The following is a 54,730-nucleotide window of genomic DNA, read 5'->3' on the forward strand; positions in this document are numbered from 1 at the left end:
GGGACGAACGACTCCTGGGTGCGCTCGACGACGGGGTGACGGCCGCCGTCGATCTCGAGCACCTGCTCCTCGCCTCGCTCGAGCACCTCGGGCCGGCAGTAATCGTACTGAGCCGCGACGGTCGCGAGCGAGACGAGCGCGTCGAGGGTCGCGACGGCCTCTGCGAGCCCCTGGACGCGTTCGACTTCGTCGGCGATCTCTCGCCGAATCTCGCAGAACAGTTCGTACTCGCGCTCGTCGGCGCGTTCTTCGGCACCGACGATCTCGTCCTCTCGTTGCTTCAGCTCCGGCGTGACGAACCGTTCGGAGTTCTTCAGCGTCTGTCTGCGCTGGTAGTTCTCTGGTACCGCCTCGAGGTTCGGGTTCGTGACCTCGATATAGTAGCCGTGGACTGAGTTGTAGCCGACCGAAAGGGAGTCGATCCCGGTTCGGTCGCGTTCGCTTTCCTCGAGGTCGTCGATCCACTGCTTGCCGTCTCGAGCGGTCGCGCGGAGTCGGTCAAGATCGTCGTCGTAGCCCTCCGCGATGACGCCGCCCTCGGTGATCTCGATCGGCGGATCGGAAACGATCCCGGTCTCGACTCGTTCCCGGACGTCCGCGAGCGGGTCGAGGTTCTCCTGGAGCGTCTCCAGTCGATCGCAGTCCGCTTCGGCGGCCTCGAGCTGGTCGCGGATTTCGGGAATTACCGCGAGAGTATCCCGAAGCGAGCGGAGATCCCGGGCGTTCGCCCGTTCTCGGGAGATCCGTCCGATGAGCCGCTCGAGGTCGTAGACGTCCCGAAGCAGCTCCTGTAGTTCTTCTCTGGTCTGGACGGCTCCAGTCAGCTCCTCGACCGCGTCGAGTCGGGCGTCTATTTGGGCGGGCTCGAGCAGTGGCCGGCGAAGCCAATCGCGAAGCTTCCGGCCGCCGAGCGCGCTCGAGGTTTCGTCGAGGACGCCGAACAGCGTGGCTTCCTCTCTGCCGTAGACAGCTCTGGGTTCGAACAGCTCGAGGCTTCGCAGCGCGACGGCGTCGAGCAGGAGGTACTCCCGGGGATCGTACCGTGTGAGGTGGGTGAGGTACTCGAGGCGGGTCGTCTGGGTGCCGGTTTCGATCATCCCGGCGGAGTCGATCTCGTCGGAATCCTCCTTGTCAACGCCCTTCTCGCTGCTGTCCTGCTCGTCGACGCCGCCTCGAGCGTACTCCGCGTAGGAGAGTAAGGCTCCGCAAGCCCGGACTTCCGCATCTCCCGCGAGCAACGAGTCGGGATCGCCGAAGTACTCGGCGAGCATCTCGGCGGCGCGTTGGCGCTCGAACACCGATTCGTCGAAGGGAGTGACCATGCACCCCTCCGGAGTGAGCGCGTCGTCGACCGCAGGCCCGACGATGGCTTCGGCGGGCTCGAACCGACTCACCTCGTCCGATATCGCGTCGCTCGAGGTCGAGCTCGTGGCGAGGAAGTCGCCGGTCGACACGTCGAGGAAGGCGAGTCCGACGGTCTCTTCGTCTCGAGCGAGCGCGGCGACGAAGTTGTTGTCGTCGCTTGCGAGCAGTTCGTCCTCGGTGAGCGTTCCGGGCGTGATAACGCGCGTGACGGCGCGTTCGACCACGCCGGGTGACTCTCCGGGCTCTTCGACTTGATCTGCAACGGCGACGCGGTAGCCAGCCTCGAGCAGTTCGTCGATGTAGGAGGCCGCGTTGTCGACCGGAACGCCGGTCATCGGGTACTCTCCCGTCGAGTCTTCGCGGCTCGTAAGCGTCAACTCGAGGAGCCGGGCGGTTCGCTCGGCGGCACCGCAAAACGTTTCGTAGAAGTCGCCGACCTGAAAGAGAACGATCGCGTCGTCGTAGCGCGCACAGAGGTCGTGATACTGGCCCATCATGGGCGTCAACTCCTCGCGCCGTTCGGCCATTTTCGGTGGCGGGCCACAGGCCGAGTCCATACCCAATACCGACCGCCGGACGCTGAAATAGCTTGCTGGATTCGATCGCACAGCATCTGCGTTATATCGGCCGACAGCTGGAGAATCGAGGACGACTACGAGCCGTCAGCGGACGATTCTTTTGTCGCGAACACGTAATAGAAAAACGCGACGACGCCGCCCCACCACAGCCCCCTCGAGAGGAAGTAGGACATCGTTCCGTCGGTTCCGGGCGGTGCTCCGAGGGTAACTCCGACCGCCGGAACGAGAACGAGCATCCCGGCCAGAATCGCGAGGGCCTTGAGCAGAGGAACTGCCTGCGGAGCCCACGTTCGGGCGTTCATTGCAGACGTGTTTTACAACCAACAGCAAAGGTTTTGTGAAGAACGGTCATCCACCGACAGCGGACTCGCGACGAAAACGCACTCGCCGGGTCGCGGTTCGGTAGCTCCTGTCGACAACCCTGTTATCGCGAACCAAAATCGTTGAGCGACGACTGTCCCGTCGGCAGGCCGTCGGATTCCGACGAAGACTCGAGGGTCTCGTCCGATCCGTCCGGTTCATCCTCCGCTTGCCACTCATCAGTAATCGTCGTCGGCTCGCTTGAGTGCTCGAGTCCAGATTCGTCCTCAGCCGAGTTATCGTTCCTCGATTCCGCCGATTCGCTATCTGCTTCCATCGAATCGTCAGCCGGCTCCGTCGTCCCACCGCCCCCCACGCCATCCCACCCGTCCAGACTCGCCTGGTCGGCACCCGTGAACTCGAGGTTCGCGACGCGAACCCCGAGCTTTCGAACCGGCTCGGTCTCGAACTCGGTGAACAGGTCCCGAGCGATCCGGTCGACGAGTTCCGGGTCGTCGACCGGTCCGGAAAGCGACCGCTCGCGCGTGTTCACGTCGAACGGCGGGAGAACCGCTTTTACCCCGACGGTTCGGTAGAGCGCACCCTCTCGAGTCGCCCGGTCCGCGACCGCGGCGGCGAGCGTCTCGATCAGTTCGTACTTCGGTCCCGGCTCCTCGACGGCCTCCGCGAACGCCGATTCCCGTGAGAAGCTCTTTGGCTCCCCTCGAGGTTCGACGCGCCTATCGTCTTCGCCCCGAGCGCGCTCGTAGAGTTCCCGACCACGCTCGCCGAAACGCTCCTCGAGCGGCTTCGGATCGGCGGCCGCAACATCGCCAGCGGACTCGAGGCCCATGCTTCGAAGCTCGCGAGCCGTCACGGGGCCGACGCCGTGGAGCAACTCGACCTCGAGCGGGGCTAGGAACGACTCAATCTCGCCGGGTCGAACGACAGTCAACCCGTCGGGCTTATCGAAATCGCTGGCGATTTTGGCGGCGCTCATCGTCGGCGCGACGCCGATGCTGACGGTGACGCCGACCTCGCGTTCGATGCGTCCCTTGACGTGGCGGGCGAAGCCGTCCGCGACCTCCCAGGCGGTTCTGTCGGTCACGTCGAGGTAGGCCTCGTCGATGCTGACCTCTCGAACGACCTCGGCGGAGTCGTGGAGGATCTCCCGCACCTCCGAGGCGACCGACTCGTAGTAGTCCATGTCGACCTGGCGATAGTGACCGGTTTCGTCCGGCTCGAGATCCCCCTCTGAATCCGCGTTCTCGTCCGACTTCGCGTTCTCGTCCGGTTCCGCATCCGAATTGTCCTCGAGTAGAGCCCGCCGCGGAAGCTTCTCGAGTGCGGTCGAGATCGCCTGCGCGCTTTCGACGCCGAACTCGCGAGCTTCGTAGCTCGCGGTCGCGACGGCACCGATGGTTTCGCCGGCTTCGTAGCCCATGCCGACGACGACGGGTTCGCCCTCGAGTTCGGGCTCTTTGAGTCGCTCGCAGGACGCGTAAAAACAGTCCGCGTCGACGTGAAGGACGATCCGATCCTCTTCGTCGACGGCTTCGACCCCCGGCAGCCGTGGCCCGTCGTTCATCCGTTACCAATCGGTTCGTCTGTGCGGTTGTGAACGTTCCGACCGGTCGCCAGTCAACGGGCGAACGCTCTTAGCTCCGAACGTCTTCGATCTTGTCTTTGGCTTTCTCGAGCGTCGATTCGAACGTTTCCTCTATTTCTTCGACGGATCGTTCGACGTAGTGAACCCGTCCGTGAGGAACCCGGCGCACCATGTCGTTGCCGTCCTCGTCGGTTCCGTAGGCGAACAGCCAGTGGTCCTGAAAGTAGGCGATGCGGTCGTTGTCGACGGTGACGGATTCTCGACCGTCTTCGGGTGTCTCGTAGACGATCGTCGCCGTTCCAACTTCCGTGGAACTGTGTTGATCCGGCATGGGTTGTGGTACGGCGATCGGTCACGTAGTCGCCCGCCCAGCGACTGCAGCGTGTGGAGATACGTCCGTTGTCGGATCAAGAATTAGGTACTGAAGCTGGATTGATCCATCAACAGTCTACGGGTTCGACCCACTCCGTCGCGGGCTCCCCGTCGGGGATGCCGAGGAAGATCACCCACGCCCGCGCCTCCTCATCGTCGCTCACGTTATCCGCGATGTGAACTTCTCCGGGATCGAAGAATCCCTCACCTGCCGTGTACGTACGGGTGATGCAATCTCGTTCCCAGCTGATTTCGAGTTCCCCCTCAATGATATTGACGAGCGCCGATCCAGGGTGTCGGTGCCAGCCTGACGTTCCGCCAGGCGTCCAAGTCACGTCGGCGACCACGAGCGTCGATGTATCATTCAGTGTGTGGTGTGATGCCATGGTCCCGCCGTCGTCCCCATCAAACATGAGCGCAAACGTTGTACCCACCTCGTCAGGGAAGGTAGCGTGCTCTCCGACGACCTCGACCTCGAACCCGTCGGGTTCGTCAACCTCGGGATCGACCTCGTCATGATCGTCATTTACATCGTTGTTCTCGTCATCGTGAGCGGTGACAGCCCCGGACAGGCCGACCACACCGAGGTTGGCAGCGCTGGCTTGCAATGCTGTTCTCCGCGATATCCCGTCGATCAATCTGGTTCCGTTAGTCATGGTCTCTCGTTAGTGTTTGCGGGCGTTGAGCGAGATGCTCTTGACGCCGTATTTCTGGCAGGCGTTCGCCGCCTGATCCGAGACGAACTCGTACTGTGGATTCTCCTGGAATTCCAGTACCTCAAAGCCGGCAGTTTCAATCAATCCCGTGTAGTCATCGGCCTGCTCGGCCCCCCCGATACACGCCGCCCAGAGATCCGCATCGGTCTTGATACTCTCTGGCAGCTGTCGTTCGCTGATGATGTCGGATAAGGCCAACCGTCCACCCGACTTGAGTACCCGATGTGCTTCTTCGAAGACACGCCTCTTCTCCGCAGAGAGGTTGATCACGCCGTTCGAAATCACTGCGTCGAACGACGCGTCCTCGAACGGGAGGTCCTCGATGTATCCCTCGCGGAAGGTAACGTTGTGGAAGCCGTTGTCCGCAGCGAGGTCGTTCGCTTTTTGAACCTGCTCGGGAGTCATGTCCACGCCCGTGACTGACCCGGTCTCGGTGACGTTCATCGCGGCGTAGAAGGCATCCATCCCCGATCCGCTACCGAGGTCGAGAACCTTCTCGCGCGGTTCGAGAGCCGCCATGTCGAAGTAGTAGCCGACGCCTGCGAACGAATCGATCGCCTCGCCGGGAACGTAGGTAAGGATGTCCGGATCGTAGCCGAGCCGCTCGGTGAGGGTACGGCCCGTCTCGAAGTGGAACTCGGCGTCAGTGGACACCGCGACATCCTGGTACATCAACTTGACCTCGCGTTCGAGTTTCTCCGTGTCGAGTGAATCACTCATTGTTGCTCACCGTTAGTCGTCGCCCGCCACCTCCACGGGCGTGTTGACGGTCATATCAACATCTTGATCGAGCGAGACGAGCGTATAGACAGGCGCTCGGCGCGCCCACTCGTCGATCAGATCCTCGTCGAGGCCCTCACCATCGATTTCGACCTCGACAGTCAGATTCTCGAAGACCGAGTCGGACTCTTTGAGTTCTTCGAGACTAAAGAGGACCGCTGGATCGAAGTCGGTCCGGACGCGCGTCCGGAGGTGGTCGATGTCCACGCCGTTGGCGGCGGCGTTGATGGTGATGCCGACGTTGATACAGGCGGCCAACGCCGACAGCGCGACTTCGATCGGTTCCATCCGATCGCTCGCGCCGACCCATCCACCAGCGTCGAGGACTTCTTTCCACCCGCCGTAGGGAAGGGTGTACTCGCGCGTTTCACGCGCGATCGTCTCGCCGCCGAGCTCGTAGCTGTCGATCTTCGCCAGGCTGTGTGCGGCCGTTCCCTCGTAGGTTGCGGACGCTCGGAGGCCGAGCTGGACCTCGTCGGGATGGCTGGCTGCGTGTTCGGCAAACCCCTCGAGTGTTTCGAGATCGATGCCGTGTGCGATCTGCGGATCGTTAGTCATGGTATGTTGCCTCCTCGCAAGAGACGCTACGAAGCCGAAGATAAAGTAGCTATTTTGTGATATTTCGGCAGTTCCTCGCGTTCCTGCAGACCCTGAAAACGGCTCACCAACTGCAATTTGGAGCTGATCGTTACCGAACCGCTTCTCGTTCCATACTTCACGTCACGATCAGGTCAAAAGTCGGACTTGTAGCGTCATTCGACGAACTGCTGGGGTTCAATCGGCCGAGCATCGGATCGGTAGCGTTCGTAGACCGACAGCGCCCACTCGCGTACCGCCGGTACGTCGGTATCGATTACTGCCTGAACCGCCCCACTATCCTGCTCGTAGCAGCTAATGGTGACGCACTCGTCAAGCAGACCGATTCCATATGACGGTAATTCGTCGTGTTCGAGTACCGTGAAATTGTCTTGTTGCAACAACTCGGAACTGCGCTCCGGATACGTCGAAAGAAAGTACATATGGCAGTTCGGTCGGTCAATCACCGTTACGTCTACGTCGTCATCGATCTGTTGACAGAGAACGTCAAAACAGGGGTCCATCAAAGCAACTTCTGGCCGGAGATATCGTAACGAGGTCGTCTTTTTGAAAAGCGACTCGAATCGCTTCACCGGATCGTATGGGACATCGGGGTCGGCAACAGTTACAGTCAGCTCTGACCAGATCTCGATCGGGAACTCGCTGACCTCGTCTGGGAGCCAGTGCCAGACGTCACGCAACTTTCGCTCGGTTTCGACCCGGTTGAGCAGGTCTTCCGTTCCGGATGCGATCGCCTCTCCTAGCCGGGTTGCTACGTACTGGTAGCCGTCTTTGCGGATCCAGAGCCGTTCTTCGAATTCGTTCAACGTCCGCCGTATCGTGGACGAGGAAACACCAGTCACCTCGCAGAGTTCGGAGCGACTCCGTGGACGCTCTGTGAGCGCAACGAGTGCCGGGATTCGGTGTTCTGACCGCGCGAGATACGCGACGTCACCGATCGGCGAGTCTGGAGTATAGTGACCCATGCTATCAAGGCTCATGTTTTGGGTACGCAAAGGAGCACGAAAACTATTGGGGGCTCTTACACGACGATAATACGATTGGTAGAAACAGTCCATGAACTGGCGTAGGCGACGGTTTCAGAGTTTTTCGACTGTCATAAATTGCCTGTCCCAACCGACGCTCGCCAGCGTGTTGTAGCGAGCTAAAATGAACATTCGACTGCACGGATCGATTGAACAGTACCTCCGGAAGGCTGAATTTCTCGCTTCAGTGGTTGCGCGAACGTCAGCGACTGCCAGATCGTCATTGGTTAACTACTTGCAATTATTTGTTGAATTCTCACATCCGACCCTCAACGAGACTAATTCGCTTTGAAGAGGATTGTGACGGGGTCGAGGAGCATACCAATGACACAAGACTGGAACCTCAAAGGCGACTTCATCGAGGCGTGCAACTGTTCGGTCCCGTGCCAGTGTCTGTGGTACGAACCAGCAGACGACGACAAATGTACGTTTGCCGGATTCTGGAATATCCAGGAAGGGGCGTACGAGGATGTGTCCCTAGACGGGCTCGGAGCAGGGATGCTCGTTTGGGAGGACGGCATCCTTCTCGACGGCGGGTGGCACGTCGTCCTCGTGATCGACGAGGCTGCTGATGAAGCGCAAGCGGAGGCACTCGAAACCATCTTCTCTGGCCAGGCAGGCGGGTTGTTTGAAGCCGCCGCGCCGCTGATCGACACTGTCGAAGATAGTGTTGTGGTGCCGATATCCTACTCAACGGGGGACGGCCACCTCTCGTTCAGTGCGGGCGATATCGTCTCGATCGAGACCGACAAAAGCGTCGGCTTCGGCGATAGCCAGGGGTCAGCATACCCCCACCCGTTCATTCCGCCGGACGAAACAGCGAATATCGGCAAGACGACCGAAGCGACCGTTGCCTTCAATGACGACTTCTCGTGGGACGTCGGCGGCAATAACTCGTACTTCGGTGAGTTCGAAATGGCGAATACCTGAGTTCTCCACATATTTCTTTCCCGGTATGACCACACGAAAGACCGAACAGCAAATCCTCACCGTCCGCCAGCTTCCGCTCATCGCCATCGTCATGTACGTGCTCGTACTCGGTGCATGGATTGCAATCCTCTGGCGATGGGTCCCAATGCCGGGAGGCGAGATGGATATGCAGATGTCTGACCCGGGCGTCCCCGAAGCGATGGCGATTGGACAGGGTCCCATCGGCGTCGTGCTCTATCTGCTCATGTGGGGGACGATGATGGTCGCCATGATGTATCCCTCAACGGTGCCGTTGTTCCGGCTGTATAACGGGACACTGCAGGATCTCTCCAGACCCGCAAAAGCCGCAAGGCTGAGTGCGTTGCTCGGGGTGTATACACTCGTCTGGACGCTCACCGGCCTCATTCCACTGGCAGTCAACGCGCTGGTCCCACTCGTATCGCTAGTAAGCAATCACGGGCCGCTCCTCATCGGAGGCGTACTCCTACTGCTCGGGGGATACCAACTATCGCCGTACAAATACCAGTGCCTCGATAAATGTCGATCACCGTTCGGGTTTCTGATGACCTACCATCGGCCCGGGATTCGCGGTGCCGCGAGTATGGGTTTGCGCTTTAGCCTCTTCTGTGTGGGGTGCTGTTGGGCATTGTTCGCGTTCATGGTCGTTGCCGGCTCGATGAACATCCTCTGGATGGCGATCATCGCGCTCGTTCTCTCGCTCGAACGAACGGTTTCGTGGGGCCCACAATTGGCTAAAGCAGTCGGCATCGTCGCTGGGATTTCCGGGGTCCTTCTCATCGCGGTCATGATGGTGTAATGTACCGAGGATGATGAGAGTATGCGCGCTATACGTAACGCGCTGTAAGGGAAATCCCTAACAGTACGAGTGAAGACTATCCTGACATATCTGCAAAATAGGGGTTCAGTTCGATGAAACCGAACGATACAATTTCGTAGGAACGTTCAGACGAGTCTCGAGCCGAATCTATCCCTTAATGTTACACACCGGGAACGTCCGCGCGACCTTATCCCCGATTCCAAGTTCGTCGGAGACTTTGACGACCTCGTCGACGTCCTTGTAGACGCCCGGCGCTTCCTCGGCGATGGTTGCCCCGGACTGGGCTTTCACGTAGATCTGCTCCTGGTCCTCGAGTTCCTGTTGGACGTCGCCGCCCCAGTAGTCGTTTTTCGCCTGCGTTCGGCTCATCAATCGGCCCGCGCCGTGGGCGGTCGACCCGAACGTGAGGTCCATCGAAGCCTCGCCGCCGCGGAGGACGTAGCTTCCAGCACCCATACTCCCGGGGATGATCACGGGCTGGCCGACGTCGCGGTAGGCCGCGGGCACTTCGGGGTGCCCCTTCGGGAACGCTCGAGTCGCACCCTTGCGGTGGACGTAGAGTTCCCGCTCCTCGCGCTCTTCGCTCCCGTCGGCTCGCACGGGTCGGCCCTGCTGATCGACCCCGACCGTGTGGGTCTCCTTCTTCGCGATGTTGTGAGCGACGTCGTAGAGCAGGTCCATCTCCATTTCCTCCCAGGATCGCTCGAAGACGCGCTCGAAGACCTTCCGTGTGCGGTGCATGATCAGCTGGCGGTTGACCCATGCGAAGTTGATCGCGGCGTTCATCGCCCCGTAGTAATCCTCGGCGAGTTGGGATCCAGCGGGTGCCGCCGCCAGCTCCTTGTCGGGCAACTGCTCGAGCATTCCCTGGTGTTGTTGTTCGATTTTTCGCAGGTAGTCGTTGCACGTCTGGTGGCCGAGCCCGCGAGAGCCACAATGGATCAGCACGACGATCTGGTCCTCCTCGAGTCCGAACGCCTCCCCGACCTCGTCGTCGAAGACGTCGGTCACGCGCTGGACCTCGAGGAAGTGATTCCCCGACCCGAGCGAGCCGATCTGGTTCTTCCCGCGGTCTTTGGCCTTCTGGGAGACCTTCGAGGGATCCGCTCCTTCCCGCATCCCCTCGTCCTCGCAGTGGAGGAGGTCGTCCTCGACGGCGTGGCCGTTCTCGAGCGCCCAGTCGACGCCGCGGGCGAGGATCTCCTCGACGTCGTCGATTCCCGACTCGACGATACCGCCGCCGCCGAGACCCGACGGAATGTTGGCAAAGAGCGAGTCGACGAGCTCCTCTTCCCGACCCGTAACCTCGTCGTAGGTCAGGTTCGTCCGCATCATCCTGACGCCGCAATTGATATCGTAGCCGACCGCTCCCGGCGAAATACAGCCGTCCTCGGCGTCGAGTGCGCCGACACCACCGACGGGGAAGCCGTAGCCCTGGTGGCCGTCGGGCATGCAGATCGCGTAGTCGGTCATCCCCGGCAGGTGCGTCGCGTTCTGTAACTGCTCTAAGGTCTTATCCTCGCTGATCTCCTCGAGGAGCGCCTCGCTTGCGAGGACGCGAGCGGGCGTCCCCATCTCTCCCTCCTGTTTCACTTCCCAGACGTACTCCCGAATCTGCTCGAGCGTGACGCCGTTTGCGTCGAACGTAGTCATACCTCAAAATCGGACGCCGACGGTGAAAGATGTTCGTCTCTTCGGCCGCCGAGTAGCACATTCCGATCGGTTCGCAATTTCAGATGCGACGCGTTACTGCGTCGCCACCGGAGCCGCCTCCTCGAGTTCCTCTTCGACCCGTTCGGTCCGGTTATCGAGTCCGTACGGCCCGCTACCGGTGATAAGCAGGACCGAAGCCATTCCGAATAGGGCGACGTGTGCGAGAACCGGATCGTCCGGCAGTGCAAACAACGTGAGCGTAAACATCGCGATCGCGGTCGCCGCACTGGCTCTGGTGAACAGTCCGATGATGAGCGCGGTTCCGAGCGCGATCTCGGCGAGTCCGGCACCCATCACCCAGAGCTCGGGAGCGACTGGGACGACCGCCGTGAGATCGTACTGGTCGACGACCTCGAGCGCCAGACCGGGTTGGAGGATCTTCTGTGTCGCGCCGAGATAGATGAACGTCGTCCCGAGGCCGAACCGAACGACCGTCGGAAGATACTGTCTGTAGGGATCTATCCGGTCTTGGAACGATCGGGCGTGATCATAAATGGGGTCGAACCTACCGTAGATCGTCCCCGGAGTGCCGGCGACTCGCTGGAGAACGTGATCCGCGCTCGGTTTTCCGCTCCCGATCAACGCGATGGCGAGCAACCCGCCGACGAACTCGAGTTGGAGGAGAAGCGTCGGCCAGATCACCGTTCCGACGAGATAGACCGCAAGCGTCGCGAGCGCAACGACTCGAGTCGCGAACCCGAACAACAGCAAGAATCCAAGTCCGACCTGGAGGATACGCAGTTCGACCTCGAGCGCGGGGCTGATGAAGTAGCCGCCGAAACCGGCACCGATCAGCGGGATGCCAAAGGAGATCCGCAACAGCCACGGAACGTACTCGACGTACTCGTCCATCGCGTGACTGAACGCGGCGATATCCCGTTGAAACGGCTGGAACCAGAGATAGCAGAATACGACACCGAGAACGACGAGTCCGCCAGCCAGCAACGGACCGACGACCATCGGGTCGGTGAGCGAATCGGCGAGAAATTCGTCGACCGGGACGTTCTGCTCGCCGTCGACGACGTACTCCTCGTGAGCGCTGACCGAACTGACCGCCGCGACGAACCAACAGGCGGCGATCGCGAACCAGACTCCGATCCGGCTCGGTCGAACATCGGATCTTCGAAACATAGCTAATGATACGCGGACGGCGGTAAAAACGACGTGGCTACGGCTCGCTTTTCGCGGCCGTTCAATCCAACAACGAGGAGCCAAAGCCGCAGACGGTCTGCTGTAACTGTTTACCGTCGCGTTCGCAGGCGAGTCGCGGGCGCGACGGTAATGACTCTACAGTAGTCCGTGTCAGACGTCGAATACGACGTACGCTTCCCAGCCGTCCTCGGTCTCCTCGAGTCGCATCTCCGAGTAGGTGACCGCTTTGATCTCTCGAGCGGTGATTTCAGACAACGGAACGCCTCGCGCCGTTGCCTCGATCGAATACGTCGGGTCGACCGGCAAATTGCCGTCAGCTTCGGGCTCGGGGGAGTCAGCGGTTTCGATGCGGTCGACCTGGTTATCGACGGGAAGCTCGAGACGAACGTCGCGAAGGTAAATCAGCTCGTCGACGTAATCGAACAACAGCGCCTCGAGATTCTCCGCGCTCACCGTAAGCGAGAACCGGTCTCCGCCAGTTTGGGGGATGTCTTCGGTCGAGGCGGCGGCGAGTCCGTCCGCGACTGCTCCGAAGACCGACTCGAGACTGTCCCCGGTTGCCGCAACTGCGATATCAGCAGTGTGTTCTCGGAGTTCGAAACCCATCGGTTCCCGGTTTATTGGCGAGGACCGTATGGCCGTCGGTTCGACGGCACGTTTGACTTACCGTGTCCGGTAGTCCGAGCCCGTTAACAGTTCGAAAATCGTCTCCTTTACCGAAGCTATCAAAAAAGCGTACAACCCTCCACGAGTTCGCATGCCGGTGGAATTATATTGACGAGACTGTTAGAAGACGGTAGTGAGCGTCAACATCGACAGTCGCGTCGTCACCTCGGGAAGTGACGATTTTGTCGACGAAGCCTGGCAACTCAAAGAGGAGATCAACGACCGCGTTGGTGTCCTCAAACAGCGACATAGTTTCTTCACCGACGCTTATCGCCGCTCGACGGTCCACATCTATCTGCAAGACGACGAACTGATCGGCTTTGCGGCCGTTCGACGCGACGGCTACATCCTCTTTCTGGCCGTCTCGCCCGAGTGTCAGGGCGAGGGGATCGGCAAGCGACTCGTCGCGCGGGTCGCAGAGGAGTACGACACGATCACCTGTCACGCCCGGACGACCAACGAAGACGCACTCCGGTTCTACGAACATCTCGGCTTCGAGATCAACCGCCGAATCGACAACTACTACGAGGACGGCGGCGACGCCTACTACCTCAAACTCGGCTCGAGCAGCGGTATTACGGACAAGATTTCCGAGTTGATGCGCCGGTAACGCCGAGAGTTTCCCACTCGTTTCTCCCGCCCTCACTACTGGACCGAAATCCGCTTGCGCTCTTCGGAGAGAGATTTCGCCACTATCTCGATTCTGCCTGCACATATTTCGTTATTATATCACTCGAGATGAGTCCCTCCGTTCGTTGTCTTTCGAGCGTTCGGGACTTTCGGGAAGATTATAGTCTCCCGTCTCAGATACCGTGGACGAATGGAGGAGCGAACGAGAGCGTATCTTCGAGGCCGATTTCGTGATCACTACCGTCGAACGGAGATTACGCTCCCGCCCGAAGCGAACGAACGCGAGTGGGGGTTTATCCCGTGGACCGAGGGGCCGGGAACGACGATGGTCAGACACCGATCCCTGCTCGAGTTGGGGGATATCGAGGAGTTTCTCGTCCGCAAACGTCCGCAGCACGTCTACTTTTCTGCGGGACGCTACCGCGATCCGGGCGCGGGCTCGATGACTGAAAAGGAGTGGCGATCGTCGGATCTGGTCTTCGACCTCGACGCCGACCACCTGCCGAGGGTCACCCTCGGCGAGGATTCCTACGCGGAGATGCTCGGCAAGTGTAAGGACGCCCTGCTTCGCCTGCTCGAGTTTCTCGAGGACGATTTCGCCTTCGAGAACATCGAGATCGTTTTCTCCGGCGGGCGGGGGTATCACGTCCACGTTCGCGACGAAACCGTCAAACACCTCGAACGGGAACACCGCCGAGAGATCGTCGACTACGTTCGCGGCATCGGGCTCGATTTCGAGGAGCTGATCGAAACGGAGACGGTCGCCGGACTCGGTCGAAAGACGCCGACCGAACGTCGTAATCTACGAGTTGACGGCGGCTGGGGGGCTCGCATCCACGAGCACTTCATGGCCTTCATCGAGGACTTGCTCGAGATGGACGACAAGGACGCCCTCGAGCGATTGCAGGAGTTCGACGGTATCGGCGAGGGAAAAGCCGAGGCGACCCTTTCGGCCGCTCGAAACAACCGCGAGGGCCTCGAGGCTGGCAACGTGACGGTACACACGGCCATCGCGCAGTTGGCCGAACGGTTCGCGTCGACTGCGGTCGAGCGGGATAACGCCCCGATCGACGAACCGGTGACGACCGACACGAATCGACTCATCCGGCTCCCGGGAAGTCTCCACGGCGGGAGCGCGCTGACGACACAACGAATCGCTCCCGAGGATCTCGAGGCGTTCGATCCGCTCGTGGACGCGGTTCCGGAAACGTTCACCGGCCACGAGGTCGCGATCGACGTCGACCGCGGCGGAACGGTCGAACTCGGGGGCGATATCTTTACAGTCCAGGAGGGTGACCAGTCACTACCGGAGTACGTCGCCATGTTTCTCATGGCACGTGGCCGCGCCGAAAAGGAAAAAGAATGAATCTCGACGAACTACGCTCGGTCCAGAGCAAGGAGCGCCAGAAGGATAGCCTCCAGAATTTGCGCCCCTCGTTCTACCAGGAAGTTGGCGAGTACATCGCGGACCTCGAGGACGAGCGCGATCGCGCGGCGGAGACCGCTGACGATCCGTTTGCCTCGCCGGAAGTGAGCCAACTCACCGACGAGATCGAGACCGCCAAAGACGTCGTCGAGGCGATATACGAGCGCCGAATGGGAAAACTCGTCAAGCAGGCGAGTCTCTCCGCCGCCGGCATGGCCGGAAACGACGAGGGCCTCACGGCCGAGGAAGTCGATCTCTTCGACGACCTCGTCGATCGCATCCAGTCGAACAAAAATCGGGTGCTCGACGTGCTCGAAGGCGTCGACGCTGAGACGGGGACGGTCGAGGATCGCGACCAGGCGACGACGGCCGATCGACCGTCTTCACCGACGGATCAGGATCGATCCGCTCGCGAACCCGCGGATCAAGCGCCGTCCGAAACGCCGCCGGAGAGCATCGACCCGGACCAGTCGGTTCCCGACACGGACGAGCCGACTACGACCGGAGACGCGACGCCCGGGGCCGACTCGAGCGGTGTCAGTGCCGCAGACGTGATGGGCGGCGACCCGCCGGAATCGCCGGAACAGCCGGATTCCGCGGAATCATCGACAGACTCGGAGCCGACAGTTGGTAATTCACCCGAAACACCGGCAACTGATGGCGGCGCAGGGACCGACTCGAGCGGGAGCGCCGATCCCGATGACGACACAGCGGCCGACGAGCCCTCGCTCGATCGGCTCACCGTGAAGATCACCGAAGATGTCGGTTCGATCCTCGGCGTCGACGACCGGGAGTACACGCTCGCGGCCGACGACGTCGTCACCCTCCCCGAACAGAACGCGACGCCGCTGGTCGAGCGCGAAGCGGCCGAGCAACTGGACTGAGACCGGCTCCACGAGGGAACAACCGGAAGAATACTCCACGCGATCCTCGAGCACCGGGCCGAATCACAATACATACAACTACGCTCTCCAAGACGGTTCCATGCTCGAGGTTGGCGACGACGCACCCGAATTCGAACTGCCGAACCAGCACGGAGAGACCGTTCGCCGATCGGATTTCGACGGCCAACGCCTCGTCGTCTACTTCTATCCGCGTGCGAACACCGAGGGCTGTACGACCGAAGCGTGTGGCTTCGACGATTCGCTCGATCAGTTCGCCGAGCTCGATACCGCCGTCGTCGGCATCAGCGACGATTCGGTTTCGGACCTCGAGAAATTCGCCGACGACTACGACCTCGAGTTCGACCTCCTCGCCGACGAGATGGGCGAGGTCTCGACGCTGTACGAATCCTACGGCGAAAAACGGATGTTCGGCAACACGTTCGACGGCGTCTTCCGGAATACGTACGTCGTCGGCCCGGACGGAACCATCGAGGCGGTCTACGAGGGTGTCTCGCCGGAGGACCACGCCGAAGCGGTGCTGGCTTCGCTCGAGGAGGGCCCGAACGAGGTCTGCTCGAGTACTATCTAGGATCCTCTTCTCTGCTCGGATGAATACTGGTCGAGCGCGATAGCAAATAGAGTTATCAGTAAACTCAACCACATCAGGACCACCCAACTCCCCTCAGCAGCCGGCGCCATCTCGTTGATGATGGCCTCTATTCCTGCAATTATCGTTAGTTGAAGGCCAAGGATTCCGATCAATACTGCTCTCATTCTGCGTTGGTGTTTATAACAACGCGAAATACGTCTTTCTGTCGTACCATACAGTAGACCTATACGACGAGTGATCCGTTACTAATTCCTTAGTCGATGCTCCTCGAGCTACGTCACGTCCGAGAAAACCGTCGGAATCGCAAACCGAAGAGCCGTACCGCCTGTAGGCGATTTACTGGAAGGTTCGACCCAGCTGATCGCTCTCTCCGCTCGGGTCCGCCTGCTGGAACTCCTCTTCGAGATCTTCGTACTGCTCTCGAGTCTCGGGGGTCACGCTCGGCTGGACCTCCTCAAGGGCTTGCTCGAAGTGTTCCTTGCTGATGCGGACGTTTTCGATGCTGTCTGCCATCTCCTCGCGGTCGACCGAGTTGATGAACTCCCGGCTCGCGGCCATCGAGGCTTCGCGGCAGACGGCTTCGATGTCGGCACCGACGTAGCCCTCCGTTTCGGCGGCGAGCCACTCGAGGTCGACGGCGTCGGCCAGCGGCTTGTCGCGCGTGTGGACCTCGAAGATCCGTTCGCGGCCCTCCTCGTCCGGAACGGGAACGTGGACGTGTCTATCCAGTCGACCTGGACGGAGCAGGGCGCTGTCGATCAGATCGGGTCGGTTCGTCGTCGCGATGACGACCACGTCCTCGAGTTCCTCGAGGCCGTCGAGTTCGGTCAGCAGTTGGCTGACGACGCGTTCCCCGACGCCGGAGTCGGTGGTGTTCCCGCCGCGTTCGCCGGCGATGGAGTCGATTTCGTCGAAGAAGATCACGGTCGGTGCGTTCGACCGAGCCTTCTCGAAGACCTCGCGGACGCCCTTCTCGGACTCTCCGACGTACTTGTTGAGCAGTTCGGGGCCTTTGATCGAGATGAAGTTCGATTCGGCCTCGTTGGCAACCGCCTTGGCGAGCAGCGTTTTCCCGGTTCCGGGCGGGCCGAACATGAGGACCCCCTTGGCGGCCTGCATGTCCATCGCCTCGAACACGTCCGGGTAGTCGAGCGGCCACTGGATAGTTTCGCGCAGGCGTTCTTTCGTGTCTCCGAGTCCGCCGACATCGTTCCAGGTGATGTCCGGTACTTCGACGAAGACCTCCCGGAGCGCCGAGGGTTGGATCCCCTTGAGCGCCTCCTTGAAGTCCCGCTCGGTGACCTGCAGACTCTCGAGGACGTCCGCATCGATCTCGTCGGACTCGAGGTCCAGTTCGGGCCGGATCCGTCGAAGCGCGTTCATCGCGCTTTCGCGGGCGAGACTCTCGAGGTCCGCCCCGACGAAGCCGTGAGTGTTGGACGCGTAGTGTTCGACGTCGACGGAGTCCGAAAGCGGCATCCCTCGAGTGTGGACCTGCAGGATCTCCTTGCGGCCCTGTTTGTCGGGAACGCCGATTTCGATCTCCCGATCGAACCGACCGCCGCGACGGAGTGCGGGATCGATATCGTCGATACGGTTGGTCGCGGCGATGACCGTAACGCGACCGCGCTCCTCGAGGCCGTCCATCAGCGAGAGCAGTTGGGCGACGACGCGGCGTTCGACGTCGCCGCCTGCGTCCTCGCGTTTGGCGGCGATCGAGTCGAGTTCGTCGATGAAGATGATCGCCGGAGCGTTCTCCTCGGCTTCCTCGAAGACCTCGCGGAGTTGTTCTTCGGACTCGCCGTAGTACTTCGACATGATCTCCGGACCGGAGATGGTCTCGAAGTGGGCGTCGATCTCGTTGGCGACCGCCTTCGCCATCAGCGTTTTGCCGGTCCCTGGCGGGCCGTGCAAGAGAACGCCCTTCGGCGGTTCGATACCGAGTTGCTGGAACAGTTCGGGGTGGCGCATCGGCAACTCGATCATTTCTCGAACCTGGTCGAGTTCGTCGTCGAGGCCGCCGATGTCCTCGTAGGTGACATCCGGAATGCCTTCGGACGCTCCACCGGGGCCGGAGCTGATCTGCTCGGCCGGCGTCTCCGAGATTTCGATATCGGTCGAGTCGGTGATGACGACCGTTCCCGACGGCGAGGTGCTCGCGATTTTCAGCGGCACCGACTGACCGGAGCTCGCCATCGGTCCGAACGAGAGTGAAAACGGTACCGTCTGGCCCTCGGTGACGGCCTGTCCGCTCAACTTATCGCGGACGAGCGGGCCGATATCGCCCCGGATACGGAGGTTTTGCGGGAGCGCGACGGTGACGGCCGTTGCCGGCTTGACGTCGGCCTTCTCGACGGAGACGCTGTCGTCGATCCCGACGTTTGCCTCCTGTCGGAGCCGACCGTCGATTCGGACGACGTTCCGTCCCTCGTCTTCGGGATAGCCGGGCCAGACTCGGGCAACGGATTGGCCGTCACCTTTGCCCTCGATCGTGATGTAATCCCCGTTCTCGAGGCCGAGCTCGCTCATCGACACGCGATCGATCGCTGCGAGTCCGCGTCCTGCGTCTTTTTGCTTGAGGGGTTTGACGGTGAGTTTCATAGGTTGTCCTCCAGTTCGATAGTGAGCACGCCGTTTCTGATAAACGTGTGCGCATCCGTCTGCTCGACTGGTAGGTCGAACTCGTATTGGTCGTCGTCACTCACGATAATGACCGTTCCGTCGACGAGGTCGACCGACGGTTCCGCCACGCTAGTGCCGAGGTCGATCGCGATGACCGATCCGTCGTCGTACTCGTATTTGCGAGCGAGTTGATCGCTCGTGAATTGCTCAATGTTCATTGTAACTAACCCTAAGTTAGCTCTCCTAGTATTTATATCTTTCGCAGATGAACCCCAAGAGGGCGAGAGGGTAGCGAAAAAGACCTTGAACGCAGTTCCGCCTCGCCGATGAAGCGACTCTTCCGCAACTCTCGAGGGACGAGGGCGGGAAACCAACTCGGGTATTTATGCACGCTGTTATCGTCCGTCATCACATGAACACGGTCACCCACCACGGACGGGGGACGGCGTACGCTACTACGGAGGCGAACGGGGCCAACAAAACGATTTGCTTCGTACACGGCAGCGGTGGTTCACAGGACGTGTGGCGCTTTCAAGAGTCGCTGTCGGATCGCTACGAAATCGTGGCACTCGATCTGAGCGGACACGGCGAGTCGGAGGACATCCAGGCGAACTCGGGCTACGCGTCACTGTCGGCGTACGCCGACGACGTGCTTGCGGTCCTCGACGAAACGGATTCGGACGTTCTCGTCGGGAACTCGCTCGGCGGGGCCGTTATCCTTCACGTTCTCCTCGAGCGGTCGTTCGAGCCCGAGGCGGCTATTCTGACCGGGACGGGTGCCCGAATGGGCGTACTCGACGACCTTCTCGACTGGCTCGAGTCGGATTTCGAGCGGGCCGTCGAGTTCCTCCACGAACCAGACAGGATCTTTCACGACCCCGATCCCGAACTGCTCGTGGCCTCTCGCGAACGAATGCTCGAGTGCGGGCAGGAAGTTACCTACCGCGATTTCCTCACCTGTCATCGGTTCGACGTTCGAGACGAACTCCACAGAGTCGAAGTCCCAACGCTTGCGATTTACGGCGAGTACGACCAACTCACACCACCGTGGTACCACGAGTATCTCGCCGACGAGATTCCCGACGGGTCGGTCGCAGCAATCGAACAGGCCGCACACCTCCCGATGCTCGAACGATCGGAGGCGTTCAACGAGACGGTAGCCGAATTCCTCGAGTCGCTATAACGCATTTTGTCACGCTCTCGAGGATTTGCGCGTTCTCCGTCGTTCAGTAAATATCTTCGAGATCGCTCTCCTCGTGACCGTGCTCGTCGGCGGGGAACTCGCGTTCCTCGACCGCAGAAACGTACTCGTCGACCGCAGACTCCATCTCCGAACGGACGTCGCCGAACTGTTTCGAGAACGAGGGCGTCCACTCGCTCAGGCCCACGGCGTCGTCGAAGACGAGCACCTGCCCGTCGCAGTGGGGACCCGCACCAATCCCGATCGTCGGGATATCGATCGCTTCAGTTATCGTTCGGGCGAGATTCGAGGGCACGTGCTCGAGGACCAGTGAGAACGCCCCCGCGTCCGCGTGAGCTTCGGCGAGCTCGAGCATTCGATCCGCGGCCTCCTGATTCGTTCCCTGACGGGGGTATCCGCCGTACTGGTTGACGTGCTGTGGGGTCAATCCGAGGTGGGCCATCACCGGAATTCCGAGCTGGACCATTTTCTCCGTGATATCGACCGTGTGCGGACCGCTCTCGAGTTTGACCGCTGATGCCCCCTCCGCTTTGAGCATCCGACCGGCGTTTTCGACGGTCGTCGCCTCGTCGACGCCGAAGGAGAGAAACGGCATGTCCGCAACGACCAGCGCGTCGTCAGTCGCTCGAGCGACGGCCCCGACGTGGCTAGCCATCTCGTCGACGGTCACGGGAACTGTCGTCTCGTATCCGAGCGTGGTATTCCCGACGCTGTCGCCGACGAGAACGACGTCGACGCCCGCTTCGTCGACGATTTCGGCCGTCGGCGCGTCGTAGGCGGTTAGCACCGTGATAGGGTCCTCGCCCGTCTGCTCTCTGAGGTCGCGTACGGTTACCATGCACACAGCTTCGTCCCCGAGCAGTAAACAGCATTGTTATTCGGATACGACCGTAACGATCCGTCTTCGCGTAGCGGCGAGGACTCGTCCCGCGGCACTTATTAGGACTGCACGGCGAGAACAACTCGTGCTCGTGCCAGAACCCGTCGAAACCAGTTCACCCGACGGCGTCGATTTCGGATGGGTGATGCAGGTTACGTTCGTCGCAACCATCGCCGTCGGAGCGCCCATCGTCGCACTCCTTTCGGTCCCCGTCGATCTTCCGAACTGGGGTGCTCGCGTAGAGTTCGCGATCCGGGTCGGTGCAGTCATCTGGATTATCACCGCCCTGTCGGTATTTACGTACGCGAAACGCCAGCAAGCGTAGCACTCGAGTCAGCAGCGCTCCCAAATCAACGTAACGCTCAACCCGGTGCTGCGCTCTGTCTGCTGCCTCTAAGTCGCCCAAGATGTACTCCCGAGAATCAGCGCTGTGAGGTCCGGTCGTCGACGTACTCGAAGTCGATCCCCGCACGTTCCGCTGCGAGTTCGTCCGTCTCTGAATCACCGACGAACAACGTCGCCGTCGGATTCACGGAGAGCATTCGAATCGTCTCGATCAGCGGCTCCGGATCGGGTTTTCTCGTCGGAATCGTATCGCGACCCACGACGGCACCGACCGCATCTGCGAGCCCGTGCTCCTCGAGTGCGATACGACAGGCGGCTTCGCAATTGAGCGAGCAGACGCCCACCGGCACGTCGCGCTCGAGAAGGTCGTCTGCGTGAGCCAGACGATCCGAGTTGTGGGCACCTTCGCGCTCGTGATCGGCGATGGTCTCCTCGATTTCGCTGGCCAGCCCGACGGAGCTCGAGGCGTCGAGCATCTCCCAGAGTTCGGCACTCGGGGGTTCGACCCCACCGTAGGCGTAGACGGCGAGCACGTCGATAGCGACGGCTTTCCAGTCGACGGCGAGATCGACCAACGTTCCGTCTAGATCGTACACAACCGCGTCGTACTCGGTCACGTTCGATGATACCGCCCGTACCTGAATAGTGACTTCGATTCTGGCAATCGGCTCCGAACGGCGACTACTCTCGAGTCGGCCAAAGTGCCGAGAGCTCCTCCCCGAAGCGCCGAGAATCGTACGACATCGGAGACAAAAATGAGTTCAGACACGGCGGTTCAGTCGTCGCCGGGAGCCGGTGCCTGCTGTTCTTTGATGTGGTCGACGATCGCTCCGGTTTCGGTTACGAACTCGTCGTAGTCCATCTCCGCACCGTGCAAGACTGTCGAGAAGTATCGGACGTCGCCGGCGACGGCGACCGCTTCGGCCATCTCGTCGTCGGTTACCTCCTCGAGTTTCGCTTCTTCCCTGTGGAAGTGGATGCAGTAGGGACACTGAATGGCCGAGGCCGCACCGAGTGCGACGAGAGCCTTTTCGCGCTGTGTGAGTTCCGTTTCTCCGAGTTGGAGATCCCGGACGACTTCCCAACTATGATCCGCCGCGGACTCGGGAAGCGCTTCGATCCAGCCTGGGACCTGCCCGAAATACTCCGTTATTTCTGTTTCTGTCTCTTTCGATACCATTTTCCTCCTCCTCGTTTCTGGATCTCGCCGCGACCGCGTTCGACGGGACTCGATTACCGAGGTGTCGTCGAGAGATCCGTATCCTTCTAGGCGATGCACGGAGATGAACCTATCTCGCTCTTCTTTCCGGGTACTCGTCGTGTTTCTAGTCGGAATTCGACCAAGCACAACGACGCAACCGGATAGACACAACGACAGTTGCTGTCTGCACACCAATAGCTGCCAGCTACGGAACCGACGATGATTCTTCGCGGAACCGGAAAGCGAACGGACTAATCCTTAGGGTTTTTGCGCGCCGACCACCAACGCGTGGTATGCAGTTCTGCGACGAGTGCGGCTCGATGATGAAAGCCGACGGCGAGCAGATGGTCTGTACGAACGACGATTGCGGGCTCTCGAGCGACCGCGATAGAGAGCGCGAATCGGAGTTCGTCAGCACGGAAGCCCAGACGGACGGCGAGGTGATCGAATCCAGCGAGGAAGCGAACTTCGAAGGGAAGCCGATCGCGACGGATATCATCTGCGACGACTGCGGAAATCAGGAGGCGTGGTACGAACTCAAACAGACCGCCTCCGCCGACGAGCCGCCGACGCGATTCTTTAAGTGCACTGAATGTGGCTATCGGTGGCGTGGCTACAACTGAGACGGACTGCTGTAACGATTTACCGGCTCGTCCTCAGGACGGGTCGCGGTTGTGCCGGAAATGAATTACAGCGGTCCGTATGAGGGGGTACCGACTGACAGTGGTCCGTACGAAGGACCGACCGGGCCCTACGCCGCTCTCGCCGCTCGCAGTCGAGAGAACGCGTCCTCGAGATCCGTCGGCATCGTCGACGCCGCCAGCGTCTGAACGTGCACCAGCGAGATGATCGCAGGCGCGAGTCGCTCTCCGGGGAGCCTCGCCGCCTCGCGACCGAGTTCGGCCGTCGGAACGCCGTGGAGCGGCGACTCGCGAATCACGGAGTCGATGTACTCTCGCTTCGTCGTTTCATCGCCCGTGAGTTGGCGGTGGATCGTTCGTTGAGATCCTTCAGACACCGACTCCTCGACCGGCCTCGAGCAGACGGAGTCACAATACCACTCGAGCGCTCGCGACGTCGCCTCGAGAATCGCTTCGTTCGAATAGTCGCCGGCCTCGTGGAACCGACGAGCCGCGGTCTCTGTTTCGGCCTCCCGTGCCTCCACGAGAGCCTCGAGTTCCGCCGGGACGTCCGACTCGAGGACTGCGTCGACAACGGCCTCGCTCGAGTCGGTCTCGTCGACGGTGTCCTCCTCGAGAAGCATGAGTGGTGCGTTGACAACGTCGTTTTCGACATCTTCGGGGAGGTCCTCGACGTCATCGAAGACCGTGTAGACGAACAGGAGGTTCCGCGAGATGGTCGCAATGCGCCCGAGTTGGATCTCGGGGTAGAGGCCGGCGGCGCCGACGACGCTTGCGACCAGGTCTCCCCAAACGGATCCGCGCTGATCGAGCCGCCTGACCGCGTCGGCCTTCGACGCCGAGGTGGGGTCGAACCCGTCTTCGTTGAGTTGGCCGACGCCGATTTCGCGGATGCTCGAACTAACCTGACTCGTTTCGACCCCTTCGGGCAGTTCCTCGAGGCGGTCGATCAGTTTCGCAAACACCAGATCGCCGACCGTCACGTGCTGGTTCAGGAACTGTCTGGTGGGCAGGTCTCCCGTGAGACCACCGGCGCGTTTCGCGGCGTCGAGCGTCGGCTCGTCGATCGCGTCGTCGTGCAAACTGCTCGAGACGAACAGGAGCGCTGGGAGTTCGGCGGCGATATCCGCGAGCCGTTCGTCTTCGGACTCGAGATAGGTGAACGCGTAGACGACGATGCCGAGGAGCCCACCCTGATCGCTGTACCGCTCGATCTTTCTCGAGAGCGACGGGTGGATCTCCTGGCGCTCCAGCAGATCGTCAGACAGGAGGGACATACTGGTGCCATGGAGGGGTGGATAAATCAGTGTAGTGGACGCTTCGTTCGCTCCCGCGAATCGGACACTACCGCAACGCAATTACCGACGCCGCGTCTCGCCACACTGATTTGGCCAGCCCGCCTACCGTAGTCGCATGAACATTCTCGAGGCGCTTCGCGCCGAGTCGGGAACCGTCTGTACGGTTGGTGCAGGAGGGAAGAAAACGACCCTCTATGCCCTCGCATCGCGTGCAACCGAGGGAATCGCGCCGAAAACCGTCGTCACGGCCAGCGTCCGAATCCCGTTCTTCGACTCGCACGTCGAGCGAGTTGAGATAACCGATGAGCCGATCTCGGTGCTCGAGGAGCGAGCGGGCGGCGAACCGGGAACGGACGGCGGAACGGAGACGAGCGGCGCGAACGGGAACTGGCCGCTGGGCCTCGTTCCCGACCGCGCGGACGAAGAACGCTACGGCGGCTACGACTGCGAAACCGTCGACGAGATCGACGCGTCGGGGAAAGCCGATCTCGTCCTCGTCAAAGCCGACGGAGCACGGATGCGCGACTTCAAGGCACCCGACGACCACGAGCCACAGCTTCCTCGGTGTACGGATACCGTGATTCCGATCGCGAGCGCACACGTCGTCGGCGAACCGCTGTCGACGGAGCTCGTTCATCGACCGGAACTCGTCACCGATATCACCGGACTCGAGCGGGGCGAGGAGATCCGACCGGCCGACGTGGCGGCCGTGCTCGCGAGCGAGCAGGGTGGGATGAAGGACGTTCCCGAGGACGCGACGGTCGTTCCGTTGCTCAACAAAGTCGACGACGAGGGGCTTCGCGACACCGGAACCGAAATCGCGACGGACCTGCTTGAGCGCTCCGAACGGATCGATCGCGTCGTGCTGGCACAGATGATCGACGACGACCCCCTCGTCGACGTTCTCGAGTAGCTTTAAGCCGGATCGACGACCACTCCGCATATGACCGAGGATGAGCGCCACCGTCAGAGTCGCCTTTTTACCGACGACGACGGAACGTTCGACGCCGAACGCGCTCGAGACGAGTCGCTGCCGGTCGAGGACGGCGAGGTAATCGATACCGACGAACTCTCGGACCACCAGCAGTACCTCGAAGGGAGGGGGATCTACGACGAACGAAACCGCGTTAACGACCTAACCGGACGGGAGTGGAAGTACGCGACGAAGTCGGTGATCGCCGAGGGGTACCCGCCGGACGTCCAACACGATCTGCGGAGCGAACACGGCGGACAGAAGCCTCCGCGACTCTGTGCGGAACTGATCGGGCGCTTCAGCAAGGCCGGCGATACCGTTCTCGATCCGTTCGCCGGCGTCGGGGGAACCGTACTCGGCGCGAGTTTCTGCGAGCACGAGGGAACGGGCCTTCGCGAGGCGATCGGCTTCGAACGGAACCGGCAGTGGATCGAAATCTACGAGAGCGTCCTCGAGGAGGAGAACGCCGAGCGCGCCGGGCGAGGCGACCCGCCGCTCGCCGAACAGGACGTTCGTCACGGGGATTGTGGGTCGCTAATCGAGGAGATCCCTGACGACTCGGTCGACCTGCTGCTCACCGACGTTCCCTACTGGCGCATGGACGAACTCGAGCAGACCCGAAACGAACGGGCGACTCGAGAGAGTAAACTGGGTTCGTTCGACGGGGAACGGACGGAGGATGACGGCAGTGAACTCGCCGAAGAAGTAGCTGACGGCGATGAAGTCGCCGAAAAGGTAGCTGACGGCAGTGAACTCGCCGAAGAAGGAGTTGCCGACGACGGCGAATCGGAGCCAGTCGGGCAGACGAAAACGGAGTGGCTCGAGGACATGGGCGAGAAGTTCGCCCGGTTTACGCGAGCCGTCGACCCGGACGGATATCTCGTCGTCTTCATCGGGGACATGTACCGCGACCAGTCCTACGAGTTCCTTTCGGCGGATCTCGCTCGAGCGATCGAATCGACCGCAGCCGTTCGGCTCGTCGCCAACCTGATCTGGTACGACCCGTCGAAAGACCTCCACGTGTACGGCTATCCGTTTTCGTTCGTCCCCTCGATGGTCCACCAGAACGTGCTCGTCTTTCGACCCGACTCGGCGGATTGACTAGCACGTAAAGAATGGGCGATTGAAGCACATTTCCTCACCGTCTGACGATCGTCACGCAACCGTCTGACACAGTTTTATCATATATCGTGCCGACGAATCAAACAGGCGCGCACCGCGTGACGGGTACCAACTTCCCCCCATCCTCCCGTCAGCGCGCCTCCCCCCATTCGCTCCCCACTTTTCACACCCACCCTCCACTCCCAGTCCGTCACTAACTGGAACGTTCGAGGGGGAACTGACTGCGCGAACGTTGGTCGAAGAAAATGCAAAGAGGAGCCAGTGCGGAGCCGCTAGCTTGAGGCAGGCGAAAGCGTCGCGTGCACGTCCGCAGCGGCGTCGGTTTCCGTGATGATCGCGACCTCATCGCCGACGGCCAGTTCCGTTCCGGGCAGTGGAATCGTCAGTGGGTCGAGGTCGTGTCCGTGCGCGTAAATTCGAGCGTTCCCCGGTAACTCGAGTTCGCTGATTCGTTTGCCCACGGCCGGCGAGCCGTCCGTGATTTCGACGACCGTGAGCTGGAGGTTCGCGGTGAGATCCGCGACGACGTTGAAGTCGCCGCCGAGCAAGGCGGTTTTCGCCCCCGCCGCGCCGAGTCGCTCGGGATAGATAATCTCGTCGACATCTTTAGCGTACTTTTCGTAGATGTCCTGGCGATAGTCTTCGTCGATCCGAAGCACGGTCCGGCAACCGTGGTGGGAGCCGACCATGCAGGCCGCGAAGTTGACGTTCAGGTCCGGCGTGAACGCACCGATCGCATCGGCGGTATCGATTCCTGCCTCGAGCAGGACCTCCTCGTCCGCACCGTCTCCGTGGAGAGTCTCGAACCCGTTCTCCGCGGCTCGGTCGATCCGGTCCGTATCGTTGTCGACGACGATGACGTCGTGTCCTTCCTCCGAGAGAACCCGCGTCGTTCGCGATCCGACGCGACCGTATCCCACGATAACAAACCTCATAGGTTAGCGTACGTGGTCGACGGTCAAATACGTTGGTCCCGACGGGAGAGTGATTCGGTCAGTCGCGCTCGGGACTTGAGACTGTGGATCCGAAATCGACGATGTGGACAGTCCTATTTCGAGAGTTAGACAGTTCCAGTTGAGTTCGGAGATTGATACGAACTCCTGCCGAATAGCGGCGAACATACACGAACGTGCATTACATCTCGCCAGAGAAGACAGGAAGCGTTAAATTGCCGGTGTCGCTATGCTCGTTTATCCAACATGGGGGCACGTGAGACGATCGCGGAGTTTTTCGACTTCGACGAGCACGGGACAGATTTTAAAACAGAGTCGCTGGCGGGGCTCACGACGTTTTTGGCGATGGCGTACATCATCGTCGTGAATCCGGCCATTCTCAGCGACGCGATCCTCTACGATCACGAGGCCGGTGAAACTCAGGAAACGACCGCGATCAACGGCGTCGAATACGCGTCCGGCGAAATCATTCAGATGCTCGCCGTCGCGACGATCCTCGCCTCGATCGTGGCTATTCTGGTGATGGCGCTGTACGCGAACCGACCGTTCGGGCTCGCGCCGGGAATGGGGCTAAACGCCTTCTTTACCTACACTGTCGTCGTCATCCTTGGCGTTCCGTGGGAACTCGCACTCGCTGCGGTGTTCGTAGAAGGAATCATATTCATCGCGTTGACGGCCGTCGGCGCTCGGAAATACGTCCTGGAGCTGTTCCCCGAACCCGTCAAGTTCGCGGTTGGCGCCGGTATCGGCGTCTACTTGCTGTTTCTCGGACTGCAGGAAATACAGCTCGTGGTTCCCTATGATAGTACGCTCATCACGCTCGGGAACGTCCTCGAGAGTCCGGTTGCCGGGCTCTCGCTTGCCGGTCTCACCGTTATGTTCCTGCTGTACGCTCGAGGCGTCAAGGGCTCGATCGTCATCGGTATTATCACGACGGCTATCGCGGGCTGGGCGCTGACGCTCGCCGACGTCTTCGAACCCGACGTCCTCACGCCCGAGGGGTCCTACGACGAGGTAACCAACGACGGGATTCTCTCGATGCTCGCGTCGGTCCAGTACGACTTCACGCCGTTGTTCTGGGGATTCGTCGACGGCCTCGGAATGATCACCGACGAGCCGCTCGTCTTCCTGCTGGTCGTCTTTACGTTCTTCTTCGTGGACTTCTTCGACACCGCGGGAACGCTCATCGGCGTCTCCCAGATCGGCGGCTTCCTCGACGAGGACGGCGACCTCCCCGACGCTGAAAAGCCGCTCATGGCCGATGCGGTCGGCACGACCGTCGGCTCGATGATCGGTACCTCCACGGTGACGACGTTTATCGAGTCCTCGACCGGTCTCGAGGAAGGCGGTCGAACCGGTTTCACCGCGCTCGTCGTCGGCGGCTTCTTCGCGCTCTCACTGCTCGTCGTGCCGCTGATATCCGCGATCCCGCAGTACGCGACCTATCTCGCGCTGGTCGTCGTCGGGATCATCATGCTACAGGGAGTGGCCGACATCGACTGGCAACATCCCGCCTGGGCGATTTCGGCCGGATTGACGATCACGATCATGCCGCTGACGACATCGATCGCGAACGGGCTCGCGGCCGGTATCATCAGCTATCCGCTGGTCAAATTCGCGATGGGCGAGAAGCGCGACGTCTCGGTCGGACAGTGGCTGCTTGCAGCGTCGTTCATCGTCTACTTTATCGCCTACTTCGCAGTCGAGGCTGGCGCGATCACGTTCTGATCGGTCTCGTCTCCAGCACCGACCCGTTTCGCGGCTGTACATGGCAACCAATGTACTCATACGGGAGCGCCAACAACACCCATCTATGGCTGCTATTACGTTCTACGAACTGCCAGGGTGTCCGTTCTGTGCGAAAGTTCGAACCAAACTCGAGGAACTCGACCTCGAATACGACTCCGTCGAAGTACCCCGATCACACGGCGAGCGCACCGAGGTAGAAGAGATCAGCGGCCAGACCGGCGTCCCCGTTATCGTCGACGAAGCCCACGATGTCGACGGCATGCACGAAAGCGACGACATCGTCGCGTATCTCGAAGAGACGTACAACTAGCGACCGAAACCGAGGCGAAGAGCGGATCCCGTCTCACTTCTGCCGAGAGTCACCGGTACTCGTGTGGATGCTCGAGTCCCGGAATACCAAGCGTTCAGTGAGACGATTCTGTGACTAGTATCCGATGGCACGTAGCGGGACGTTCGTTCAGCCAACAATCGAAACTGGTGCGTTTCCGTACCGAAGCCCGATAGGGCGTTTTAGGCCGAAACGGAATAGCCCGCCTGCTCGATCGCCCCGCCGATCGATGCGATGTCCGCGAGAGACGGATCGTGTTCGACGCGAACTTCGTTCGACTCGTGATCTGCACTCGCCCCCGAGACACCCTCGAGCCCTTCGAGTGCCTCGACGACGTTCTGTTCACAGCCGGTACAGCTCATGCCGGTGACCTCGAGTGTCGTCCGCTCCATACGAGTGTATTCGGTTCCAACAACGTGAGCCTTCTCTCTCGAGTGCCTCGCCAATATGGATCCCCGCACAGGTGTCGTCGGCTCGTGGAGAGGAGTCGCTCGACCGTCAGTGAGGGATCGGTTTAATATACGATCACTGTCTTGTACTAGACATGTATCGCGTGCTGGTTCCGATCGACGACCGCGAAGATCGCGTCCGTTCACAGGCCCAAGCAGTGCTCGAGTTACCCGACGCCGAGACGGCGATTCACGTCGACGTACTCCACGTCAAGACTGATATCGAGATTTTCGACGGCGACGGCGAAGAGCCCGATATCGGCGAACTCAAAGCAGATCGCGAGTCGCTCGAGGAGTTCCCCGAAAGCGCGACGGTGATTCAGGAACTGTTGGCGGACGCGGGAGTCGAAACGGTGTTTCATACTATCGCGGGCAACACGACCTCCGGCATCCTCAACGTCGCCGACCAGTTCGATTCCGAGACGCTCGTCCTCGGGGCTCGTCGTCGAACACCCGCCGGGAAAGCAATCTTCGGAAGCGTCAGCCAGAAGATCATTCTGAACAGCGATCGGCCGGTGATGGTCGTTCCGAACTGATACGGTCTACTGGACTTGTTTATCGCCGCACCCGCGGGCGGATCGTAGGTGCGCCGCTACCGACCGATAGTAGTCCGTATGAGGCGAATATCCAAAGCGGCTCCTCGAACGTGGATAGGATCTTGCCCTCGAGAAGCGTTTCGGCGGTTCGAGTCCTATTCCCCGTCAGTTTTCGCCGCTCGGCCGAGGTGGGATTCGACGGCATCGACCTTGTCCCCGGCAGTTTGATCCCTCGTTCGCTTGTCGTCGATTTTGAGCACCGTGCTGACTCGGTCCGCGTCGATCGTGTCGTGGGCCGCCTGGGCCGCTGCGAAGAGTTCGTCGGTCGTCTCGGCTTCGATCGTCGTTCCCATCGGACCCGTTTCGTACTCGACGTCGTACTCCTCGAGGGTCTCCACTGCTCGTGCAACCTCTTCAGACATGCTGTCTTCGATGACTGGCGCCGTACTCAGAAAGCCAATGACGGTCATTGATTCGGATATAGACGGACCGCTCCCTAAAACCTCCCTCTCGCGTGATCGAGCGCACAAAACAAATCAATAGCGGCCGTGAAGAGGGCCGAACGCGTCAGCTGGGGGGCTGGCGACGCCGGGAATCGCCAGGCGGGTAGACGATAATATCGCCGTTCGCATAGACGTATACTTCGTGCTCGAGGGCGGTAAACGCGACGTGACCACCCGTTCGATCGCTGCCGTCCGCCTTCGACGCGAAGAGCCGTTCCAGTGCGTCGGGATCGACGCTGTCGTACAGTGAGAACTCGCCCTGTGAAACATCGGTATCCGCGATCGACGCGAGCGCGTGAACGACTGTCGTCGTCAACGTTGCGCTGCCGTCGGTATCGTGCTCGAAGACGTACCGATCGTTCGCCTGGTCGTACTGGATCTCGTCCGTCTCGTCTGAGGTGTGAACTTCCGTTTGCATTTCGAGACCTACTCGTTCGATCGTCCAATTGTTCGTACTGACTCACGATATAAAAACGAATCGAACTCCGAAAATATAGACGTTTGTGATATTGTAGAAATTCCAAATGTTGTCTGACGGGGGAGCCATGGTCTCGGGGAGGCCGGGACTTCTTGGTAGTCTCTTTCGGAGATATAGATGTGTCGCAGATTTCATATGATGTGAATCTGATGTACTGGGTGGGGTAATCGATAGCTCGCGGACGGATGAGACGAACTCAATAGCAGCTCTCGGTGATGGGTATCCTGACTCAGCCGGGGAATGTTTTCACCTTCGCCACCATACAGCAAGATATGTCTGATGCGTCGTTAGACGACCGCGGTCGTCTCACGCTCCCGAAGGAAGTCCGAGAACGATACGGCGAGCGATATCATATCGTTCAACTTCACGACGGAATCAAATTAGTTCCAATCGCTGACGACCCGCTCGCCGCGCTCAGAGACGAGTTTACTGACGTCGATAAGTCGGCCGCCGAACTTCGCGAAGACGCGCGAGAAGCGGCCCTCAACGAGGCCGGGCAATAAATGTACGCGGAAACCGACTTTCTGCTCGCACTCATCAAGGACGACGATTGGCTCGGAGATGACGCCGAAACGGTATACCGAGACCGACGAGACGTGTTGTGGACGTCACAGTTCACACTTATCGAACTTCTTCTGGTCGCCTATCGCGAGGACCGAGACACCGAACGCGTCGTCACGAACGCCGCCAACCTCGTCGAGGTACGTGGCGACGTAGAGACGATCGTCTCCGCAGCGACGTACATCGAAGACCACGGGTTTACACCGTTCGATGCGCTCCACCTCGTCGAATCCGACGCGGATACTATCGTTTCCAGCGACGACACGTACGAAGACGTTACACCCCGACTCGACCGAAAGACGGTCCTCGACGAGTAACGCTCCGCAACCACTAAACGCGCCTCACTCCTATCACAACCAATGAGCGATTGGACCGAAACGTACCGGCCGACGACGCTCTCGGAGGTACGTGGGAACAACAAGGCTCGAGACAAACTCGAGGAGTGGGCCGAAACGTGGGACGACCATCGCGAGGCCGTTATCGTCCACGGCAGTCCCGGCGTCGGCAAGACCTCGGCGGCACACGCGCTGGCCAACGACATGGGCTGGCCGGTCATGGAACTCAACGCGAGCGACGATCGGCAGGCGGACGTTATCGAACGGATCGCCGGCGAAGCGGCCAAAAGCGGGACGCTCACGGGCGGAGAATCGGGTCGGCGACTCGTCGTTATGGACGAGGCCGACAACTTCCACGGCAACGCGGACTACGGCGGCTCTCGAGAGGTCACTCGAGTCGTCAAGGACGCCGAGCAGCCGATCGTTCTCGTGGCCAACGAGTTCTACGAGATGAGCCAGTCGCTTCGGAACTCGTGTGAGACGATCGAATTCCGCGACGTCTCGACGCGATCGATCGTTCCCGTCCTCCGAGATATCTGTCGACGCGAGGGGATCGAGTACGACGAGGAGGCGCTGGAGGCGATCGCCGACTCGACCAGCGGCGACCTGCGTTCCGCGGTCAACGATCTGCAGGCCGTCGCCGAGGAGGCGGATCGACTCACCGTCGAGGACGTGGTCACCGGCGAACGGGATACGACCGAAGGAATCTTCGACTTCCTCGATACGTTGATCAAAGAGAAAGACGCGGAGGGTGCGTTGCGGGCGTCCTACGACGTCGACGAAACGCCGGACGACCTGCTCAACTGGGTCGAGGACAACGTCCCGAAGGATTACGAGGGCGACGAACTCGCCGACGCCTACGAATTCCTCTCGAACGCCGACCGCTGGCTCGGGCGCGTTCGAGCGACACAGGACTACTCCTACTGGCGCTACGCATCGGACAACATGACCGCCGGCGTCGCCGCCTCCCGTCAGGGATCGAAAGGCGGCTGGACCCGCTACGGACCGCCGAGCTACTGGTCGAAACTCGGTCGGACTCGCGGCGCTCGAGATACTCGAGATTCCATCGCCGAGCGGATCGCCGAGCGCGAGGGAACGAGCGTCGGAACCGCCCGCCGGGAGATCGTCCCGTTCCTCGAGTCGATGACTCACCACTGCAAGAACCGCGATCTGACCGTGACGATGGCGGCGGCCTACGACCTCGACGCCGACGAAGTCTCGTTCGTCACCGGTAGCGGCGCGGACACGAACAAGGTCGAGTCCGTCGTCGAGGACGCCGAAGAACGGACGGCGGAGGTCGCCGTCGAGCACTCCGGAACCGCCTTCGAGAACGCGGTCCGTTCGTCGGGTGAAGACGACGGCACGTCCGGAGCGACCGGAGGTGGCGAAAGTGACGGAACCGAGTCGACCAACGGAGCCGACGAGACCGGCGACGGCTCCGACGGCCAGGCGACGCTGACCGACTCGAGTACGCAGACGCAGGGATCGGTCGCTCCAGAGTCCGACAAGGACGATGCCCACGAGACGATCGATGAAACGGAAACCGACGACGACCAGTCGGGGCTCAACGAGTTTTTCTAGCAAAGCGAACGATCCGTACAATTACGTTCGTGTCTCGCATGAGTTCGTGTCGAGTGAGAAATATGATATCGAGCCGAACCTGCCCGATCTGCACCGAGACCTTCGAAGAAGAGACGAGGCTAACGGTCCATCTCGAGGTCGAACACAGGAAATCAGAACTCGTGGCCCATCTCGTCGAGGATCACGCACACTCCGCCGACCCGGTCGCCGAATTCGAGGAGCGAGTCGACGACAGGCCCGCGCCCTCGCCCTGACCGTCGTCCGTTTTTCTCGAGCGATCGTCGCCCGTTCTCGCCGACGCCTTCCCGTTTCGAAGCGTTATTCGGAACGAGACTCGCTCGAATCCGAAAGCGCCCGGCGGACGCCGAGCGCGAACTCTCGAGGTGTTTCGCCTTCGAGCGGCGGAACCGTCTCCACGACGTGACCGGTCATCCGCTCGAGTTCCGCGACGTTCGTCCGCTCGGCGACCGTCTCCCCGCGGTACTCGTTACAAACGATCGAGTGGACGCCGACGCCTCGGCGCTCGAGGGCCTCGACCGTGAGCGTCGTGTGATTTAACGTTCCGAGCCCCGATCGGGTGACGACGACGGCCGGGCACTCGAGATCCGCCACGAGGTCGATGATGTCGTGCGCTTCGGTGATCGGGACGTACAGCCCGCCAACCCCCTCGAGAACGCCCATCTCGGCTGACTCGAGGGCGGCGTCACACCGTTCTCGGAGGTCGTCATAAGAGAGGTCAACGTCTGCGCGCTCGGCGGCGACTCGCGGGGCGAGTGGCTCCTCGAGGTATTCGAAGCAGGTCGCCGCATCGGAGCGTGGTACTGCACCGGAGCGTGCCGCGGCGTCGGAGTCATTCGAGCCGTCGGTTCCCACGCAAGCGTCCGCGACGAATCCGGCGTCGTCGTCGGGCGGATACCCGGTCTGGGCGGGCTTGACCGCTCGGGCGTCGATGCCGTCGTCGCGAAGCGCTGCGGTCACGCCAGCCGTGATCACCGTCTTGCCGACGCCCGTATCGGTGCCGACGATCGCGATCCGGTCGTGGTCGTCTTCGAAAATCATGTATCGTGTGTTCGACTGGGTTTCAGCTCGCTCACAACAGCCCGACTTCGTCACTGACGGTCTGGAACGCCTCGAGGCAGGTGACGATATCGGCTTCGTCGTGTGCCGCCGTCGGAACGACGCGGATCCGACTGGTCCCCTCGGGGACGGTCGGCGGCCGGATCGCCGGCGCGACGATCCCCCGCTCGCGGAGACCGGCGGCGAGATCGAGTGCGTCCCGCCGATCGCCGATGATCACGGGAAGGATCTGCGAATCGCCGAGGATGTCGAGTTCGAGGGCTTCGAGCCCGTCTCGAAGGTGGGCGACGTTCTCCCAAAGCTGTTCGCGGGCGTCGCCGTGGCGGGAGACGTGCAGGGCCTCACTCGCCGTCGCGGCCGCCGGCGGGGTTAGCCCCGTCGAGAAGACGAACGATCGTGCGTCGTTGACCAGCAGTTCGATCAGTTCGTTGCTTCCGGCGACGTAACCGCCCTGGCTCGCGAGGGCTTTCGAAAGCGTTCCCATCTGGACGTGGACCCGATCCTCGAGCGACTCCGACTGGACGATCCCGCCGCCGTCGGCGTACAGCCCCGTCGCGTGCGCTTCGTCGACCATCACCCACGCGCCGAACCGCTCGGCGGCGCTACAGATCGCCTCAAGCGGGGCGACGGTGCCGTCCATGCTGAAGACCGAATCCGTGACGATCAACCAGGATTCGTCCGCCGAGGGCGAGTCGTCTTCTCCTAACCCCCCCGGCTCCGTCGCCCGCTCGGCTCGTGCCGTCAGCTTCGCCCGTAGATCGTCGGCGTCGCAGTGGTCGTAGATGACGACTTCAGCGTCTGAAAGGCGGCTCGCGTCGATAATGCTGGCGTGATTCAACTCGTCGGAAAAGATCACGTCCGGTTCGAGCGCCGTAATCGTCCCGACGTTCGCGGCGTAGCCCGAGGAAAAGGTGAGCGCGCGTTCTGTTCGCTTGGTTTCTGCGAGCAACCGCTCGAGGTCGTGGTGAACGAGCGTGTCGCCGGTAACCAGTCGACTGGCACCCGCTCCGGTGCCAACGGTCGCCGCGGCCTGTCTCGCCGCGTCCTGTACGCGCTGATCGTCGGTGAGTCCGAGGTAATTGTTCGACGCGAACACCAGTGCCTCCTCGGCCTCGAGTACCGGAAGGTCGCCGCCCGAGGGTTCTGCAAAGTACCCCCGCTCCGCGACTCTATCAGCGGGCGACAGCGCCCGTTTCAAGTCGTCCGCCTCGCGTTGGCGGAGGCGTGTTCCCAACTCGAACCCACGGTCTACCATCTACGTGAAAGGTGATCCCCCCATGGTTTTACTTTCACGGTTCGACGCCGCCGAACCAGCTTCGGCTGGTACGTCGGCCCGTGTCGTTCGAAATCGCGTATCCATCCCCCACTCGACGGAACTTTATCGCCACCCACGTGGTGGAACCCCCATGCTCGAGCGAATCAGCTCCTATCGTCCGCAGGGTCGCGTCGCCGTTTGGCTCGTTACGGCCATCGCGCTGCTTTCGATCGCGACAGGCGTCATCGCCATTATCACCGCACCGACGGTTCAGGCGGGCGGCTTCTGGGGCGACCTGCAAGCGGTATCGGAGTTCAGCGGAACCGTCCTCGGGTTCGCGCTGTTGGTCACGGCCTGGGGAATGTACCGCGGCTATCGGCTCGCGTACGTCGCGGCCGCCGCGCTCGTCCTCCTCGCCGCGATTCACGGGATCGCCCAATCGCGGCTCCTCTCGGTTCCGCTCATCGTCCTCTCGCTCGGCGGCCTGATCGTCCTCGTCCTTACGAGCGGCCGGTTTACCCGCTCGACATCGCTCGGCGCGACCCAGCTCGGCGCGCTGATCGCTATCATCGGCGTGTTCTCGTACGGAACCGCCGGCGCGTACGCGCTACGCGCTCAGTTCGACGAGTTAAACACCGTCCTCGATGCCGTCTACTTTACGTTCGTCACCTCGAGTACGGTCGGCTACGGGGACATTCATCCCCTGACCGAAGGTGCTCGGCTGTTCGCCATCTCGCTCATCATCCTCGGACCGACGACCGTCGGGCTAACCGTCGGCTCCCTGATCGGCCCCGAAATCGAAACGCGGCTCTCGCGAACCGGCCGTCGAGCGAAAGCACCTGACCGAGGCGACGGGCGCGATAGAATCGTCGTCCTGGGCTACGACGACGTGACCGAATCCCTCGTCGGCGGGCTCGAGAACCACGCGGACGTCTGCGTCGTAACTACTAACGAGGAGGCCGCGGGTCGATTCGAAGGCGGGGCCGTCGACGTCGTCGCCGGCGACCCGGCCGACGAAGCGACGCTCGAGCGGGCGAACGTCGCCGAGGCGAACGCCGTCCTGGTCGCGACGGCGGACGACGCACAGAACAGCTACGCGGTGATCACTGCGAGGGAGCTGACCGACGGGCGGATCGTCGTCTGTACCGAGGGCGGGAACCCTGACGCCCTCGAGAAAGCCGGCGCTGATGTCGTCGTCGACCCCGGAGAACTATTGGCGAACGCCATCGTCGGCGACGCGACCCGCTCGAGTTCGCCCGCCGCTCACTCCGCCGTGTCGACGGCCGACCACAGCGGGTAGAGATCGTCTTCGACGGGTTCGGTGATCGTCTCGTCGCCGAGGCGGAGCTCGGGTTGGTCCGGCGCTTCTCGAACGGTCCCGATCGCAGCGGCCTCGATTCCCTCGCCCGACAGCGCGTCGAGACACGCCTCGAGGTCGTCGTCGGGCACCGTCGCGAGCAACGCACCCGAACCGAATATCTTGAGCGGGTCGACGCCCGCAGCGTCACAGAGCTCGGTCGTCTCTTCTCGAACTGGGACGGCGTCGCGATCGATTTCGAGTCGACACGCCGATGCTCTCGCGACCTCGAGCAGTCCGGCGGCGACGCCGCCTTCGGTCGGGTCGTGCATCGCCGTCGCGTGCTCGCGGACGAGACGGGCGTCGGGAACGACGCTGATCTCCTCGAGAAACGTCTCGGCGCGCTCGCAGCTGGCCGCGTCCACGTCGAGGTCGTCGCCGAAATCGGCGGCGAGAATCGCCGTTCCCTCGATACCCGCCGTCTTCGTCAAGATGACGGTATCGCCGGGTTCCGCCCCGCCCGTCGGGACGAACGTCTCGGTCGATCCCATCGCCGTGAGCGAGACGAGCGGTCGATCCAGCGCGTCGACGTACTCCGAGTGCCCGCCGACGATCGACGCGCCGACCTCGCGAGCCGCCGCGTCGATATCCCGGCTGATCGGCTCGAGATCGACTTCGGCGGGGAGCATGACGACCGCCGTGAGCCATCGCGGGTCGGCCCCGGAGGCTGCGACGTCGTTGCACGCGACGTGAACGCCGAGCGTGCCGACCTGCGAGGCCGCGAGCGAAATCGGATCGGAGCTCACGACGAGCGTACCGCCCGGCCAGTCGATCGCGGCGGCGTCTTCGCCGTCGGCGGGTCCCTGCGTGACGGTCTCGTCTGCCGCACCCGTCCGGCTGAAGACGTGCTCGAGCAGATCTGACGGACTCACTTTCCCGGGCATACCTACGTCTGGGTCTATCGGCGGTTTGTAGCTGTCGGCTCCGAACTCGAATGAGTCGAGTGAAGCTCAGGAACGAGCACCGGCTCACTCTTCGTCAAACAGCGAGTCGACCAGTCGCGTGCCGGGCGCTGGAGAGATTGCCTCGAGCAGGGCCGCCGTCTCCGAGGGGCGCGCAAGCGAGAGCGAAACGCGATTACCGCGGACGTACTCGCGCTCGACGACGCCGCAATCTTCCAGGTGAGAGAGGTGGTGCTCGAGCGTGCTTCGAGGGACGTCGAGAGCTTCGGTCAGCTCCCCCGGACGGGCGGACTCTCGAGAGTAGAGCGTCATTGCGATCCCGCCGGCGGTTCTCAACGGAGGACCGCGACGGCGTCGCGCTCCCATTCGCCGTACTCGGGTGGGTAGTAGTGCGTCCGACCGAACCGTTCGTGTCGAACCACTCGGTCGTCGTCGATCAGTCGCCGGACGTGGTACTGGATCTGTTCCGGTGCGAGCGAGAGATCCCTCACGAGCGCGTTGAAGTGTATTCCGGGGTCGGTGCCGATTTCGTCCTCGATTCGTGCTCTGGTGTCGTTTATTTGTCTTCCTCAACAGACGCCGTGTCAGCGTTCGAATCCGCCTCGAGAGAGCCGACGGCGAGAACTGCGGCGATCAAGAATCCCGCAATAACGACGTCGAGCAGGTGTTCGATCGTGTGGTGAACCCCCATCGGTACGTGGCCGAGCACCGTCCCGGCACCCACGATGGGACGCAAGACGAGCGCTCCGAGCGCGGCCGTGATTAACAGGTACGGAAGCGACTTTCGTCGGCGAAACGCCGTTGCGGCCAACGTGAACACGATCAACGCACCGATCGCAGAAATTGCAAGCAACAGCGCCAGATGCCAGTCGACCTCGCCCGACCCGATCGAACTCTCGAGGACGACCGTTTCGGGACGACCGTGGAGGATCGTTTCCGGGTTCCGGCTACCGATCAACGGAAGACTCGAGTCGCGTGGAATCCAGTGGCCCGACTCGGTGAATGGCGACGGAGTCGACCCAGTAGACGCGAATCCAGCTGCGTCCGTAACCGGTTGCATACACCACCGTTACGAACGAGGGGTCTTTTCGCTCTCGCTTTTTCGGCGTTCGTACCACAACTCGTTTATCGGTGTACTGTCTGCTACCGACACAATGGAACGACGCGCGATTCTTCTCGGCGCTGCGGTCGTGCTCGCCGGCTTTTCGGCATTTGCACATCTCATCATCGGGTTCGAAGGTCTCCTCGGTTCAGTCGCCGACGGCGCGCTGAGTGTCGTCCCGATACTGTTCATCGTCAGTGCCGTACTCGTCGTCGCTCTCCTCGTTTCCCTCGCTCGAGGAACACTTGCCCCACCGACGGTCTTTCTGGCTGGCGGTGTGCTCATGGTTTTGCACCTGTTCGCCTACGCCGACGTTCACGCGCTGGGGTACTTCGAGACGGCGACCGGCGTCGACATGCACGATCCCGGAAGCGGCGACGGACACGACCACAACGGCGATGATCACAGCCACAACGGGGATGGTCACGATCACAACGGAGACGATCACGGACACGACCACAATGGAGACGACCACAGCCACGATGATGACCACGATCACGACGGCGCCGCCCACGAGGTCGTTATCGATCACCTACGGGACGACGTGACTGCACTGTCGACGAAGATCGCAGAAACCGGCGCCGCGATCGCGTTCTTCGCCCTGTACGTTCTCGACCGATAATTTGCGATAGTCGGTTTCTCGAGTCCTGTTCCCCGCGTCGTTAGGGTTTCCAGCGAGAGCTCCTTCGAACTTACAAAAACGAATTTCAGGGAATCCTTATCTCGATTTCGTGCCTCCGAACGAACGCTATCAACAATGACTGACTACGAACTCGATCCGCTTCCGTACGACTACGACGCGCTCGAACCGCACCTCTCCGAACAGGTCCTCACGTGGCACCACGACACCCACCACCAGGGCTACGTCAACGGCTGGAACAGCGCCGAAGAAACCCTCGAGGCGAACCGCGGAGATGGCGACTTCTCCTCGTCGGCCGGCGCGCTCCGCAACGTAACGCACAACGGTTCCGGTCACGTTCTCCACGACCTGTTCTGGCAGAACATGTCGCCCGAGGGCGGTGACGAGCCGAACGGGGAGCTCGCCGACCGAATTGCGGAGGATTTCGGCTCCTACGAGGCGTGGAAAGGAGAGTTCGAAGCTGCGGCGTCCGCGGCCGGCGGCTGGGCGTTGCTCGTCTACGACAGCTTCTCGAACCAGCTTCGCAACGTCGTCGTCGACAAGCACGATCAGGGAGCGCTCTGGGGAAGCCATCCGATCCTCGCGCTCGACGTCTGGGAGCACTCCTACTACCACGACTACGGCCCAGCGCGCGGCGACTTCGTCGAAAACTTCTTCGAGGTCGTCGACTGGGAGGAGCCGTCCGATCGCTACGAGCGAGCCGTCGGACAGTTCGAATAGCACTCGTCCGAAGCGCGATTTTTTGCTGGGAGATCGTCCGAACGGAAAACACGGTCACGACAGTTCGCTCAGGGGCGAACGATGTACCCTCGAGTTTCGAGCGACTCGATCACGCCCTCGGGCGCTGCTGCGTCTTCCCCGCTCGAGGCCGCGAACTCGAGTTCGTTCTCACCGATCACGTCGAATCGGTAATCGGTCCCTTCGTAATCGACGACGACCTGCGCGTCTTCGACTGTGATGTCCATGCGAATCGGGACACCCTACACCGATCGGCGTGTTAAAAGTGGGGCGAAAGCGTGGCTGGGCTGGGTCAATTTGCTCGCAATCCGAGGCGAGTCTCGAGAGCGATGCCGAGCGCGGACCTCAGTTCGAACGCTCGTCGGGCGCGAGCGCCGACATCGTCTCGCGAACCTCGTCCTCGCTCGCGCCGCGGGGGAAACTCACGGCGACGGAGTCGACGCCCTCGAGCGACTCGAACGCCGCCAAGGTTTCTCGAGCCGTCTCGCGATCGCCCGCGGCACAGAGGTCGTCGAGCAGTTCGTCGTCGAGCGCCGCAGTTGCGCGCTCGCGCTCGCCCTCCTGCCACGCGTCGTGGATCGTTTCGGCCTGATCGTATCCCTGGCGAGCCAGCGAGTCGCGGTAGTACGTCCCCATGCCGCCGATGTAGAAGGCGGCGTGCTGACGGGCGAGTTCCCGCGCCCGTTCGGCGTCCTCGAGGACACAGCAGGTCACGCCCACCGTCACGTCCACGTCCTCGAGCGAGCGGTCGCCGAGGTCGACGCCGCGTTCGAGGTCCTCGAGTCTGTCGTCCATGCCACTCGCCGTGAACATGATCGCGTGCCAGCCGTCCGCGAATCGCCCGGCCAGTTCGACGGCTTTCGGACCCATTCCGGTCACTTCGACCGGCGGCGTTCGCTCCGGGGGCTCGCTTCGGAGTTTGAAACCCGACAGCGAGAACTGCTCGCCGTCGTACTCGACCGGCTCGCCGGAGAGTATCTGCCGGACGATTTCGACGTACTCCCGAGTACGCCGAAGCGGCCCGTCGAATTCGACGCCGTGCCAGTTCTCGATGACGACGGGGCCGCTCGGCCCGATGCCGAGACGAAAGCGCCCGTCCGAAACCTCCTGTAGCGTGGCCGCGGTCTGTCCCAGCAGGGCGGGCGAGCGCGAGTAGGTGTTGACGATGCTCGAGCCGAGATCGATGGTCTCGGTTCGTTCGGCGATCGACGTGAGCACCGTCACCGCGTCGCGTCCCCACGTCTCGGGCAACCACGCGCAATCGTAGTCGCCGTCTTCGGCCAACTGCGCGTACTCGACGAGCGAATCGACGCTCGGCTGTGCGGCGACCGGGAGGTGGACGTCTCGAGCGGTCATCGTTCGACGTCCATCTCGAGCGCTCATACGTCCGGCGATTCCTCGACCCTTGGAACGCCTTTCACGGTCAGCGTCTCGCCGACGAGGTACGACGCCGCCGGGCTCGCAAGGAACTGCGTGACGTCGGCGATCTCTTCGACGGTACCGATCTGCCGGTCGACCTCGGAGCGATCGATCGAGTCCGCGGAGACGCCCATCTGGCTCTCGACGCCGGGCGTGGCGACGAAACCGGGCGCGATGCAGTTGACTCGAACGTCGTCGCCGGCCCACTCGGCGGACAGAGACGTCGTCAGGTTGATGACGGCCGCCTTGGCCGCGCCGTAGTGGCTCATGTACGCCGATCCCTTCTGTCCCGCGACGCTGGCAAGATTGATGACCGACCCGCCGCCCTCTTTGAGGTGTTCGGCGGCGGCGTGCGTGCAGTGATAGGTGCCGTTGATGTTGATGTCGACGATAGTCTCCCAGCCGTTCGGGCTGATATCGTCGAAGCTGGCCATGAACGACGCGCCCGCGTTGTTCACCAGCACGTCGAGTCCGCCGAACTCCTCGACGGTCGTCTCGACCAGCGCCTCGACGGCGTCGCGGTCGGTTACGTCGCACTCGACGGCGACGGCGTCGCCCGGCCGATCGCTATCGACGATTCCCTCGGCGACCGGATCGACGTTGCCCTGTTCGCGCGAGCAGATCACGACGTCGACGCCGTCGGCCGCGAACGATTCCGCGATTGCCTTCCCGATCCCGCTCGAGGCACCCGTCACGATGGCGACGTCGCCATCGACGCTGAACTGGTCGGTACTCATCGACGCTCACCTTCGCGAGTCAATGTTGGCCGCGACTGATACATTACCATTGTTAGCTCCATGGTAGGATACGAATACACTGTTAATAAAGATGGGTATGGTCACCGTATCGTTAAGTGGATCCCCTTCATTGGCACAGTCACGCACACGCGGACAATCGGTCGGGTAGGTGACGAAACTGGAAACGCGAAATAGACGCGATAATCGAACGAACACGGTCGGCACCCGAACGCGTCCGCAGGAGAAGCATATGTCCGACGAGCAACCACCACCAGATCAGATCGAGTACGGACCGAACCGACAGGAAGAGATCTACCGGAGCGGGATGCTCCGAAACGAATTACCGGAGTATCCGGTCTCCTTCGAGGACTTAGAGCAACGAGCCCTCGAGGAACTCGACGACGAAGCGGCCGCCTACGTCGCCGGCGGCGCGGGCTCGGAGTCGACGATGGAGGCCAACGACCGGGCGTTCGACGAGTGGCGAATCGTTCCGCGGATGCTCAGGGATATCGCCGAGCGCGACCTCTCGCTCGAGCTGTTCGACACGGAGCTTCCCGCCCCCGTGTTGCTCGCGCCTATCGGCGTCCAGGGAATCCTGCACGAGGAAGCCGAACTCGCCGTCGCACGTGCGGCGAGCGAGTTCGATATCCCCTTCGTCTGTAGCTCCGTCGCTTCGCACACGTTCGAAGCAATCGCGGACGAACTCGGCGACTCGCCGGGCTGGTTCCAGCTCTACTGGAGCTCCGATCGGGACGTCGCCGCGAGCTTCATAGAGCGCGCCGAAGACGCCGGGTACGAGGCTATCGTCGTCACCCTCGATACGCCCAAGATGGGCTGGCGCGAGCGCGACATCGAACTCGGCTACCTCCCCTTCCTCGAGGGCGAAGGCGTCACGAACTACTTCGAGGATCCCGCGTTTTGCGAGCGGATCGACGGCGAACCCGAGCACAACCTCGTCGACGCGCTCGAGTCTTTCACCGACTGCTTCGGCAATCCGTCGTTGATATGGGACGACCTCGAGTTCATTCAGGAGAAGACCGACCTCCCGATTATCCTCAAGGGGATTCTCCACCCGGACGACGCACGCGAGGCCGTCGCTCGCGGCGTCGACGGGATCGTGGTCTCGAACCACGGCGGTCGCCAGATCGACGGCGCGATTCCCGCCCTCGAGGCCCTGCCTGGAGTCGTCGAGGCCGTCGACGGAACCGTTCCGCTCCTCTTCGACAGCGGAATTCGGCGTGGAAGCGACGCGTTTCGGGCACTCGCGCTGGGTGCCGACGCCGTCCTGCTGGGGCGGCCCTACGCCTACGGACTCGCGGTCGGCGGCGAAGACGGCGTCCGATCGGTGCTCGGGAACTTCCTCGCGGATCTGGACCTCACCGTCGGACTCGCGGGCTGCCGGACGCTCGAGGAGATCGACCGCTCGACGATTCGACGACGTGATCGACGATGACCGAAAACGAGATCGACGGCTCCGGTCGCGAACGAGGACGGAACCAGTGGGACGCCGTCTTTTGGGACATCGGCGGCGTGATTCTCGAACTCGAATCGGTGCAGGCGGCCCACGACTCGTTCGTCTCCGACCTCGCGGAGCGCTACGACCTCGAGATGAGTCGAGAGCAGGCCCTCGAGACGTGGCAAACGACGGTCGGCGATTACTTCCGCGACCGAGACGGGACGGAATTTCGTTCGGCTCGGGAAGGCTACGCCCGCGCCGTCGATGCGCTCGTCGGCGAGGACGTTTCACGAGACGAGTGGAAGCCGACCTTTGAAGCCGCCGTGGGCGAGTCCATCGAGCCGATTCCCGGCGCACCCGAGACGATCGAGGACCTCGCAGAGCGCGATCTCCACGTCGGCGTCATCAGCGACGTCGATGACGCCGAAGGGAAGCGAATGCTCGAGCGCTTCGGCGTCCGGTCGAAGTTCGACTCGATCACGACCTCGGAGGAGGTCGGCCGGACCAAACCCGATCCGGCGATGTTCGAAACCGCGCTCGAGAAAGCGGGGGTCGCCCCCGAACGATCGCTCATGATCGGCGACCGGTACGAACACGACGTGAAGGGGGCCGCCGAGGCGGGACTGCACGGCGTCGCGTTCGGCGCGGACGAGGGGCCAGCCGTCTCATACCGGATCGAAGATCCGCGGGAGGTGCTCGAAATCGTCGACGGCGCGTGAACGCAGTCGACACACTTGGTTGGCGTCCACCGGAGCTACCGCACCGTCGGGACACTCGACGTTCCACGTGGCGAAACATTGTAAGATATTGTTCTCGTCGAAACTATTTTCGTTAACCAGCCAGACAGTAGCGAACACACCTATGTCGAACAGGATCGAAGCGGACGGCGAGCGCTCGCGTCCAAACGGCGGCAAAACGATCGGCGAAAGGCTATGAGCGACGAGTACTACGAACGGCTGGTCGATGAAGGCGCGCTGGCGGCGTTCCTCGACGACGGCCTCGAGTCGGTCGAGGACTACGAGGTCCGCCGACACCGCGAAGGCCACTCGAACGAGACGCTGTTCGTCACGTGGGGCGACAGGGAACTGGTTATCCGGCGGCCGCCGCCGGGCGAAACCGCGGATACGGCCCACGACGTGCTTAGAGAGTATCGGGTGACGAACGCCGTCGCCTACACCGATATTCCCGTCCCGGAGCCGCTGCTCGCGTGCGAAGACCACGATATTATCGGGAGCGACTTCTACGTGATGGAACGGCTCGAGGGCGACGTCCTTCGGGAACACGAACCCGAGCGCTTCGCGAACCCCGACGCTCGAGCGCGGATCGGCGAAGAGCTCGTCGACACGCTGGCGACGATCCACGAGCTCGACTACAAATCGGTCGGTCTGGGCGAGTTCGGACGCCCGGCCGGCTACACGCAACGACAAGTCGACCGCTGGGGCCAGCAGCTCATGTGGGCCTTCGACGTGACCGCCGAGGAACGCGAGGTGCCGGATCTGTACGACGTCGGCGAGTGGCTTCAGGAGAACGTTCCCGAAGAGCACCCGCACACGCTCGTCCACGGCGACTATAAGCTCGACAACGTGATGTTCGGACCGAGTGAGACGCCCGAGCTGATCGGCGTCTTCGACTGGGAGATGGCAACCCTCGGCGATCCGCGCGCGGATCTGGGGTGGATGCTTTCGTACTGGCGCGATTCCAAGGACCCCGAACCGTCCATTCCGGAGTTGACGACGCGGTTCATGGAACGAGAGGGCTACTCGAGTCGTACCGAACTGGCCGAGCGCTGGGAGTCCCAGACCGGGTTTAGCTTCGAGAAAGATCGGTTCTATCGCGCGCTCGCCGTCTACAAACTCGCCGGCCTCGGCGAGATGTTCTTCCGGCGCTACCTCGAGGGCAACAGCGACGATCCGATGTACCCGAAGATGGAAGATCGGGTCCCGGCGCTGGCCGCTCGAGCCAAACGGATCATCGACGGCGAGGAGCCGCTATAGGAGTTCGCTGACCCGCACCAAAATTACCGTCGTTCACCCATCTTATCGAGACAGATACGATCTGTTCAAACTCTCGAATGCATCTTAACATTGGTAATGATAGTTCGGAGGAATTAAGGCGCTATCGACCGACACGACAACTATGTCATACGGAACCATCGACCGTGTCGCCGTTCTGGGCGCAGGAAACATGGGTCACGGGATCACCGAAGTCACCGCGATGGCCGGTTACGACGTCACCATGCGGGACATCGAAGTCGAACTCGTCGACGACGGCTACGACCAGATCGCGTGGAGTCTCGAGAAACTCGAGGAGAAAGACCGGCTCGACGAGTCGGCGGCGGCCATCCTCGATCGGATCGAGACGACCACTGATCTCGGTGAGGCCGTCTCCGACGCCGATCTGGTGATCGAGGCCGCCCCCGAGAACCTCGAGTTGAAACACGACATCTTCACCGATCTCGAGCAGCTGACCGACGAAGACACGCTCTTGGCGTCGAACACCTCGAGTCTGCCGATTAGCGATATCGCGGAAGTCCTCGAAACGCCGGAGCGAGTCCTCGGACTGCACTTTTTCAACCCGCCGGTAAAGATGGACCTCGTCGAGGTCATCTACGGCGAACGGACGACAGACGATGTCGCCGAAGCCGGCTACGAGTGGGTCGAATCCATCGGCAAGACCCCGATTTACGTTCGCAAGGATATCCGCGGGTTCGTCGTCAACACCGTCCTCGGCCCCTTCGGCGGCGAAGCGGCATGGATGGTCTCCGAAGACGAAGCGACGATCCGCGAAGCCGACGCGGCGATGGCCCATCAGCGGGGCTATCCCATGGGGCCGTTCGAACTCGCCGATCTGACCGGCATCGACGTCGGCTACCACGTTCGGAAGGAAGGGGGTACCCCCGTTCCGCCGATCATCGAGCGGAAGGTCGAAAACGAAAATCTCGGACGGAAAACCGGGAAAGGGTTCTACGACTACGAAGACGGCGACGGACCAGACTACGAGCCCGGCGACGGCACCGGGTTCGACACGCTCCGGATCGAAGCTCGGCTTGCGAACCGAGCGGCGTACATCGTCGGTGAGAACGTCTCGACGCCCGAAGAGGTCGACACCGGCGTCCGACTCGGACTCGGTTTCCCCGAAGGCATCTGCCGCCGCGCGGACAAGATCGGCATCGACACCATCCTCGAGAAACTCGAGACGCTCCAGGAAGAGATCGGCTCGGATCGCTTCGAACCGCATCCCTATCTCGAGGAACTCGTCGAGGAGGGCCGAACCGGCGAGGATGCTGGCGCGGGCTTCTACGAGTACGATAGTGACGGTGGAGGGCTCGATTCCTACCACAACATAAACGTCGACCTCGAGGGCGGCGTGTTGCAGATCGAACTCGATCGTCCGTCCCGGATGAACGCTCTCTCGGAGGACCTACTCGAGGAAGTCGACGATCTCTTTTCGACGGTCGACACTGACGAGGTTCGCTGTGCGACTATCGAAGGTGCAGGCGATCGCGCCTTTAGCGCCGGAGCCGACATCTCCGGCTTTAGCAGCACGAAGCCGACCGACATGATGCAGGTGACGCCGGCTTTCGAGACGGTCAACGACTTCCCGCGGCCCGTCCTCTCAAAGATCGACGGTTTCTGTCTCGGCGGCGGCCTCGAGCTTGCGCTCGCGTGCGACCTGCGCCTCGCGACCGAACGGTCGTCGTTCGGCGCACCTGAGATCGGACTCGGCCTGATCCCCGGCGGTGGCGGCACGCAGCGACTCATGCGCATCCTCGGGGAGACTCGAGCGAAGGAACTCGTCTTCCGCGGCTCGCACATCGATGCCGACCGAGCACAGGACTGGGGGCTGATCAACCGCGCGGTCGACCGCGAGGAGTTCGACGACACCGTCGACGAGTTCGTGAGCGATCTGCGGAACGGGCCGCCGATCGGCCTCGAGGTCGCTAAGAAGGTGATGAACGAAGGCGAGGACGCGAGCATGGAGGCCGCCCTCGCGATGGAGAGCCAGGGTTTCGGGCTTTTGATTAGCACGGACGACGTGATGGAGGGAACGATGGCCTTCGCCGAGGATCGAGAGCCCGAGTTCGAAGGCGAGTAGCGAGACTCGAGCGGAAAAGTTGGTTTCGTTTCGAACGCGCTGTTACTCTTCGCGTCGGTCCTGAACGCGTCGTTACTCCTCGCGGAGATCCTCGTAGATCCGCGGATCGGTTCGGAACTTGAGGACGTTGTGAACCGCGGAGTTGCGGATGTTCGCGATAACTTCGCCGTAATCTTTGTAGCACTCGTGGATCCACTGGGAGACCTCCTGACGGTCTCGGAACATCATCACGGTCTTCCACTGGTACTCGCCGTCCGAGAGGAAGAAAAACAGCGTGTGCTTGTCCTCGCGGATGTACTCCATCGCCTCCTGCCAACTGTCGGCGAAGTGTTCGGTGTTGAACTTGAACTCGAACAGCGCGAAGATGTAGTACTCCTCGTTCGGGATGATCGCCTCTCGAAAGACGCCTTCGTCGCGCATTCGGCGGATCGACTCGCTGACGGTGACGTGCGAGACCTCGATATCGTACTCCGATGCCAGGACGTCGGTCAACTCTCGAGAGGAGAGTTGGGGATCGTCCGCCAGTTCACAGAGAATCGCGATATCGCGATCTTTGAAATCCCAGTTCGGCGGCTCGTCTTCAGTCATACTGGCTTGTTTCGGGTCGGATCACGTGTGCGTTTCGATCAGGAATTCGATCTATCAATATAATAGTCTTTTTCGCTATAATTGGTTGGGCGGGCAGCTACAGCAGGTTATCGGCAATGATGTTCTTTTGGATCTCGCTGGTGCCCTCGTAAATCTTGGTGATTCGGGCGTCGCGGTAGTACCGCTCGGCGGGGTAGTCCGAGACGTATCCGGAGCCGCCGTGAACCTGAATCGACTCGTCCGCGACCTCGACGGCGCGTTCGCTCGCGAACAGCTTCGCCATGCTGGCGAACTTCGCGGCCATCTCCTCGTCGCCCTCCATCGCACAGCTGGCCGCCCGGTAGGTGAGCGAACGAGCCGCCTCGACGTTGGTCGCCATTTCCGCGAGTTTGTGTTCGATCGCCTGGAACTCCGAAATCGGCTGGCCGAACTGCTCGCGTTCGCCCGCGTACTCGAGAGCCGCGTCGAGGGCGGCCTGTGCGGTGCCGACCGCTTGGGCCGCGACGTTGACTCGACCCGACGCGAAGAACTCCATGAGCTGGTAGAAACCGCCGTTTTCGGTTCCGACGACGTTTTCCTCGGGGACGAAGACATCGTCGAAGATGAGCTCCGCCAGATCGGAGGCGCGAATGCCGAGCTTGTTGTCGATCTTCTCCGCGGAGAACCCCTCCGTATCGGTCGGCACGAGCATCGCGGAAATCCCCTTGTGGCCTTCACCGGGGTCGGTCTTGACCATCACGACGGCGACGTCGGCGACGGTGCCGTTCGTGATCCACATCTTGTTGCCGTTGATGACGTAGCCGTCGTCGGTCTTTTCGGCGGTCGTCTCGATCCCCGCCACGTTCGAGCCGTGTGCGGGTTCGCTGATCGCGCTCGCACACGCTGATTCTCCGGAGGCGATGGCCGGTAGCCACTCCTCTTTCATCCACTCGTCGCCGAACTCGTTGATCATCGTCGCGCCGAACGCTCGGCTTCCGATCGCGCTCCCGATACCGGGATCCGCGCGCCAGAGTTCTTCGGTGACGACGACGCCTGAGAGGAGGTCCATGCCGGCGCCACCGTAGTCGATCGGAATGCTGGTTCCGACGAGATCCAGTTCGGCCGCCTTCTCGACGAGCTCCGCGGGATATTTGCCGTTCTCGTCGTGCTCTCGAGCGACCGGTTCGATCTCTTCTTTCCCGAACTCCCTGACGCTGTTTCGGATCGCGCGCTGTTCGTCCGTCAGTTGAAAGGACATACCACACACTCGATTTCCAACGAAAAGTATTTTTGGGTATTCTTTACCTGTGTTAAAATTGGGCGGCTGTCGGGAAGGAGTGGCGAACGTGTTTCTAATGGCGAAACGGAAGATACCTGTCCAATACACTCGTGACGGCGATCAGTCACCGATGCGACTCAGTCGTCCGTCGGGAGGCCCCGAACCGACTCTTCGCCGATCTCCTCGAGTACGTGCTCGTGAAAGCGCTGTAACGCGGCACTCTCGTCCTCAGCGAGAACGACATCGCTCGCCGAAAGCGTCGCGAGGCCGAACGCTCGAGGCGAGGGCGAATCCAGCAGCTGCCGTTCGACAGCGAGGTCGCCGTCGTCGATGCGTCCGATGATATCCTCGATCACCTCGACGTTGAGTTTGTCCTCGAGGAGTTCGCGGTACGTTTCCTCGATCACGGCGAACTCCTCGAGGTCTTCGGCAAAGCCGAGCAGCATTTCGCTCGAGACCTGCTGTTCGCTGGCCGATTTCTCGTAGCCTTTGTACCGCTTCAAGATCATCAGTGCTCTCGTCGCGTTGATCCGGAAGTACCGTTGAAGCAGGTCGGTGCCGGAGATGGCGTTTCGGAGGTCATCGCGAACCTGCGCGGCCTCGAGATCGGAGACGATCCCCTCGAGGTCGATCTTTCGGTTGAGCGGCATCGAGAGGACGAAGCCGTTGTCGGCGACGGCGACGCGGACGTTCGCGGTCGCCTCCTGTGCACAGCGGTAGGCAAACAGCCGGGAGAGCCCGTCGTTGACCTTCCGCCCGTAGTTCGAGTGGACGTAGTAGTGGCGCTCGTACTCGTCGCGGTCGCGCTCGACCTCGATGGTGAGTCGGTTCTCGGTGCTTACGCTTTCGGGACCCGCGTACCGAAGCTGGTGGTCGAACAGCCGCGCGATCGCCCGAACGCAGTCGTCACCGAGGGGAAACTCCCGGAGCCACGCGCGGACTCGCGGCGAGCCGCCCTCGGCGTGGTGTGCGAGCAGTTTTCGCTGGAACGCGAGGATCTCACAGCCCAGATCGTAAGAGAGCGGCAGGCGTTCGGAGTACCACGAAGGAACGGTCGGGCGCGCGCTCGTTCGATCGGCGTACACCTTCGAACCGCGTCGGTACTGGTACTCGAAGTGATTGCCCCCGAGGACGAACACGTCGCCCTTCTCCAAGGTGTCGAGGTAGTTTTCGTCGAGTTGGCCGACCCATTCGTCGTTGGCCCTGGTGTGGACGTTACAGGTAAAGGAGTCGGGGATCGTTCCGATGTTGGTCATGTAGATGACTCGAGCCAGCCGCCCCCGTTTGCCGATCAGAGGCTCGCCGACGGGGAACTCCTCGTGGTGGTGCTCGCCCTCGGGCGGGTCGTTTTCGTCCCGCCAGATCTTCGCGTAGACGTTTCGATCCTCCATCCCGGCGTAGTCGGCCGTGAGGTAGCTCATTAGGGACTCGTACTCGTCTTCAGAGTAGTCCCGGTAGGGATATGCTCGCCGGAGAATCGTCCGCATCTCGCGTTCGGGTCGAATTTCGGCGATCGCCATCCCGTAGACCTGCTGGGCGGCGACGTCTTGTGCGTTCTCCGGAATCGAAACCGAGTCGACGAAGCCGTCCTCGGCCTTTTTGAGCATCACCGCACACTCGAGGAGTTCGTCCCGATCCAGCGCGATCACGCGTCCCGTTACCGTCTGGCCGACGCGGTGTCCCGCCCGGCCGACGCGCTGGAGGAGGGCGGCGACAGATTTCGGCGAGCCGACCTGCACCACGAGGTCGACGTGGGGCATGTCGATTCCCAGCTCGAGGCTGGTCGAGGAGGTGACGACGTCCAGTTCGCCCTCCTTGAGCTGCCCTTCGACCTCCTGGCGGACACCCTTCGAGAGGCTGCCGTGGTGACAGCCCGAGTTGTCCTCGTCGTACTCGTCGAACCGCTCGCGTAAGTTGTGGAGCACGCGTTCCGCGCCGGAGCGCGTGTTGGTGAACACGAGCGTGTTCGTGTGGTTTTGAACGTGCTCGTGAAGCTGTTCGTAGAACCTCCCCTGCACGACCTCTCGAGACGTATTGATCAGGTCGTCGGTCGGACACTCGAGTCGGAGATCGAACTCTCGGGCGAATCTGGCGTCGACGATCTCATAGGGTCGCGGCCCCCGTTCTCGTTCGCTTGTGGGGTCGAACTCGACATCGGGATTTAGCGAGGTGGAGTCATCGGACTCGTTCGCCGAGTGGTCGAGCTCGTCCTCCGCTGGCTTCAACTCGACTTCTTCGGTATTCGAATCGTCGTTGACCGCCTTCGGCTCAGCTTCGTGCCCCTCAGAACCCTCGTAGCCGACCAGAAACTCCGCGACGCGAGACAGCGGCTCGATGGTCGCCGAACAGCCGATTCGAGTGATCTCCGTTTCGCTCATCGCCTCGAGTCGCTCTAAGCTCACCGAGAGGTGCGTGCCGCGCTTGCTCCCCGCCAGCGAGTGGATCTCGTCGACGATAACGTACTCGACGGTCCTGAGCTTCTCCCGGAACTTCGGCGAGTTAAGCAGGATAGCGAGCGTCTCGGGTGTCGTGTTCAGAATGTGGGGCGTCTCCTCGAGCATTTTCTGCCGGTCGTTCGAAGACGTATCGCCGTGGCGGATCGCATGGCGAATCTCGCCCATCGACTCCCCGCGGGCCTCGACGATTTCCTCGATTCCCGCGAGCGGCACCTCGAGGTTCCGGTGGATGTCGTTGGCGAGGGATTTGAGCGGCGAGACGTACAGGCAGTAGACGGAATTCGCTAACCCGTCTTCTCCCTCCCGGTCGCGCTCGAAGAGTTCGTTGATGATCGCGGTAAAGGAGGCAAGCGTTTTGCCCGACCCTGTCGGCGCACAGATCAGCGTGTTCGTCCCGTCGTGGATCTTCGGGATCGCGCCCTCCTGTGGCGGCGTGAAGAAGCCATCGTTCTCGGGAACGTACTCGCCGAACTCCTCGAGCCACCACTCCTGGAGGGCGGGCTCGAGCAAGTCGAACACCTCGCGATCCTCGATTTCGACCCTCGAGGGATCGAACTGCAGGTGCTCGTCGTCGACGGGCAGCGCGCTCCCATCCATTGTACGCGTCTGCGGTCCGTGTAGGTAAGAGGGTTTGGCCACCGGAACGGAAGTGAAACGGCGGCGAGGAAAGCGTCGCAGGATATCAACCTGTCCGCAATCTTCAACGGACCGCCCGTCGAAGACCGACCATGATCACTGGCGAGCGAATGGCCGCCGTCGACGAAAACGCGGCGGCGCTGGGCGTCACCCAGAAACAGCTGATGGAGTCGAGCGGAAACGCCGTCGCGCGGGCCGTCGGGGAGGTCGCCGAACCGGGCGAAACCGTGGCGATCGTCGCCGGCCGCGGGAACAACGGCGGCGACGCGTTCGTCGCCGCTCGCTTCCTCGAGGCCTACGAGTGCGCCACGTTCCTGCTCGGTCGTCCAGCGGCGATCGGTACCGAAATCGCGCGGGAGAACTGGGACGCGCTCGAGAATGCGGACGCCGAGACGCGAACGGTGACGGACTCTCGTCAGCTCTCGAACGGAGATCTCCTCGACCTCTCCGACGCCGACGTTGTCGTCGACGCGATGCTCGGAACGGGTATCAGCGGCGAGCTTCGCGAACCCGAGGCGACCGCCGCACGCGAGATCAACGAGAGCGACGCGACCGTGATCGCGGTCGACGTTCCCTCGGGGTTCGACGCCGACGCGGCGGCGGATTCGGACGCCGGCGGCCGCGACGCCCACGCCGACAACGGCGTCGAAGCAGACCGCGTGGTTACCTTCCACGACGAGAAGCCCGGCCTCGAGGATCTCTCGGCCGATATCTCGGTTGCGGATATCGGCATTCCGGCGGCCGCGGAGCGTTACGCCGGTCCGGGCGATCTCCGCGTCGCACGACCCGACGGGCGAACGGGACGGGCGTTCGTCATCGGCGGCGGCCCCTACACCGGAGCCCCGGCGCTGGCTGCACAGGCCGCTCTCCGGAGCGGCATGGAACTCTCGTTCGTCTCCGCGCCGGAGACCGTCGGCGGCGAGATCCAGACCTACGCGGAGGATCTGATCGTCCAACCGTACGAGGGCGACCGCCTCGTTCCGGAGCAAGTGGAGGCCCTCGTCGAGACCGCGGAACGCTACGACGACGTGGTGATCCTCGGCCCCGGACTCGGAACCGCCGACGAA

Annotated in this window: 59 protein-coding genes (2 of these 59 cut by a window edge); 26 read left to right on the top strand and 33 right to left on the bottom strand. The window is 61.8% G+C overall.

What is annotated here, in order from left to right:
- From mutS to ACZ5C7_RS19530, 8 genes are all read right to left on the bottom strand, one after another.
- Window positions 1-1,922: the 5' portion of a DNA mismatch repair protein MutS gene (gene mutS / locus ACZ5C7_RS19495; protein WP_464377920.1), read on the bottom strand. It extends 871 nt beyond the left edge of the window; 1,922 of the gene's 2,793 nt are visible here — the first part of the coding sequence; it begins with the start codon at window positions 1,920-1,922; its stop codon lies off the left edge, out of view.
- A 95-nt stretch (window positions 1,923-2,017) separates the two neighbouring features.
- Window positions 2,018-2,245 carry a hypothetical protein gene (locus ACZ5C7_RS19500; RefSeq protein WP_464377921.1) on the bottom strand — a complete coding sequence of 76 codons (228 nt, stop codon included), beginning with the start codon at window positions 2,243-2,245 and terminating at the stop codon, window positions 2,018-2,020.
- Window positions 2,246-2,367: 122 nt separating this feature from the next.
- Window positions 2,368-3,831, bottom strand: a complete 1,464-nt coding sequence (locus tag ACZ5C7_RS19505) for a DNA polymerase Y family protein (protein WP_464377922.1) — start codon at window positions 3,829-3,831, stop codon at window positions 2,368-2,370.
- A gap of 70 nt (window positions 3,832-3,901) precedes the next feature.
- The gene (locus tag ACZ5C7_RS19510; protein ID WP_464377923.1) at window positions 3,902-4,183 is read right to left on the bottom strand and encodes a hypothetical protein; all 282 of its coding nucleotides are present in this window, start codon (window positions 4,181-4,183) and stop codon (window positions 3,902-3,904) included.
- Between the two features lie 109 nt (window positions 4,184-4,292).
- Window positions 4,293-4,880, bottom strand: coding sequence for a cupin domain-containing protein (locus tag ACZ5C7_RS19515; protein ID WP_464377924.1), 588 nt, complete (start codon window positions 4,878-4,880; stop codon window positions 4,293-4,295).
- Window positions 4,881-4,889: 9 nt separating this feature from the next.
- Window positions 4,890-5,660 carry a methyltransferase domain-containing protein gene (locus tag ACZ5C7_RS19520; protein ID WP_464377925.1) on the bottom strand — a complete coding sequence of 257 codons (771 nt, stop codon included), beginning with the start codon at window positions 5,658-5,660 and terminating at the stop codon, window positions 4,890-4,892.
- Between the two features lie 12 nt (window positions 5,661-5,672).
- The gene (locus tag ACZ5C7_RS19525) at window positions 5,673-6,278 is read right to left on the bottom strand and encodes an OsmC family protein (protein WP_464377926.1); all 606 of its coding nucleotides are present in this window, start codon (window positions 6,276-6,278) and stop codon (window positions 5,673-5,675) included.
- A gap of 194 nt (window positions 6,279-6,472) precedes the next feature.
- On the bottom strand, window positions 6,473-7,297 hold the full coding sequence (locus ACZ5C7_RS19530) for a helix-turn-helix transcriptional regulator (protein WP_464377927.1): 825 nt from the start codon (window positions 7,295-7,297) through the stop codon (window positions 6,473-6,475).
- 369 nt (window positions 7,298-7,666) lie between these two features.
- Between ACZ5C7_RS19530 and ACZ5C7_RS19535 the strand changes: the two genes are divergently transcribed.
- Entirely contained in the window at window positions 7,667-8,272 is a 606-nt protein-coding gene (locus ACZ5C7_RS19535; RefSeq protein WP_464377928.1) for a DUF1326 domain-containing protein, read from the top strand.
- 25 nt (window positions 8,273-8,297) lie between these two features.
- The gene (locus ACZ5C7_RS19540; protein WP_464377929.1) at window positions 8,298-9,089 is read left to right on the top strand and encodes a DUF2182 domain-containing protein; all 792 of its coding nucleotides are present in this window, start codon (window positions 8,298-8,300) and stop codon (window positions 9,087-9,089) included.
- Between the two features lie 168 nt (window positions 9,090-9,257).
- Here the strand turns inward: ACZ5C7_RS19540 and ACZ5C7_RS19545 are convergent, their stop codons facing one another.
- The 3 genes from ACZ5C7_RS19545 to ACZ5C7_RS19555 form a co-directional block, all read right to left on the bottom strand.
- On the bottom strand, window positions 9,258-10,763 hold the full coding sequence (locus ACZ5C7_RS19545) for an RtcB family protein (RefSeq protein ID WP_464377930.1): 1,506 nt from the start codon (window positions 10,761-10,763) through the stop codon (window positions 9,258-9,260).
- A gap of 93 nt (window positions 10,764-10,856) precedes the next feature.
- Window positions 10,857-11,954, bottom strand: coding sequence for a DoxX family protein (locus ACZ5C7_RS19550; protein ID WP_464377931.1), 1,098 nt, complete (start codon window positions 11,952-11,954; stop codon window positions 10,857-10,859).
- Window positions 11,955-12,125: 171 nt separating this feature from the next.
- A complete protein-coding gene (locus tag ACZ5C7_RS19555; protein WP_464377932.1) occupies window positions 12,126-12,581 on the bottom strand; it encodes an archease in 456 nt (151 codons plus the stop codon).
- A 193-nt stretch (window positions 12,582-12,774) separates the two neighbouring features.
- Here ACZ5C7_RS19555 and ACZ5C7_RS19560 point away from each other — a divergent pair, with 193 nt between their 5' ends.
- The 4 genes from ACZ5C7_RS19560 (at window position 12,775) to bcp (ending at window position 16,170) form a co-directional block, all read left to right on the top strand.
- Complete coding sequence (locus ACZ5C7_RS19560; protein WP_464377933.1) at window positions 12,775-13,251, top strand: GNAT family N-acetyltransferase; 477 nt, start codon at window positions 12,775-12,777, stop codon at window positions 13,249-13,251.
- Between the two features lie 210 nt (window positions 13,252-13,461).
- Window positions 13,462-14,637: a DNA primase small subunit PriS gene (priS, locus tag ACZ5C7_RS19565; RefSeq protein ID WP_464377934.1), complete on the top strand. Its 1,176-nt coding sequence runs from the start codon at window positions 13,462-13,464 to the stop codon at window positions 14,635-14,637.
- Complete coding sequence (locus ACZ5C7_RS19570; protein WP_464377935.1) at window positions 14,634-15,581, top strand: DNA replication complex subunit Gins51; 948 nt, start codon at window positions 14,634-14,636, stop codon at window positions 15,579-15,581. Before priS ends, ACZ5C7_RS19570 begins: the two co-directional genes overlap by 4 nt.
- Before the next feature lie 100 nt (window positions 15,582-15,681).
- On the top strand, window positions 15,682-16,170 hold the full coding sequence (gene bcp / locus ACZ5C7_RS19575) for a thioredoxin-dependent thiol peroxidase (protein WP_464377936.1): 489 nt from the start codon (window positions 15,682-15,684) through the stop codon (window positions 16,168-16,170).
- Between the two features lie 357 nt (window positions 16,171-16,527).
- Here the strand turns inward: bcp and ACZ5C7_RS19580 are convergent, their stop codons facing one another.
- Both ACZ5C7_RS19580 and ACZ5C7_RS19585 read right to left on the bottom strand, forming a co-directional pair.
- Entirely contained in the window at window positions 16,528-18,792 is a 2,265-nt protein-coding gene (locus tag ACZ5C7_RS19580) for a CDC48 family AAA ATPase (protein WP_464377937.1), read from the bottom strand.
- Window positions 18,789-19,031, bottom strand: coding sequence for a DUF7127 family protein (locus ACZ5C7_RS19585; protein ID WP_464377938.1), 243 nt, complete (start codon window positions 19,029-19,031; stop codon window positions 18,789-18,791). Before ACZ5C7_RS19585 ends, ACZ5C7_RS19580 begins: the two co-directional genes overlap by 4 nt.
- Window positions 19,032-19,225: 194 nt before the next feature.
- On the opposite strand from ACZ5C7_RS19585, the gene ACZ5C7_RS19590 reads away from it, so the two are divergent.
- Window positions 19,226-19,996 (top strand): alpha/beta fold hydrolase, encoded by a 771-nt coding sequence (locus ACZ5C7_RS19590; RefSeq protein WP_464377939.1) that lies wholly within the window; start codon window positions 19,226-19,228, stop codon window positions 19,994-19,996.
- 43 nt (window positions 19,997-20,039) lie between these two features.
- Here the strand turns inward: ACZ5C7_RS19590 and panB are convergent, their stop codons facing one another.
- Complete coding sequence (gene panB, locus ACZ5C7_RS19595; RefSeq protein ID WP_464377940.1) at window positions 20,040-20,852, bottom strand: 3-methyl-2-oxobutanoate hydroxymethyltransferase; 813 nt, start codon at window positions 20,850-20,852, stop codon at window positions 20,040-20,042.
- Window positions 20,853-20,985: 133 nt separating this feature from the next.
- Here panB and ACZ5C7_RS19600 point away from each other — a divergent pair, with 133 nt between their 5' ends.
- Complete coding sequence (locus ACZ5C7_RS19600; protein ID WP_464377941.1) at window positions 20,986-21,219, top strand: DUF5822 domain-containing protein; 234 nt, start codon at window positions 20,986-20,988, stop codon at window positions 21,217-21,219.
- Window positions 21,220-21,316: 97 nt separating this feature from the next.
- On the opposite strand, the gene ACZ5C7_RS19605 is transcribed toward ACZ5C7_RS19600, so the two are convergent.
- Both ACZ5C7_RS19605 and ACZ5C7_RS19610 read right to left on the bottom strand, forming a co-directional pair.
- A complete protein-coding gene (locus tag ACZ5C7_RS19605; protein ID WP_464377942.1) occupies window positions 21,317-21,856 on the bottom strand; it encodes an HAD family hydrolase in 540 nt (179 codons plus the stop codon).
- Between the two features lie 158 nt (window positions 21,857-22,014).
- Window positions 22,015-22,419 (bottom strand): carboxymuconolactone decarboxylase family protein, encoded by a 405-nt coding sequence (locus tag ACZ5C7_RS19610; RefSeq protein ID WP_464377943.1) that lies wholly within the window; start codon window positions 22,417-22,419, stop codon window positions 22,015-22,017.
- Window positions 22,420-22,733: 314 nt separating this feature from the next.
- On the opposite strand from ACZ5C7_RS19610, the gene ACZ5C7_RS19615 reads away from it, so the two are divergent.
- Window positions 22,734-23,063, top strand: a complete 330-nt coding sequence (locus ACZ5C7_RS19615; protein WP_464377944.1) for a transcription factor S — start codon at window positions 22,734-22,736, stop codon at window positions 23,061-23,063.
- A gap of 128 nt (window positions 23,064-23,191) precedes the next feature.
- On the opposite strand, the gene ACZ5C7_RS19620 is transcribed toward ACZ5C7_RS19615, so the two are convergent.
- Window positions 23,192-24,358 (bottom strand): class 1 isoprenoid biosynthesis enzyme, encoded by a 1,167-nt coding sequence (locus ACZ5C7_RS19620; protein WP_464377945.1) that lies wholly within the window; start codon window positions 24,356-24,358, stop codon window positions 23,192-23,194.
- A gap of 136 nt (window positions 24,359-24,494) precedes the next feature.
- Between ACZ5C7_RS19620 and yqeC the strand changes: the two genes are divergently transcribed.
- Both yqeC and ACZ5C7_RS19630 read left to right on the top strand, forming a co-directional pair.
- A complete protein-coding gene (yqeC, locus tag ACZ5C7_RS19625; RefSeq protein ID WP_464377946.1) occupies window positions 24,495-25,292 on the top strand; it encodes a selenium cofactor biosynthesis protein YqeC in 798 nt (265 codons plus the stop codon).
- 30 nt (window positions 25,293-25,322) lie between these two features.
- On the top strand, window positions 25,323-26,453 hold the full coding sequence (locus ACZ5C7_RS19630; protein WP_464377947.1) for a DNA methyltransferase: 1,131 nt from the start codon (window positions 25,323-25,325) through the stop codon (window positions 26,451-26,453).
- Between the two features lie 293 nt (window positions 26,454-26,746).
- Here ACZ5C7_RS19630 and ACZ5C7_RS19635 read toward each other — a convergent pair whose 3' ends face one another.
- Window positions 26,747-27,409, bottom strand: a complete 663-nt coding sequence (locus ACZ5C7_RS19635) for a potassium channel family protein (RefSeq protein WP_464377948.1) — start codon at window positions 27,407-27,409, stop codon at window positions 26,747-26,749.
- A gap of 264 nt (window positions 27,410-27,673) precedes the next feature.
- Here ACZ5C7_RS19635 and ACZ5C7_RS19640 point away from each other — a divergent pair, with 264 nt between their 5' ends.
- Both ACZ5C7_RS19640 and ACZ5C7_RS19645 read left to right on the top strand, forming a co-directional pair.
- Window positions 27,674-29,155, top strand: a complete 1,482-nt coding sequence (locus tag ACZ5C7_RS19640; RefSeq protein WP_464377949.1) for an NCS2 family permease — start codon at window positions 27,674-27,676, stop codon at window positions 29,153-29,155.
- Between the two features lie 85 nt (window positions 29,156-29,240).
- The gene (locus ACZ5C7_RS19645) at window positions 29,241-29,486 is read left to right on the top strand and encodes a glutaredoxin family protein (RefSeq protein WP_464377950.1); all 246 of its coding nucleotides are present in this window, start codon (window positions 29,241-29,243) and stop codon (window positions 29,484-29,486) included.
- A 200-nt stretch (window positions 29,487-29,686) separates the two neighbouring features.
- Here ACZ5C7_RS19645 and ACZ5C7_RS19650 read toward each other — a convergent pair whose 3' ends face one another.
- The gene (locus ACZ5C7_RS19650; protein ID WP_464377951.1) at window positions 29,687-29,896 is read right to left on the bottom strand and encodes a heavy-metal-associated domain-containing protein; all 210 of its coding nucleotides are present in this window, start codon (window positions 29,894-29,896) and stop codon (window positions 29,687-29,689) included.
- A gap of 152 nt (window positions 29,897-30,048) precedes the next feature.
- On the opposite strand from ACZ5C7_RS19650, the gene ACZ5C7_RS19655 reads away from it, so the two are divergent.
- Entirely contained in the window at window positions 30,049-30,489 is a 441-nt protein-coding gene (locus tag ACZ5C7_RS19655; RefSeq protein ID WP_464377952.1) for a universal stress protein, read from the top strand.
- Between the two features lie 155 nt (window positions 30,490-30,644).
- Here the strand turns inward: ACZ5C7_RS19655 and ACZ5C7_RS19660 are convergent, their stop codons facing one another.
- Window positions 30,645-30,959, bottom strand: coding sequence for an MTH1187 family thiamine-binding protein (locus ACZ5C7_RS19660; RefSeq protein WP_464377953.1), 315 nt, complete (start codon window positions 30,957-30,959; stop codon window positions 30,645-30,647).
- A gap of 97 nt (window positions 30,960-31,056) precedes the next feature.
- Window positions 31,057-31,410: a HalOD1 output domain-containing protein gene (locus ACZ5C7_RS19665; protein ID WP_464377954.1), complete on the bottom strand. Its 354-nt coding sequence runs from the start codon at window positions 31,408-31,410 to the stop codon at window positions 31,057-31,059.
- A gap of 332 nt (window positions 31,411-31,742) precedes the next feature.
- Here ACZ5C7_RS19665 and ACZ5C7_RS19670 point away from each other — a divergent pair, with 332 nt between their 5' ends.
- The 4 genes from ACZ5C7_RS19670 to ACZ5C7_RS19685 all read left to right on the top strand — a co-directional run bounded on the left by ACZ5C7_RS19670 (window position 31,743) and on the right by ACZ5C7_RS19685 (window position 34,201).
- Complete coding sequence (locus tag ACZ5C7_RS19670) at window positions 31,743-31,973, top strand: AbrB/MazE/SpoVT family DNA-binding domain-containing protein (protein ID WP_464377955.1); 231 nt, start codon at window positions 31,743-31,745, stop codon at window positions 31,971-31,973.
- The gene (locus ACZ5C7_RS19675) at window positions 31,974-32,348 is read left to right on the top strand and encodes a PIN domain-containing protein (RefSeq protein ID WP_464377956.1); all 375 of its coding nucleotides are present in this window, start codon (window positions 31,974-31,976) and stop codon (window positions 32,346-32,348) included.
- Window positions 32,349-32,390: 42 nt separating this feature from the next.
- Window positions 32,391-33,947, top strand: coding sequence for a replication factor C large subunit (locus ACZ5C7_RS19680; RefSeq protein ID WP_464377957.1), 1,557 nt, complete (start codon window positions 32,391-32,393; stop codon window positions 33,945-33,947).
- A gap of 62 nt (window positions 33,948-34,009) precedes the next feature.
- A complete protein-coding gene (locus tag ACZ5C7_RS19685) occupies window positions 34,010-34,201 on the top strand; it encodes a hypothetical protein (protein WP_464377958.1) in 192 nt (63 codons plus the stop codon).
- A 64-nt stretch (window positions 34,202-34,265) separates the two neighbouring features.
- Here the strand turns inward: ACZ5C7_RS19685 and bioD are convergent, their stop codons facing one another.
- Together bioD and ACZ5C7_RS19695 are read right to left on the bottom strand one after the other, a co-directional pair.
- Window positions 34,266-35,006, bottom strand: a complete 741-nt coding sequence (gene bioD / locus ACZ5C7_RS19690; RefSeq protein WP_464377959.1) for a dethiobiotin synthase — start codon at window positions 35,004-35,006, stop codon at window positions 34,266-34,268.
- Between the two features lie 31 nt (window positions 35,007-35,037).
- Window positions 35,038-36,279, bottom strand: coding sequence for an aminotransferase class I/II-fold pyridoxal phosphate-dependent enzyme (locus ACZ5C7_RS19695; RefSeq protein WP_464377960.1), 1,242 nt, complete (start codon window positions 36,277-36,279; stop codon window positions 35,038-35,040).
- Between the two features lie 151 nt (window positions 36,280-36,430).
- Between ACZ5C7_RS19695 and ACZ5C7_RS19700 the strand changes: the two genes are divergently transcribed.
- Window positions 36,431-37,579, top strand: coding sequence for an NAD-binding protein (locus ACZ5C7_RS19700; protein ID WP_464377961.1), 1,149 nt, complete (start codon window positions 36,431-36,433; stop codon window positions 37,577-37,579).
- Here the strand turns inward: ACZ5C7_RS19700 and ACZ5C7_RS19705 are convergent.
- The 4 genes from ACZ5C7_RS19705 to ACZ5C7_RS19720 form a co-directional block, all read right to left on the bottom strand.
- Window positions 37,543-38,520, bottom strand: a complete 978-nt coding sequence (locus tag ACZ5C7_RS19705) for an AIR synthase family protein (protein ID WP_464377962.1) — start codon at window positions 38,518-38,520, stop codon at window positions 37,543-37,545. The two genes, ACZ5C7_RS19700 and ACZ5C7_RS19705, sit on opposite strands and share 37 nt — an antisense overlap.
- 84 nt (window positions 38,521-38,604) lie before the next feature.
- Complete coding sequence (locus ACZ5C7_RS19710; RefSeq protein WP_464377963.1) at window positions 38,605-38,850, bottom strand: ArsR family transcriptional regulator; 246 nt, start codon at window positions 38,848-38,850, stop codon at window positions 38,605-38,607.
- Between the two features lie 20 nt (window positions 38,851-38,870).
- On the bottom strand, window positions 38,871-39,098 hold the full coding sequence (locus ACZ5C7_RS19715) for a hypothetical protein (protein ID WP_464378482.1): 228 nt from the start codon (window positions 39,096-39,098) through the stop codon (window positions 38,871-38,873).
- Window positions 39,095-39,598, bottom strand: a complete 504-nt coding sequence (locus ACZ5C7_RS19720; RefSeq protein ID WP_464377964.1) for a DUF7471 family protein — start codon at window positions 39,596-39,598, stop codon at window positions 39,095-39,097. The genes ACZ5C7_RS19715 and ACZ5C7_RS19720 overlap by 4 nt, the downstream gene beginning before the upstream one ends.
- A gap of 94 nt (window positions 39,599-39,692) precedes the next feature.
- Here ACZ5C7_RS19720 and ACZ5C7_RS19725 point away from each other — a divergent pair, with 94 nt between their 5' ends.
- Complete coding sequence (locus tag ACZ5C7_RS19725; protein ID WP_464377965.1) at window positions 39,693-40,262, top strand: hypothetical protein; 570 nt, start codon at window positions 39,693-39,695, stop codon at window positions 40,260-40,262.
- 135 nt (window positions 40,263-40,397) lie between these two features.
- Window positions 40,398-41,000 carry a superoxide dismutase gene (sod, locus tag ACZ5C7_RS19730; RefSeq protein ID WP_464377966.1) on the top strand — a complete coding sequence of 201 codons (603 nt, stop codon included), beginning with the start codon at window positions 40,398-40,400 and terminating at the stop codon, window positions 40,998-41,000.
- A gap of 68 nt (window positions 41,001-41,068) precedes the next feature.
- On the opposite strand, the gene ACZ5C7_RS19735 is transcribed toward sod, so the two are convergent.
- The 3 genes from ACZ5C7_RS19735 to ACZ5C7_RS19745 form a co-directional block, all read right to left on the bottom strand.
- Entirely contained in the window at window positions 41,069-41,245 is a 177-nt protein-coding gene (locus tag ACZ5C7_RS19735) for a hypothetical protein (protein ID WP_464377967.1), read from the bottom strand.
- A gap of 118 nt (window positions 41,246-41,363) precedes the next feature.
- Window positions 41,364-42,374 (bottom strand): TIGR04024 family LLM class F420-dependent oxidoreductase, encoded by a 1,011-nt coding sequence (locus ACZ5C7_RS19740; protein ID WP_464378483.1) that lies wholly within the window; start codon window positions 42,372-42,374, stop codon window positions 41,364-41,366.
- Window positions 42,375-42,397: 23 nt separating this feature from the next.
- Window positions 42,398-43,174 carry an SDR family NAD(P)-dependent oxidoreductase gene (locus ACZ5C7_RS19745; protein ID WP_464377968.1) on the bottom strand — a complete coding sequence of 259 codons (777 nt, stop codon included), beginning with the start codon at window positions 43,172-43,174 and terminating at the stop codon, window positions 42,398-42,400.
- A 250-nt stretch (window positions 43,175-43,424) separates the two neighbouring features.
- Between ACZ5C7_RS19745 and ACZ5C7_RS19750 the strand changes: the two genes are divergently transcribed.
- The 4 genes from ACZ5C7_RS19750 to ACZ5C7_RS19765 all read left to right on the top strand — a co-directional run bounded on the left by ACZ5C7_RS19750 (window position 43,425) and on the right by ACZ5C7_RS19765 (window position 48,725).
- Entirely contained in the window at window positions 43,425-44,627 is a 1,203-nt protein-coding gene (locus ACZ5C7_RS19750) for an alpha-hydroxy-acid oxidizing protein (protein ID WP_464377969.1), read from the top strand.
- The gene (locus ACZ5C7_RS19755; protein WP_464377970.1) at window positions 44,624-45,349 is read left to right on the top strand and encodes an HAD family hydrolase; all 726 of its coding nucleotides are present in this window, start codon (window positions 44,624-44,626) and stop codon (window positions 45,347-45,349) included. Before ACZ5C7_RS19750 ends, ACZ5C7_RS19755 begins: the two co-directional genes overlap by 4 nt.
- A gap of 213 nt (window positions 45,350-45,562) precedes the next feature.
- Window positions 45,563-46,624 carry a phosphotransferase family protein gene (locus tag ACZ5C7_RS19760; protein ID WP_464377971.1) on the top strand — a complete coding sequence of 354 codons (1,062 nt, stop codon included), beginning with the start codon at window positions 45,563-45,565 and terminating at the stop codon, window positions 46,622-46,624.
- A 142-nt stretch (window positions 46,625-46,766) separates the two neighbouring features.
- Window positions 46,767-48,725 (top strand): 3-hydroxyacyl-CoA dehydrogenase/enoyl-CoA hydratase family protein, encoded by a 1,959-nt coding sequence (locus ACZ5C7_RS19765; RefSeq protein WP_464377972.1) that lies wholly within the window; start codon window positions 46,767-46,769, stop codon window positions 48,723-48,725.
- 72 nt (window positions 48,726-48,797) lie between these two features.
- On the opposite strand, the gene ACZ5C7_RS19770 is transcribed toward ACZ5C7_RS19765, so the two are convergent.
- The 3 genes from ACZ5C7_RS19770 to ACZ5C7_RS19780 form a co-directional block, all read right to left on the bottom strand.
- Window positions 48,798-49,313, bottom strand: coding sequence for an Lrp/AsnC family transcriptional regulator (locus ACZ5C7_RS19770; RefSeq protein WP_464377973.1), 516 nt, complete (start codon window positions 49,311-49,313; stop codon window positions 48,798-48,800).
- Between the two features lie 97 nt (window positions 49,314-49,410).
- Complete coding sequence (locus ACZ5C7_RS19775) at window positions 49,411-50,550, bottom strand: acyl-CoA dehydrogenase family protein (protein WP_464377974.1); 1,140 nt, start codon at window positions 50,548-50,550, stop codon at window positions 49,411-49,413.
- A gap of 158 nt (window positions 50,551-50,708) precedes the next feature.
- Entirely contained in the window at window positions 50,709-53,624 is a 2,916-nt protein-coding gene (locus ACZ5C7_RS19780; RefSeq protein WP_464377975.1) for an ATP-dependent helicase, read from the bottom strand.
- Window positions 53,625-53,755: 131 nt separating this feature from the next.
- On the opposite strand from ACZ5C7_RS19780, the gene ACZ5C7_RS19785 reads away from it, so the two are divergent.
- Window positions 53,756-54,730, top strand: partial view of an NAD(P)H-hydrate dehydratase gene (locus ACZ5C7_RS19785; protein WP_464377976.1) — the 5' portion only. 504 nt of this gene lie beyond the right edge of the window; only the first 975 of its 1,479 coding nucleotides appear in the window; its start codon is at window positions 53,756-53,758; its stop codon lies off the right edge, out of view.

The organism is Halostagnicola alkaliphila (assembly GCF_055379965.1).

Bases quoted from the DNA above. Each gene is read 5' to 3' on its own strand.
- ACZ5C7_RS19500 (WP_464377921.1), bottom strand. From the start codon at position 2,245: ATGAACGCCCGAACGTGGGCTCCGCAGGCAGTTCCTCTGCTCAAGGCC.
- ACZ5C7_RS19505 (WP_464377922.1), bottom strand. From the start codon at position 3,831: ATGAACGACGGGCCACGGCTGCCGGGGGTCGAAGCCGTCGACGAAGAG.
- ACZ5C7_RS19510 (WP_464377923.1), bottom strand. From the start codon at position 4,183: ATGCCGGATCAACACAGTTCCACGGAAGTTGGAACGGCGACGATCGTC.
- ACZ5C7_RS19515 (WP_464377924.1), bottom strand. From the start codon at position 4,880: ATGACTAACGGAACCAGATTGATCGACGGGATATCGCGGAGAACAGCA.
- ACZ5C7_RS19520 (WP_464377925.1), bottom strand. From the start codon at position 5,660: ATGAGTGATTCACTCGACACGGAGAAACTCGAACGCGAGGTCAAGTTG.
- ACZ5C7_RS19525 (WP_464377926.1), bottom strand. From the start codon at position 6,278: ATGACTAACGATCCGCAGATCGCACACGGCATCGATCTCGAAACACTC.
- ACZ5C7_RS19530 (WP_464377927.1), bottom strand. From the start codon at position 7,297: ATGAGCCTTGATAGCATGGGTCACTATACTCCAGACTCGCCGATCGGT.
- ACZ5C7_RS19535 (WP_464377928.1), top strand. From the start codon at position 7,667: ATGACACAAGACTGGAACCTCAAAGGCGACTTCATCGAGGCGTGCAAC.
- ACZ5C7_RS19540 (WP_464377929.1), top strand. From the start codon at position 8,298: ATGACCACACGAAAGACCGAACAGCAAATCCTCACCGTCCGCCAGCTT.
- ACZ5C7_RS19545 (WP_464377930.1), bottom strand. From the start codon at position 10,763: ATGACTACGTTCGACGCAAACGGCGTCACGCTCGAGCAGATTCGGGAG.
- ACZ5C7_RS19550 (WP_464377931.1), bottom strand. From the start codon at position 11,954: ATGTTTCGAAGATCCGATGTTCGACCGAGCCGGATCGGAGTCTGGTTC.
- ACZ5C7_RS19555 (WP_464377932.1), bottom strand. From the start codon at position 12,581: ATGGGTTTCGAACTCCGAGAACACACTGCTGATATCGCAGTTGCGGCA.
- priS (WP_464377934.1), top strand. From the start codon at position 13,462: ATGGAGGAGCGAACGAGAGCGTATCTTCGAGGCCGATTTCGTGATCAC.
- ACZ5C7_RS19570 (WP_464377935.1), top strand. From the start codon at position 14,634: ATGAATCTCGACGAACTACGCTCGGTCCAGAGCAAGGAGCGCCAGAAG.
- bcp (WP_464377936.1), top strand. From the start codon at position 15,682: ATGCTCGAGGTTGGCGACGACGCACCCGAATTCGAACTGCCGAACCAG.
- ACZ5C7_RS19580 (WP_464377937.1), bottom strand. From the start codon at position 18,792: ATGAAACTCACCGTCAAACCCCTCAAGCAAAAAGACGCAGGACGCGGA.
- ACZ5C7_RS19585 (WP_464377938.1), bottom strand. From the start codon at position 19,031: ATGAACATTGAGCAATTCACGAGCGATCAACTCGCTCGCAAATACGAG.
- ACZ5C7_RS19590 (WP_464377939.1), top strand. From the start codon at position 19,226: ATGAACACGGTCACCCACCACGGACGGGGGACGGCGTACGCTACTACG.
- panB (WP_464377940.1), bottom strand. From the start codon at position 20,852: ATGGTAACCGTACGCGACCTCAGAGAGCAGACGGGCGAGGACCCTATC.
- ACZ5C7_RS19610 (WP_464377943.1), bottom strand. From the start codon at position 22,419: ATGGTATCGAAAGAGACAGAAACAGAAATAACGGAGTATTTCGGGCAG.
- ACZ5C7_RS19615 (WP_464377944.1), top strand. From the start codon at position 22,734: ATGCAGTTCTGCGACGAGTGCGGCTCGATGATGAAAGCCGACGGCGAG.
- ACZ5C7_RS19620 (WP_464377945.1), bottom strand. From the start codon at position 24,358: ATGTCCCTCCTGTCTGACGATCTGCTGGAGCGCCAGGAGATCCACCCG.
- yqeC (WP_464377946.1), top strand. From the start codon at position 24,495: ATGAACATTCTCGAGGCGCTTCGCGCCGAGTCGGGAACCGTCTGTACG.
- ACZ5C7_RS19630 (WP_464377947.1), top strand. From the start codon at position 25,323: ATGACCGAGGATGAGCGCCACCGTCAGAGTCGCCTTTTTACCGACGAC.
- ACZ5C7_RS19635 (WP_464377948.1), bottom strand. From the start codon at position 27,409: ATGAGGTTTGTTATCGTGGGATACGGTCGCGTCGGATCGCGAACGACG.
- ACZ5C7_RS19640 (WP_464377949.1), top strand. From the start codon at position 27,674: ATGGGGGCACGTGAGACGATCGCGGAGTTTTTCGACTTCGACGAGCAC.
- ACZ5C7_RS19645 (WP_464377950.1), top strand. From the start codon at position 29,241: ATGGCTGCTATTACGTTCTACGAACTGCCAGGGTGTCCGTTCTGTGCG.
- ACZ5C7_RS19650 (WP_464377951.1), bottom strand. From the start codon at position 29,896: ATGGAGCGGACGACACTCGAGGTCACCGGCATGAGCTGTACCGGCTGT.
- ACZ5C7_RS19655 (WP_464377952.1), top strand. From the start codon at position 30,049: ATGTATCGCGTGCTGGTTCCGATCGACGACCGCGAAGATCGCGTCCGT.
- ACZ5C7_RS19660 (WP_464377953.1), bottom strand. From the start codon at position 30,959: ATGACCGTCATTGGCTTTCTGAGTACGGCGCCAGTCATCGAAGACAGC.
- ACZ5C7_RS19665 (WP_464377954.1), bottom strand. From the start codon at position 31,410: ATGCAAACGGAAGTTCACACCTCAGACGAGACGGACGAGATCCAGTAC.
- ACZ5C7_RS19670 (WP_464377955.1), top strand. From the start codon at position 31,743: ATGTCTGATGCGTCGTTAGACGACCGCGGTCGTCTCACGCTCCCGAAG.
- ACZ5C7_RS19675 (WP_464377956.1), top strand. From the start codon at position 31,974: ATGTACGCGGAAACCGACTTTCTGCTCGCACTCATCAAGGACGACGAT.
- ACZ5C7_RS19680 (WP_464377957.1), top strand. From the start codon at position 32,391: ATGAGCGATTGGACCGAAACGTACCGGCCGACGACGCTCTCGGAGGTA.
- ACZ5C7_RS19685 (WP_464377958.1), top strand. From the start codon at position 34,010: ATGATATCGAGCCGAACCTGCCCGATCTGCACCGAGACCTTCGAAGAA.
- bioD (WP_464377959.1), bottom strand. From the start codon at position 35,006: ATGATTTTCGAAGACGACCACGACCGGATCGCGATCGTCGGCACCGAT.
- ACZ5C7_RS19695 (WP_464377960.1), bottom strand. From the start codon at position 36,279: ATGGTAGACCGTGGGTTCGAGTTGGGAACACGCCTCCGCCAACGCGAG.
- ACZ5C7_RS19700 (WP_464377961.1), top strand. From the start codon at position 36,431: ATGCTCGAGCGAATCAGCTCCTATCGTCCGCAGGGTCGCGTCGCCGTT.
- ACZ5C7_RS19705 (WP_464377962.1), bottom strand. From the start codon at position 38,520: ATGCCCGGGAAAGTGAGTCCGTCAGATCTGCTCGAGCACGTCTTCAGC.
- ACZ5C7_RS19710 (WP_464377963.1), bottom strand. From the start codon at position 38,850: ATGACGCTCTACTCTCGAGAGTCCGCCCGTCCGGGGGAGCTGACCGAA.
- ACZ5C7_RS19720 (WP_464377964.1), bottom strand. From the start codon at position 39,598: ATGCAACCGGTTACGGACGCAGCTGGATTCGCGTCTACTGGGTCGACT.
- ACZ5C7_RS19725 (WP_464377965.1), top strand. From the start codon at position 39,693: ATGGAACGACGCGCGATTCTTCTCGGCGCTGCGGTCGTGCTCGCCGGC.
- sod (WP_464377966.1), top strand. From the start codon at position 40,398: ATGACTGACTACGAACTCGATCCGCTTCCGTACGACTACGACGCGCTC.
- ACZ5C7_RS19735 (WP_464377967.1), bottom strand. From the start codon at position 41,245: ATGGACATCACAGTCGAAGACGCGCAGGTCGTCGTCGATTACGAAGGG.
- ACZ5C7_RS19740 (WP_464378483.1), bottom strand. From the start codon at position 42,374: ATGACCGCTCGAGACGTCCACCTCCCGGTCGCCGCACAGCCGAGCGTC.
- ACZ5C7_RS19745 (WP_464377968.1), bottom strand. From the start codon at position 43,174: ATGAGTACCGACCAGTTCAGCGTCGATGGCGACGTCGCCATCGTGACG.
- ACZ5C7_RS19750 (WP_464377969.1), top strand. From the start codon at position 43,425: ATGTCCGACGAGCAACCACCACCAGATCAGATCGAGTACGGACCGAAC.
- ACZ5C7_RS19755 (WP_464377970.1), top strand. From the start codon at position 44,624: ATGACCGAAAACGAGATCGACGGCTCCGGTCGCGAACGAGGACGGAAC.
- ACZ5C7_RS19760 (WP_464377971.1), top strand. From the start codon at position 45,563: ATGAGCGACGAGTACTACGAACGGCTGGTCGATGAAGGCGCGCTGGCG.
- ACZ5C7_RS19765 (WP_464377972.1), top strand. From the start codon at position 46,767: ATGTCATACGGAACCATCGACCGTGTCGCCGTTCTGGGCGCAGGAAAC.
- ACZ5C7_RS19770 (WP_464377973.1), bottom strand. From the start codon at position 49,313: ATGACTGAAGACGAGCCGCCGAACTGGGATTTCAAAGATCGCGATATC.
- ACZ5C7_RS19775 (WP_464377974.1), bottom strand. From the start codon at position 50,550: ATGTCCTTTCAACTGACGGACGAACAGCGCGCGATCCGAAACAGCGTC.
- ACZ5C7_RS19780 (WP_464377975.1), bottom strand. From the start codon at position 53,624: ATGGATGGGAGCGCGCTGCCCGTCGACGACGAGCACCTGCAGTTCGAT.